Below are 55,435 nucleotides of genomic sequence, written 5' to 3'. Positions count from 1 at the left end.
TGTCGTTGCTACGACGAGAGATGGACAGAAATCGTCGGACTTTCTATATTCAAAAGTCCATAATATTTCAGCAAGAGTCCGAAATATGGCTGTTTTGACAAGCGATCCCCTTGCCAGCGTTGTGGCGCTGCTCAAACCGGAGCCCTCGATCGCGAAGCTGGTCAGTGGCGGCGGCCGCTGGCGCGTCGAGCGCACGAAGATGGCCAACCCGTTCTATTGCGCCATGTCGATGGGCACATGCCTGCTGACCATTCGGGACCGTGCGCCGCTTGTCCTTGAACCGGGGGATTTCGTGCTGGTGCCGGAAGTTTTCGATTTCACGATGTCGAGCATCACTCCGCCACCAAGCGGCGCCTCGCATTTGCCGCTGGAGATCGGCCCAGGCATGTTCCGCCTGGGCGAACAGGGCGCACCGACCGATGTGCAGTGCCTGGTGGGCCACTGCAGCTTTGCCTCGCCTGACCGGGAACTGCTCGTTTCGCTCCTGCCGGCGGTCATCCATGCGCGCGGGCAGGGACGCTTGATCGCGCTCGTTCAGATGATCCAGGAAGAGACGCAAAGTGATCGAGCGGCGCGCGACATGGTCCTCGGGCGGCTTTTGGAACTGTTGCTGGTCGAGGCTTTGCGCTCCGCCGAAAGCACGACGGTGGAACCCGGTTTGCTCCGAGGCCTTGCCGATCCGCAACTTGCCTTGGCGTTGCGGCAGATCCATGCAGACCCCGGTGCAAGCCTGTCTGTTCAAGGCCTGGCCTCTGCGGCGGGCATGTCGCGCTCCACCTTCTTCGACCGCTTTCGCCGCGAGGTCGGATCAGCGCCCATGGAATATGTCGCGGCTTGGCGGATGGCAGTGGCCAAGGACATGCTGGTGAGGGGCAATATCGCGATCGCCGAACTCGCGCGGCGTGTCGGCTACGGTTCGGTCAGTTCTTTCAGTATGGCCTTTTCGCGGCATGTCGGAACATCGCCCGGCGCTTTCGCTGCGAGACTGCGGGCCGCATAAGGCGCAATCGCGCGGTTCTCGGCGCCGCCTGATGGCGAGACGGTGATCGGCGGCAATATCGCGTTGTAGAGGGAAATGGCGTTGTGTGGCGGGGCCTTGCGAGCTTATGCGAGGTCCCGACTGGAGCGAAGCCCGAAGGGCGGCAGCGCGAAGTCAGAAAGTGGCGGAGAGTTCGGTAAGACGTTTCGAGCTCGGAGCCAGGAGCGCAAGCGCGCGACCGCCCGTAAGGGCGCCCCCGCGGAGGCGTGGAGCGCAGCGAAACTGCCGTGAGCGAAAGGATGGCGGAGAGGAAGGGATTCGAACCCTCGATACCGTCTCCGGTATACTCCCTTAGCAGGGGAGCGCCTTCGACCACTCGGCCACCTCTCCGTGGCGACCTTTTCAAGGATTTGCGAGCGTTTGGCAATAGGCCGATCTGCAGTTTCCAGCAGCAATTTGCACAACGCGCGGGAACCGGCGGGATTCGCGGGCTGATAGGCTCTTTTTTTTGCGCACCCCTTTTCCGGGCCCTTGGCGGGACCGCAGGAGCCAACGGGCGGCCGAAGTCCCGATCAATCCGCCGCACCGCCAGGCGGGCTCATGGCCTCGCGCTGGGCGGCCCATGTCAGCAGCGCATCGAGCGCCGGGCACAGGGCCTGGCCCCATTCGGTCAGGCAATATTCCACCTTCGGCGGCACCTGATGGTGGACGATGCGGCGGACGATGCCGTCGCCTTCCATCTGCCGGAGCTGCTGGATCAGCATCTTCTGCGAGACGGCCGGGATCGCGCGCTCCAGATCGGAAAAGCGCATGATGTTGCCGCCGAACAGGTGGAACAGGATGATCAGCTTCCACCGGCCCTCCAGCAGCTTCAGCGCGGTTTCGACGCCTTCGGCCGCAGTTTCCCTCGTGTATTCCATGGGCTTACTTTCAGGTAAGTATCTTACTTTTTCGTCGGTTCTTGTCATTTGGTCAGGCTAGGGCAACCTGTGTCTCCAGACAACGCAAATCGGAGACCCGTCATGTCCCTGTCCCTTTCCCTGCCGGCCCCCGTCGCCGCCTATTTCGCCGCCGACCAGGGAGACGGCGATGCCGTCGCCCGCTGCTTTGCCGAGGACGCGGTCGTCACCGACGAGCGCCGGACCCATACGGGCCGGGAGGCCATCCGCCGATGGAAGACGGAGGCCTCCAGCAAGTTCAGTTACACGACCGAGCCTTTCGCGGTGGACGAGAAGGCAGGCAGCATCGTGGTCCGCGCCCATGTTGCGGGAAACTTCCCCGGCAGCCCGGTCGATCTGCGCTACGCCTTCGTGCTGAAGGGCGAGAAGATCGCGCAGCTGGAGATCACCGCATGAGCTTCGATCTCGGCCTCGAGGGCAAGCGCGTGCTCGTGACGGGCGGCACCAAGGGCATCGGCGCGGCCGTGGTCGCACGGCTGCGCGATGCCGGCGCGCGCGTGGTGACGACGGCCCGCAGCCTCCCCGCCGATCCCGCGGAGGGCGTCCATTTCGTCGCCGCTGACCTGACCACGGCGGAAGGCTGCGCCGCTGCCGTCGCCGGCGTCCTCGATCGCCTCGGCGGCGTCGACATCGTCGTGCACGTGGTCGGCGGATCGTCGGCGCCGGGCGGCGGGTTCGCCGCGCTGGACGATGCGCAATGGTGCCGGGAGCTCGACTGGAACCTGATGCCGGCCGTGCGGCTCGACCGCGCGCTCGTGCCCGGCATGATCGCGCAGGGCTCCGGCGCGGTCGTGCACATCACCTCGATCCAGAACCGCCTGCCGCTTCCGGAGTCCACCACCGCCTATGCCGCCGCCAAGGCGGCTCTCTCCACCTACAGCAAGAGCCTGTCGAAGGAGGTGGCGCGCCACGGGGTGCGGGTGGTGCGGGTGTCGCCGGGCTGGGTGGAGACGGAGGCGGCGGCCGCGTTGGCCGAGCGCTTGGCCGAGCAGGCCGGCACCGACTACGAGGGCGGCAAGCAGATCGTCATGGATGCGCTCGGCGGCATCCCGCTCGGCCGTCCGGCACGGCCGGCGGAGGTGGCCGATCTCGTGGCCTTCGTCGCGTCCCCGCGCGCAGGCGCGGTGACGGGCACGGAGTTCGTCATCGACGGCGGCACGGTGCCCACGGTCTAGCGGGGGACGCGCTTTCGGCAAGCCTGGTTCAGCCGCGCCTGTGCAGAAAATCCTGCAAGGCGCGGTGCGGCTCCGATGTCTCGCGGGTCTCGTGAACCTTGTGGACGGTGGCGAAGACGACTTCGACCGCCATGTCGTTGAATGAGATGGTCCAGAGCCGCAAGGGCAGCGGCTTCCAGCGCTCGGTCGCCTCGCTCTCCGTCACTTCCGTGAAGTGCCATGGGCGGAGCGGGTAGGTAGACGCGTCCGGCTTACCTTCGGCTTTGCGCGCTCTCTGCTGCGCTGCGACTTATGCAAAAAATAACAGCGTGAAATAGCCCATCCAAACAAGCATGCCTGCTGTTTTGAGCATGAACAACGGAGTTGGATCTTCGGTTTCTGTTTCAGAGCGACCATAGCGAAAGTGATACTGGAAAAACGTCCGCTTTCCGTATTTTGCTTTAAACTTTCTGAAGTCGACAAATATTACTACGATTTCAGCAAGGAAAATTATAAAAATCTTTAATAAAAACACAAAAATATCAATGTATATCATTAAATATATCTCGATGAGTCTGGGTTAAATTTGTCATGGATGCGGCATAATTGATCGTTTTCTAGCTCGGAAACTTCCTCTCCAGCTTTGCATGAGCTTCGCTGCGCGCCAGTTTAGCCCAGAAAGTACATTGAAAAAACAAGAAACCAAACGGCAACAAGAGTTGTTTTGGCCGCATGTTGAAGAGGAGGGTCTTCAGCTTCCATTTCAGCACGAGCCAGGCGAAGGCTGTACTGAAAGAATGTTCTTTTTCCATATCTCTCTTTATATCTCCTGAAATCGAGAAATATCATCAGTATAGCACCGAAGAGAGTGATGATCATTTTGAGAAAGAAAGAGGCGAAATCAAATAATATCATTGAAAATTCGCTCATGACGCCTGCTTTTGTTTTGGCCTCGGCGCGGCGCGCGAAACAAGGCGCAAGACTACCATATCCGGTTTGCAAGGTCCCCCGCCGCCGTTTGCGGCAGCGGGGGTTGTCGTCATGTCAGGCCGGGCGGTGGATGGCGCAGAGCTTGTTGCCGTCCGGGTCGCGCACATAGCCGAGATGGAACGTGCCCGTGGGGCCGGTGCGCGGGCCCGGCGCGCCTTCGATCGAGGTGCCGCCATGGGCCACGGCGACGTCGTGGAACTCCTGCACCTGTTCCGGCGAGTTGCACTTGAAGCCGATGGTGCCGCCATTGGCGGGCACCGCCTGCTCGCCGTCGATCGGCTCGGTGACGGCGAAGGTGCTGCCGTCGTGGCGGTAGAACAGGCGGGTCTGGCCCGAGGCGTTCTGGTTGCGCACCGGCTCGCCGGCGCCCAGGAGCCCCAGCACCGCGTCGTAGAAGCGCTTGGCGCGCTCGATGTCGTTGGTTCCCACCATCACATGGCTGAGCATGTCTTCCTCCCTCTAAGGTTCGACAATCTGGGAACCGGCCGGGCCCGTCGTCGGTCCGGCCGGCATGCGGCGGGCGGGCCGTCCCTACAGGACGATCAGCAGCGCCCCGATGATAACGCCGGTGATGACCAGGTGGATCAGGCAGAAGCCCATGATGTCCTTGGCCTTCAGCCCGGCGATGCCGAGCATGGGCAGGGCCCAGAACGGCTGCAGCAGGTTGGTCCAGGCATCGCCCCAGGCGACAGCCATGGCCACGCGGGCGATATCGGCGCCGAGCGCCTCGGCCGCCGGCAGCATCACCGGCGCCTGCACCGCCCACTGGCCGCCGCCCGAGGGCACGAACAGGTTGACGATGCCGGCGCTGATGAAGGTCCAGAACGGCAGGGTGCCGGCGGAGGAGATCGAGACGAACCACTCCGACATGCTCTGCGCCAGGCCCGACTGGGTCATGATCGCCATGATGCCCGCATAGAACGGGAACTGGATGACGATGCCGGCGCCGCCCTTCACCGCTTCCTGCAGCGCGTCCAGCAGGTTGCGGGCGGTGCCGTGCAGCACGATGCCCAGCATCAGGAACAGGAAGTTGACGATGTTGAGGTTCAGCCCGGCGCCGCGCACGAAGAAGTAGTGCGCGAGGAAGACGAGGCCGGCAAGGCCGACCACCCACATCAGCAACCGGCTGTTTTCCAGGTGCTCGGCCGGACGGGTCGGCACGAACGTCTCGCGCTCCTCGTCGCCCAGCTGTTCGCGCGTGACATAGACGCTCTCGTCCTCGCGCGGCACCATCAGCCAGTTCACCAGCGGAATGACCACGAAGAGAATGGCGACGATGATCAGGTTGAAGCCGGCGAAGATCGTCTCACTGGTGCCGACGACGCCGATCTGCGCCTCGGTGAAGTGGCCGGGCGTGGCGATGGTCAGCGGGATCGAGCCGGCGAGGCCGCCGTGCCAGATCACGAAGCCGGAATAGGCGGCGGCGATCAGCAGGCGGTAGTCGACGCGGATCTGGCGGGCGAGCTCGCGGGCGAACAGCGCGCCGACGACGAGGCCGAAGCCCCAGTTGACCCAGGACGCGAACAGCGAGACCACCGAGACCAGCACGATGGCGGAGCCCGGCGACTTCGCAAGGCCGGCCAGCAGCGCCAGGAACGTCTTCACCGGCGGCGAGGAGGCGAGGATGAAGCCGGTCACCAGGATCAGCAGCATCTGCATGGAGAAGGAGAGCAGGCCCCAGAACCCGTCGCCCCACATCTCGACGACGGCGATCGGGCCGGCGCCCTCGAACAGCATGGCCGCAGCGGCGGCGATGATCGTCAGCAGCAGCACGAAGATGAAAGGATCGGGCAGATAGCGATCCATCAGAACGACGGCAGGACGTGAAAGCGCACGCAACATGACAGCCTCCCATTTTTTCTTCCGGCTCTCGCAGGGCCGATTCCCGGCCTGCAACCGTAAGGCGATGGGGCGCGAGAACTCTGGGGGTGTCAAGTCTCGGGAAGGCCGATTGCAGGTTGTCGTAGCGTCAGGTTTTGCCTGTGCNGTCTCGGGAAGGCCGATTGCAGGTTGTCGTAGCGTCAGGTTTTGCCTGTGCGAACAAGGCGGCCGGCGGGAGCGCGCGCCCCGCCGGCCGGATGCCGTCCTCCGGTCTGGCACGATCAGGGCAGGCGCTGGTCGTAGTCCTGCTTGAGCGCGGCGCAGGTGTCCCAGAAGGGAGCAGCGGGCTTGCGGTTCTCGATGAGCGCCACCAGCACGCCGAGATGGGCATGCCAGCCGGCTATATCGGTCAAACGGACCGTCAGAGTCTCCGTCAGGCTGGATAGAACTTGGGGGCAACGTCAGTGCGGCGGTGAGAGCCCATTCGTGCCAGCCGACCAGCCTTGCCCAGGGGATCACATTCTCGTCAATGTTCTGAAAGAGGTTTTGCCTGTCGCGCCGAGCGGCAACTCGAGAGAACCGAACGTGACCGGAATCGGCGGTGCGTTCTCAAAGAGCCGAAGGAAATCACATGAAAACCCGTATGATTCTGGCCCTGGCGGCAGCTGTCACCTTGTCGCCTTCCCTTGCAGCGACAAGCGTGTCGGCACAGCAGACCGATGCGACTTCCCAAGCTGCGCCCGCACAGAACGTCGATTTCAGCGAAGACAAGCTTGATACCTTCGTTGTCGCCTATGTCGAGGTAACCAGCATCGGCGAAGAATTCCGGTCGCGGGCCGAGCAGACTTCGGACAACCAGGAACGCTTGAAGCTGCAGCAGCAGGCGCAGGTGGCCATGGCCAAGTATGTGGATGGCCTCGAAGGGATCACTATCGACGAGTACAACGCTATTTTCAACCGCGCAGCGACCGACCAGGCTTTCGCCGAAGACCTGCAGCGCCGCGTCAACGCGACCGACTAATGGACCCTGCTCCGATCAGCAAGTACTGAAAGGAGCGCGATATGAGACATTGCTTGATTGCTGGCGCATTGGTCGTGCCGATCTGCGCCGATGCAATGACCTCCTCCTCTCTGAGGGAGCCTGCGTGGCTCCCCTTTTTTTACCTGCGCGGGCCGCTTGAGGCTTTTTGTGATGGAATACGGGGGTTGCTGAGTTCTGCGCGCACGAGCTGCATCCTCCGGGAACAAGCTTGCTGGTAACTTCTCCACACTCGTCCGGAACTTCACCAAGAATACCCTCAAGCAGACTTGAAGCTGAGTTGCTCTCCTTTCTCTTGGCCTGTTTCCGGAGTTGATCTGCGTCAGGGAATGGGGGTGGTGGCACTGTAGCCGACGGAACCATTCGTCCCGTGGGGTTCCCGCGGCGACACGCGGCAAGCACAAGAAAATCCTTAGATGAGCGGGGTCAATCGGTTGCCGAGCTAAAGCTGTAGCGAACCCTCGGATGCCTCGCAGACCGATAACAAGTCGGAGTCAATTTCCAGCATGGTGGAGCGGGGCAGAAAGCCGATTGTTATCAAGGAAGACCAACCGCGAGAGGCAAGCCAGCGCCATCCATCGGTGATGGCATGGAGCAAGGACGTCACCTCGTGCGTCGGCTCGCCCGCCGACGGTCAATGCGGCATCGGCCGATCTGGAGTAGATGGGCATCGTCGACGAGGTCCCAGGGCGCAAGCGGGGCGGTTGTTCAGCTACCAGCGCCATTTTACGGTCCTAAGCGAGGAACCGATCCTTTGCCTGCCGCGACCCAGAATTTTCCGTCGAACACCCCAACGCCCATTGGGTTCGTTCCTACGCTGCTGTGCGAAATAATTCTCCAAGGAGCGCTGTGTCCGTCTGGAGCAGCATGAGATGAAGAGGAGAGGGCGGTCGCAAGTCATGATGATTGCGGCCCTCTGCAACCGTAAGGCGATGGGGCGCGAGAACTCTGGGGGTGTCAAGCCTCGGAACGGCCGATTGCAGGTTGTCGCAAGGTCAAGATCTGCGCGTATGAACAAGGCGGCCGGCGGGAGCGCGCGCCCCGCCGGCCGGATGTTCTCGTCAGCCATGCACGATCAGGGCAGACGCTGGTCGTAGTCCTGCTTGAGGCGCGCGCAGGTGTCCCAGAAGGGAGCGGGCTTGCGGTTCTCGATGAGCGCCACCAGCACGCCGAGATGGGCATGCCAGCCGGCGCTGACGCTGAGCAGCGAGGCCCGGTCGGGCAGGCGGGCATGGACGATGGTCAGCAGCGTGCCCTCGCCGCGCGGGGCCAGGGTGAAGGTCACGTTGCTGGCCGTGCCCCAGGTGATGGAGAAGCTGCGCGGCGGATCGGCGGCGATCACCCGGGAGGTCATGCGGTGTTCCTCGTCGGCGCCCTCGGGCCGTTTGCCGGGCGGGTCGGTCAGCTCGTCGTTGCGCCAGACGAACTCGAACTCGGCGCCGGGCACCAGGGTCATCTCGCCGGCGGCCAGCCACTTCCTGCGCAGCTCGCTGTCGGTGAGCCAGGCCCAGACCTGCTCGGGCGCGGCGGGCAGCACGCGGCGGATCTCCAGCGTGTCGGGGGCGGTCAGCGTGCCGTGGGCATCGGGTGTTTCCATCACGGTCATGTCTTGTCTCCTTCCTTGGGGGCATTGTTCCTGTTGGCGTTTTCCTCGCGCAGCAGGGCGTCGAGCACATCGAGACGGTCGGTCCAGAAGCGTTCGTAGAAGCCGAGCCAGTCGTGGGCGCTGGCCAGCGGCCCCGGTTCCAGCCGGCAGGTATGGGTGCGCCAGCGCACCTCGCGGCGGATCAGGCCGGCCCTTTCCAGCACCTTGACGTGCTTGGAGGCCGCCGCCAGCGACATGTCGAAGGGCTCGGCGAGCTGGCTGACGCTGCGTTCGCCCTCGGAGAGGGCCAGGAGCATCCGCCGGCGGGTGGCATCGCCGAGGGCGTGGAAGATGGCGTCGAGCCGGTGTGTTTCTTGTTCAACCATGAGGTTGAATAAATACCTCGCGGCGGCATAAGTCAACCGAAAAGTTGAATGACGAGGCGAGGGAGCCACTGCCGGCTGCGGCGCCGGTGCGCTTGCCTTGGCCGGCCAAGGTCTGCGATACCTGTCGCTTGCAAGGGGATCCGCCGCCATCGCGGATCGACAGCCTGCGGACGTTGAGCGGTATCTGCGATGAAACTGGCCTACACGACTTCCCCCGGACGCGGCGACATGGACCTCGTGCTCGCCCGCGTCGCCGAGCGGCTCGAGGGACGGGGCCTGCGGGTGCTCGGCGTCGTGCAGATCAATTCCGCCTGCGAGGGCGACCGGCCCTGCGACATGGACGTCAAGGTGCTGCCGCACGGCCCCTTGATCCGCATCTCGCAGTCGCTGGGGCCGCAGTCGCGCGGCTGCCGCCTCGACCCGCAGGGGCTGGAGCAGGCGGTCGGCGAGACCGCCGCCCGGCTCGCCGGCGGAGGCGACGTGCTGATGGTCAACAAGTTCGGCAAGCAGGAGGCCGAGGGCAGGGGCTTTCGCGACCTGATCGCCGAGGCCCTGGCCGCCGACATGACGGTCGTCGTCGGCGTCAACGGGCTCAACCTGCCGGCTTTCCTGGAGTTCTGCGGCGACATGGCGACGCGGCTTCCCGCCGAAGTCGAGGCGATCGCCGGCTGGGCCGAGGCCGCGCTCGCCGCCGTTCCCGAGAACGCGTAAGGCTCATCCGGTCAGCGGGACGCTCTCCAGCACCGTGGCCGGGTGAAACCGCACCACATCCAGCGACGACAGGCGAAGGCGCACCGGCCATTCGGTCCCGGAAAGCGCGTCGAAGGCCGCGCCGATATCCTCGACAGCCTCGCACAGCGTCACATGCGGCACGAAGGCCTCGGCCCGCGTATGCGGGTTCTGTAGCGCGCCCAGGCCCTCGGCCTCGGCCCGCTCGCACAGGGCGGCCTGCAGGTCGAGCAGCGCCCGCGTCGGCTTCGGCGCAGCGAAGAGCACGGCCGGCTGCCCGGGAAACACCGCAAGGCTCGCCAGCGTCAGGCGCAGCGCCGCGGTGCGTGCGCCGATTTGCCGGGCCGCCTCACGGGCGAAATCCTCGACGCGGCCGCCCGCCTCGTCCTCGTTCAGCACGGCCAGCGTCACATGCGGGCGATAGGCGAAGTTGCGGGCGGTGCTCTCCAGCCCGGCCTCGGCGAGCCGCGTCCACATTTCGCGGACCGCGCCCGCACCGTCCTCGTCGACGGTCAGCGTGATGGCGATGGGCATTGTCTCACGCCTCCGCGTCCAGATGCAGCGCCGCCTCGCCGACGCAGATCATCGTCCCGGCGCCGTTGGCGACGGTCAGCCGCAGCAGAAGTTCGCTGCCGCCGTCCTCCTGCGGCCGGAGCCGGACGATGCGCCCGCCGATGACGATGCCGTCGCCCACCGCCAGCGGCTTGACGAAGCGGGTGGAAAGGCGCGCGAGGCGGGCCTGCGGCAGCCAGCTGCGGATCGCGCCTTCCAGCCGGCCCATGATCAGCATGCCGTGGACGATGGTGCCGGGCAGGCCGGCCGCCCGGGCGGCCTGCTCGTCCAGGTGGATCGGGTTGTGGTCGCCGGAGGCCTCGGCATAGGCGGCAACGTCGTCCGGCCCGAGGATCGCGAGCGGCGTGTCGGCGAAGCGGTGGCCGGCGGCGAGCGCGGTCATGGCGCGCTCTCGCGGTTCTCGAACAGCACGATCTCGGCGCGGAACTCCTGCAGGGGCGTGCCGCCCGCCGTGCCTTGCAGGTCCTGCACCCGTCCGCGCAGGGTCAGCCGGTCGGCGCGCTCCTCATGGCTCTTCCAGTCGACGAGGACGGTGTAGTGCCGGTCCGCCTCCAACTCGCCGCTATAGACGAAGTCCTGCGCCTGGTGGACCAGCACGGCGGAGCGCTCGCCGGCAAGCCGAGCCAGCGTTTCCATGACGCTCGGGTGGGAGAAGACGGTGAAGGCGAAGGTCGCCGGCACCGGCTCTTCAGGGGCGCCGAGCGCCGCGGCGAAGGCCCTGACCTGCGCGCGCGCCGTCGACAGGTCGAGGGCGGCGATCTCGGTCCATTGCGCCTCGCTCACCGTCTTAGACCTTCCGGATCGCGACGGTCGCGTTGATGCCGCCGAAGGCGAAGGAATTGCTGAGCGCCGCATCGATCTGCCGCGCCTGCGCGGTGTTCGGCACCGGATCGGCAAGGCATTTCGGGTCGGGTCCCAGCCAGTTGATGGTCGGCGGGGCGATGTTCTCGCGCAGCGCTTCGACGGTGATCACCAGCTCGATGGCGCCGGCCGCTCCCAGCGCATGGCCGTGGATCGGCTTGGTCGAGGAGACCGCGAGCCCCTCCACATGCGCGCCGAAGATCTGACGCAGCGCCTCGCTTTCGGCGATGTCGTTCAGCACCGTCCCGGTGCCGTGAGCGTTCACATAGCCGATCTCGTGCGGTGCAAGGCCGGCATCGGCCAGCGCGCCGGCCATGGCCGCGGCCGGACCCTCGACGGTCGGGCGCAGCAGGTCCGCCGCATCGCTGGTGGTGCCGTAGCCGGCGAGTTCGGCAAGCGGTGTCGCCCCGCGCCTCAAGGCGTGGTCCAGCTCCTCGATCACCAGCACCGCGGCGCCTTCGCCGAGCACCATGCCGTTGCGCTTGTCGGAGAACGGACGGCAGGCCTCCGGCGCCATCACCCGCATGGCCTCCCAGGCGCGGAAGCTCGCCGGCGTCAGCAGCGCCTCGCTGCCGCCGACCAGCATCGTGTCGGCGAGCCCGGCGCGGATCATCTGCAGGCCGTAGCCGACCGACTGGGTGCCGGAGGCGCAGGCGCTGGAAATGGCGAGCGAAGGGCCGCGCGCGCCGTAGCGGATGCTGATCTGCGAGGCGGCGGCGTTCGGCATCACCTTGGCGATGGCCAGAAGGTCGGGCCGGGCGTCGTGGACGTAGAAATTGTAGTGGCCGTCGTCGGAGGTCCAGGCGCCGCCGATGCCCGATCCGATGATCGTCCCGCAGCGCGCGCCCAGCGGGCCTCGCGTATCGATGCCGGCCTGCCGCAGCGCTTCTTCGGCGGCCACCAGCGCCAGCTGGGCGAATCGGTCGGTGGTCTTGAGCTCCTGCTCGCTGAGATGCGCCGAGGGCTCGAAGCCGGTGATATGGGCGGAGCGGGAGACGCGCTGGCGCGGATAGCGCGCAAAGCGCAGTTCGTCGACGCCGCTGCGCCCGTCGCGCGCAGCCTTCCACAGAGCCTGCACGCCAAGGCCGGCCGCCGTGATTGCTCCCATTCCAGTGATGACGACGCGCCGGTTTGCGCTGGTCACTCGGCGCCTTCTTTCATTCGTGCTGCGAGCACTTGCAGGAAATCGCCCAGCGTTCGGGCCTCGGCCAGATCGCCGTCGACGGGAATGTAGACGCCGAATTCTTCCTCGACCGCCATCAGGATGACCACCATGTCGGCCGACTGGATGCCGAGATCCTCGAATGTGGCATCGGCGGACAGCTTCTCGCGCTCGACCATGCCCTCCTTGGCGACGAGATCGAGCAGCCGCTCGATCGTTGCGGCATCCATCCCCTCTGCCGTCAGTCCCATGTCAGCCCCGTACCTGCAGTTTTCAGCGTTTTATGAATGTCATAAGGGTTAAGCCGGTTCTGTTCCAGCATCAAGTCGCTCCGGAATCGGAACTAATACTGAGGCTGTTCCGGCGTTTCCACGTCTTGTGCGGCTTGCGGACGGGCAAGGGCTCCACTATTCACGTCCTGCCCTCGGGTCGCGGCGGCCGCTGCGACGCAAGGGGAGGCAACAGGGCAAGACGGCAGGCGCGCATGAGACAGTCTTCGCACACGGCCACGGACGGCGGCACGCCGGCCCGCGACAGGGCGCCGTTCCTTGCCCGCCTCGTGGGTCTTGCCGCCAGCCTGCCGGTGGTCCTGGTGCCCGCTTCCGCCATCTACATGATGGTCTGGGCCCGCTGGACCTTCTACGAGCGCCATCCCGACTACATCCAGCACAGCGCGCCGACGGTCAGCCGGGCGATCACCGATCCCTATATCGGCGATCCCTTCGCGGCGGCGATCCTCGGCGTTGCCGTCGTCATCGCGCTGGCGATCCTGCCGATCTCCTACGCCTTCTACGGGGCGATCTCGGCGCGCGCCGGCCACCTGCCGAAGGTCGCGGCCGGCCTGCGGCGGATGATGGCGGTGTTCCTGGTGATGCAGGTTCTGGGCACCTCGGGCATGGTCATCTGCACCCAGGTCACCTTCCGCCACGACCACGACCTGCACATGCTCGGCAGCTACCTGTTCTTCGTGTTCCAGGCGCTGTCGATCCTGATGAGCGGGATCATCACCACGCGGCTGCTGCGCCTGCCGGACACGGGTCGGCCGAGCTATCTTCGTCTCGGCTCGCGCTACACGCGCCTGCGCCGCACCCTTGCCTTCGCCACCGCAGGCCTTGCCGGGATCTACGTGGTGCTGTTCCTGGTCAAGGGGCTGGACCTGCCGGTCACCGAATACACGATCTACTACATCTACACGGTGCAGGAGATCGTCACGATCTCGGCCTATATCGTCCAGGTGATGCTCTACGCACCGGAGGTCTATCGCATCGCGCGCAATCTTGCCGCCTCGGGCACCTGGCGCCTGGAGGGCGCTGCCGCAGCCGCCTGATATCCGGTCGTTAGCCGGCCGGCCGGTCCGCCTCGACGATCAGCGCCTCGGTGCGCTCTTCCACCTGCTGTTCCAGCCGCTCCATGAACGGGCCGGACGCCAGCCCGGCCGGGATCGCCGGCAGGAACTCGATGATGATGCGGCCGGGAAACTTCCACGCGCTGTTGCGCGGCCAGAACACGCCGGAATTCAGCGCCACCGGCACGCACGGCACCTGCAGCGCCCGGTAGAGCGCAGCAACGCCGGGACGATAGGTCGGGGCGGACAGCGGCGTGCTGCGCGTTCCTTCGGGAAAGATCACCACCTGCCGGTCGTCCGCGACCCGCTGCTTCGCCTGGCGGATCAGGCTCATCAGGGCGCTGGCGCCCGCGTTCCGGTCGATGGCGATATGGCCGAGCCGCCACATGCCCCATCCGGCGACCGGGATCAGCGTCAGTTCGCGCTTCAGCACGAAGGCGGGATCCTTCAGGATCACCTGCAGCGCCAGCGTCTCGAACGCCGACTGGTGCTTGGCGGCGATCAGGCACGGCCCGTCCGGCAGGTGCTCGCGCCCGCGCACCTCGTAAGCAAGCCCGACGGTCAGCCGCAGCAGGGCGAGCCAGAAACGAACCACGATCCGTGCCGCCGTCCGCGTCACCGCCCGTGGAAGCACCATCAGCACGACGGCCGGCAGCAGCAGCACAAGGGATGCGATCACCAGCCCCTGGAAGACCAGCGAGCGCAGCACCACGAGCGCGCTCGCGCGCGGTGGCCTCCAGTCGGCCCCGGCGGGCATCGGTGCGCCGTCTGCGGCCATGGATCAGCCCCGGTCCTGCGGCGCGCCGATGGTCAGGCGAAGCTGCGCCACGCCCTCGATCTCGCCCTCCAGCCGGTCGCCCGGCTTCAGCGCGGCAACGCCGGCCGGCGTTCCGGTGAAGATCAGGTCGCCCGGCCTCAGCTCCACCGAGGCGCTGCAGATCGCGACGATGTCGGCGACCGGCCAGATCTGGTCGGCAAGGTCGCCCTGCTGGCGGATCTCGCCGTTCACCGACAGCGAGATGCGCCCGCTCTTCGGGTGGCCGATGCGGCTGGCCGGCACCAGCGGCGAACAGGGGGCGGACCGGTCGAAGGCCTTGCCCCAGTCCCAGGGGCGGCCGAGGTCCTTGGCCTGCTGCTGCAGGTCGCGGCGCGTCAGGTCGATGCCGATGCCGTAGCCCCAGATGTGGCTTTCCGCGTTCTCCGGCGCGATGTCGCGCCCGCCGCGGCCGATGGCGACCACCAGCTCCACCTCGTGATGCAGGTCCTGCGTCAGCGGCGGATAGGGGATGGTGCCGCCCGCATCGCACACCGCGTCCGCCGGCTTGGTGAAGAAGAAGGGCGGCTCCCGGTCCGGGTCCTTGCCCATCTCGCGGGCATGGGCGGCATAGTTGCGCCCGACGCAGAAGACCCGGCGGATGGGGAAGCGCGCATCCGTTCCCTCGACGGCGACATCGGCCGCGGCAGGAGGCGCAATCACATAGTCGGTCACGGAAAATCTCCTGCGGATGGAACGGTTCGGGACGGCCGGCGGGCCCTTTGTTTACGCCCTCGGCCTTGCCCGGTCCAGAGGGGCGGGAGAGGGGGCGGCGCTTGCGCATGCCTCGCCCGGCGGCTGCCATGATGGCGATTGTCTTTGATTTTTTGCAATGCAACAATAGCGGGAACGGAACCTACGGGAGCAGTCGATGACAGGGCGTATCATTTCGGTCGCGCAGCAAAAGGGCGGCTCGGGCAAGACGACGCTGGCGGCGCATCTGGCGGTGGCGCTGGCCGCGCGCGGCGCCTTTCCGGTCGCCGTGGTCGACATCGACCCGCAAGGTTCGCTCGGCACCTGGTACGAGACCCGCGAGGAGGCGCTCGGCGACGGGGCGACCGGGCTGACCTTCCGCACCTCCAGCGGCTGGGGCGCCCGGCGCGAGGCCCGCTCGCTCGCCCGCGACCACGGCCTCGTCATCCTCGACACGCCGCCCAAGACCGATTCCGACGTGCGCCCGGCCATCGAGGCCGCCGACCTCGTCCTGGTGCCGATGCAGCCGACCCAGGTCGACCTGTGGGCCACCGGCCAGACGGTCGACATCGCTCGGCGCGAGGGCACCGGCACGCTCGTCGTGCTGAACCGCGTTCCGCCGCGCGCCGCGCTGACCTCCGAAGTGATGGGCCTGATCGGCGAGAACGGCTTCACCGTCGCCTCCGCCCGGCTCGGCAACCGCACGGCCTTTGCCGCCTCGATGGGCGAGGGGCTGACGATCCTGGAGACGGAGGCGCGCGGCAAGGGTGCGGACGAGACGCGCCTGCTGGCCGAGGAGGTCGCGCGGCTGCTCGGCCTGGAGTTTTAGGGGTCTCAGTCCCCGCCGGAGCTGTCCTGCGCGCCGTCGATCACGGCCAGCGCCTCAGCGCCCGTGACGCGGTCGGACAGGGTCAGAAAGTCGCCATAGTGGTTGAGCGCGGCGCTCAGCTGCCTGTCGTAGATCGCCTTCGGCACTTCTTCCGCGCCGAACTGGGCCAGGTGCTCGGTGACGAACTGCGCGTCGAGCAGGTGGTAGCCGCCGGCGATCAGCCGCGCCACCAGATGGCTCAGCGCCACCTTGGAGGCATCGCGCTCGCGGGCGAACATGCTCTCGCCGAAGAAGGCACCGCCCAGCGACACGCCGTAGAGCCCGCCGACCAGCTCGCCGCCGCGCCAGGCTTCCACCGTGTGGCAGTAGCCCATGTCGTAGAGCGCGCCGTAGAGGCGGCGGATCTCGCGGTTGATCCAGGTCTTGCGGCGGCCGTCCGCCGGGGCGGCGCAGCCGTCGATCACGCCCTGGAAGTCGTGGTCGACGCGGATCTCGAACACGTCCTGGCGGATGGTGCGGCGCAGGCGGCGGGGGATGTGGAAGCCCTCGAGCGGCAGGACGCCGCGATGCTCCGGTTCGATCCAGAAGAGGTTCGGGTCCTCGGCCGACTCGGCCATGGGAAAGATGCCGCAGGCATAGGCCTTGAGCAGCACCTGCGGCGTGATGACCAGCGGATCGTGGGTGTTCCCGGCCATGGCTGCCTTTCCTGGGATGCCCGAGGCGGGCGCCCGCATACGTTGGGGGGGCGGCGCCGGCTGGCGGCGCCGTCCGTCCCGTCAGTCGTCCGACTTGGCGGCGAGATACTTCTCGAGCCAGTGGATGTCGTACATGCCGTTGGCGATGTCCTGGTTGTCCACCAGGTCGCGGAACAGCGGGATCGTCGACTGGATGCCGTCGACGACGAACTCGTCGAGGCAGCGCCGCAGCCGCATCATGCATTCCACCCGGTTGCGGCCGTGCACGATCAGCTTGCCGATCAGGCTGTCGTAATGCGGAGGGATCCGGTAGCCCTGATAGACGCCGGAATCGACGCGCACGCCCAGCCCCCCCGGCGGGTGGTAGTAGCTGATCTGGCCGGGCGAGGGCGCGAAGGTGCGCGGGTTCTCGGCGTTGATGCGGCATTCGATGGCGTGGCCCTCGAACAGCACGTCCTCCTGGCGCAGCGTCAGCTCGGCGCCCGAGGCGATGCGGATCTGCTCGTTGACCAGGTCGATGCCGGTGATCATCTCCGTCACCGGATGCTCCACCTGCAGGCGGGTGTTCATCTCGATGAAGTAGAACTTGCCCTCTTCGTAGAGGAACTCGATCGTGCCGACGCCGCGGTATTTCAGCTTGCGCATGGCATTGGCGACGATCTCGCCGATCTCCTTGCGCTGCGCCGCGTTCAGCGCCGGGGAGGGAGCCTCCTCCCAGACCTTCTGGTGGCGGCGCTGCAGCGAGCAGTCGCGCTCGCCCAGATGGATGGCGTTGCCGCGGCCGTCGCCCAGTACCTGGATCTCGATGTGGCGCGGCTTGCCGAGATACTTCTCCATGTAGAGCGCATCGTCGCCGAAGGCGGCCTTGGCTTCCGAGCGGGCCGTCGACAGCGCGGTGTCGAGGTCCTTTTCGCTCAAGGCCACCTTCATGCCGCGTCCGCCGCCGCCGGCAGCGGCCTTGACCAGCACCGGATAGCCAATCTCTCGGGCGATCGCATGGGCATCGTCGCTCGGCGTCACCGCGCCGTCGGAGCCGGGAACCACCGGGATGCCGAGGTCGCGCGCCGTCTGCTTGGCGGCGATCTTGTCGCCCATGATGCGGATGTGCTCGGCCGTCGGGCCGATGAAGGCGATGTCGTGCGCCTCCAGGATCTCGGCGAAGCGGGCGTTTTCCGACAGGAAACCGTAGCCCGGATGCACCGCATCGGCGCCGGTGATCTCGCAGGCGGCCAGCAGCTGCGGGATGTTGAGGTAGCTGTCGCGCGCGGCCGGCGGGCCGATGCAGACGCTCTCGTCGGCAAGGCGCACATGCATGGCATCGGCATCGGCGGTCGAGTGCACGGCCACCGTCTGGATGCCAAGCTCCTTGCACGCGCGCAACACGCGCAGCGCGATCTCGCCCCGGTTGGCGATCAGGATCTTGGAGAACATGGGCTCGGTCCCCGTCACTCGACGACGACGAGGGGCTCGCCGTACTCCACGGGCTGGCCGTCTTCGACGAAGATCGCCGTCACCCGTCCGGCGCGCGGCGCCGCGATCTGGTTCATGGTCTTCATGGCTTCGACGATCAGCAGCGTATCGCCGGCGGCAACCGTGTCGCCGATCTCGACGAAGGTGCGCGCGCCCGGCTCCGGCGAGCGGTAGGCGGTGCCGACCATCGGCGAGGTCACGGCGCCCGGATGGTTGGCGGCCTCGGCGGGGGCGACCGGCGCGGGCGCAGCGGCGGCGACGGGAGCGGCGGCGCGGCCGATGGAGACCGGCGCCTCGACGGTGACCTGACGGGCGACGCGGACGCGGAAATCGTCCCGCTCGAGCTCGATCTCGGTCAGGTTGGTCTCGTCGAGCAGTGCCGCGAGCTGGCGAATCAGGTCCTGGTCGAGCTGGTTTTTCTTTTCCGACATGGGCTTGTCTTGATCTTTTCGTGGTTGTTAAGGCGCGCCTATGCGCCCGCAGGTCATGGCCTGATGACGGTCGACAGCGCTTCCAGCGCCAGCCGGTAGCCCGTCGGGCCGAAACCGCAGATCACGCCGAGCGCGACCGGCGAAACGTAGGAGCGGTGGCGGAATGCCTCGCGGGCATGGACGTTCGACAGATGGACCTCCACGGTCGGGATCTGCGCCGCCCGGATCGCGTCGTGAAGCGCCACCGAGGTGTGGGTATAGGCCGCCGGATTGATCACCAGGCCCTGGGCGACGTCGCCCGCTTCCTGGATCCAGTCGACCAGCACGCCCTCGTGGTTGGACTGGCGGAACTCGATGTCGAGATCGAGATCCTCGCCGACATCGCGGCACAGCCGCTCGATATCGGCCAGCGTCGCCGTTCCGTAGGTGGAAGGCTCCCGGGTCCCGAGCCGGTTGAGGTTCGGTCCGTTGAGGACGTAGATCGAGGCGGACATGCAATCCTCTTCAAGGGTCCCGGCGGCGAACCTGCTGGTGTCGAAAGTCCGGTCCAGAAGCCCGACAAGGGGCAACGCGGCGCACCCTCGCGCCGCGTCACGACATCCCGCCTCTTATAGGCACTCGCGCGGATGAGGAAAAGACCTCATCTTCCCGCTTTGCTCGCCCCGCGGGCCCGTCGCCGGCGGCCTCAGCAGGTCGCCTGGCCGCAATTGCGCATGGCCGAGATCTTGCCCTTGAGCTGGTCGTAGCCGACCGCGCCCATCACCACCTCGTCGCCGATCACATAGGACGGGGTGCCGGTCAGGCCGAGCCGGTTGGCGAGCATGTAGACCTCCTCGATGGTGGTGTTCACCTCGCTCTTGCCCAGCGTCTCCTCGACCTTGGCCGTGTCGATGCCCGCGGTCTCGGCCGCGGCCAGCGCCGCCGCCTTGTTGGCCTGGCCGCGCAGGCCCATCAGCTCGCGGTGGAAGTCGTGATACTTTTCCGGCGCGATCATGTTGACCGCAACGGCGACCTGCGCCGCCTCGACCGAGCCCTGGCCCAGCACCGGGAATTCCTTCAAGACGATGCGCAGCTTGTCGTCCTCTTCCAGCAGTCGCTCCATGTCGGCCATGGCCCGCTTGCAGTAGCCGCAATTGTAGTCGAAGAACTCGACCAGCGTGACGTCGCCCTCGCGGTTGCCGAGCTCCACCTGGCGGGTGGAATCGAACATGATGTCGGCGACGCTCGACAGCGCGTCGGAGCGGGCCTTGCTGGCGGCAGCGACCTCGCGGCGCTCCAGTTCCTCCAGCGCCTCGCGGATCACTTCCGGGTTCTGGACCAGGTACTCGCGCACGATGGTCTCGACGTCGCCGCGCTGCAGCGGCGCGTCCTGGGCGAGCGCCATCGGCGACAGGAGAAGCGTCAGCATCGCGGCGGCGGCCAGTACGAGTTTCTTCATTCGGATCTCCAACGGCCGGGCCCTGCCGGCGTGAGTGCCTTGCATCCTTGCGGCGCGGTCACGACCGTCCGGGGAGCTTCGGGGGTTTATAGGACACGATATCATCGGCTTGCAGCCATGCGGGCGTGCCCCGCTTCAAATTTTTTTGTGCGCGGGCGGCGTAGCGCTTTGCGGCCTCGAAATCCCCGCGCGCCATCAGGCCCCTTGCAGTCGCCACATCCGCCTCCGCCGTCTTGCCCTGGCGGCCGAGCGCGATGGCCAGTTGCGAATGGCCGATGGGCGAGTTCTCGTCCACCTGCAGGCCGGCCTTGAGGATCCTCTCCGCCTCCGGCAGCAGCGATGTGTCGTTGGCCGCCACCAGCGCGAAGCCGAGCCAGATCTGGAACTGGGCCTCGCGCGGGCGCAGGCTCAAGGCCTGGCGGAACGGGGCGATGGCCGCTTTCGGGTTGCCCGATTCCAGCAGCGCCTGGCCCTTCAGCTCATGGAAATAGGGGTTGTCCGGCTGCCGGCGGATCAGCTTGTCGATGGCCTCGACCGCTTCCTTGCGGCTGCGGGTGCGCATGGTCACCACCGCGCGCGCATATTCGGCCGGCAGCGAGCTGTCCGAGCGCGGGTAATCGCGCGCCACCGTATTCGGATGGGCGGTGAACGCGATCAGCTTGGCGCGCACCATGTCGTGGCGGGCCTGCAGCCGCGGATCTTCCGGCGCGTCCCAATAGGGGCTCTGGCGCGCCACCGTCTCCAGCTGGGTCAGCCGCTCGCGCGGCATCGGGTGGCTCTGCGCGTAAGGGTCGGTGTACTGCGCCGAAAACAGCGTCTGGTCGGCAAAGCGCGCGAAGGTCTTCAGCTTGCCGCGCGCCGACTGGCGGGTCTTCTGCAGGAAGGTGAGGGCGGCCCGGTCGGCGATCGATTCCTCGCCGCGCCGATAGGCGAGCAGCGAGCGTTGGGCAAGGCCTGCGCCTGCGGTCAGCGCGCCGGCGCCGCCCTGCGAGATGCCGCTGGAGCCGGAGCTCGAGCCGGCGGCCATGGCGCCCGCGCCCAGCACCGCGCCGATCACGGCGATGATCTGCGCATTGGCCAGCGCCTGGCGCAGCCGCACCAGGTGATTGCCGGTGATGTGTCCGGTCTCGTGCGCCAGCACGCCGATCACCTCGCCGGGCGTCTCCGCATCGGTGATCACGCCGACATTGATGAAGATGCGCCGGGCGTCGGCGACGAAGGCGTTGAAATCGTTGCGGTTGACCAGCACGATATCGACCTGCTGGCGGGCGATGCCGGCCGCATCGAAGATCGGCCCGGCATAGTCGCGCATCAACGCTTCCGTCTCCGCATCGCGCACCAGCGGGATGCCGCCTTGAGCCTGCGCCGCCGTGCCCATCGGCGTCAGCGCCAGCACGCCGGCCATGGCCAGCGCCGCGCTCCGGCGCAGCAGCGTGCGGGCCGGGAGCGATCCCGGACGGTTGCGGTCGAGCGAGCGGAAGGACCCCATCTTCTGCCTCTTGCCTGTTCTGCTGGCCTGTTCTGCCTTTTGCCTGCCGCGCGGGCCGGGCCTTGCGGGCAAAATCCCGCTTGCGGTCCATCCCGAGCCTCGACAGCGACGCGCGCGAAGGGTAGGGAGCCGGTGAAGGGCGGTCAACCGCTCAGCCCAAGCCTCCTGCCTTTCGTCTAGACGCGGCAAATGCGGCGCGAGATGGGCAGGCGGGGCCGCGTGCCGCAGATTGCCGCCCAGACCGAACACAGGACGTTATTCATGTCGCATCCTTCCCGCCGGTCCGAAGTCGAGCCGTTCCTCGCCATGGACGTGCTGTCGCGCGCCAACACGCTGGAGGCGGAGGGTCGGCACATCCTGCATATGGAGGTCGGCCAGCCCGGCGCGGCGGCGCCAGCCGCCGTGCTCGCGGCGGCCCGTGCGGCGCTGGAGGGCGGGCGCATCGGCTATACCGAGGCGCGCGGCATCGCCGGCCTGCGGCAGGCGATCGCCGGCTACTATCGCGACACCCACGGGCTCGACGTGCCCCTGTCGCGGATCGTCGCCACCACCGGCTCGTCGGCGGGCTTCAATCTCGCCTTCCTCGCCGCCTTCGATGTCGGCGACCGGGTGGCGATCACCGCGCCGGGCTATCCGGCCTATCGCAACATTCTCAAGGCGCTGGGTCTCGTCCCGGTCGAGATCGAGGTCGGCGCCGACACCCGCTGGGCCCTGACGCCGGAGCTGCTGGAGGCGGCCCACCGCGAGGCGCCGCTCAAGGGCGTGCTGGTCGCCTCTCCGGCCAATCCCACCGGCACGATGATGACGCCGCAGGCGCTGAAGGCCTTGAGCGATGCCTGCGAGGCGCTGGACATCCGCTTCATCTCCGACGAGATCTATCACGGCCTCGTCTTCGACGGCGAGCAGGAGACGGCGCTCTCCTTCACCGACAAGGCCATCGTCATCAACAGTTTCTCGAAATACTACTGCATGACCGGTTGGCGCATCGGCTGGATGGTGCTGCCGGAGGACCTGGTGCGCCCGGTCGAGCGCATCGCCCAGAGCCTCTACATCTCGCCGCCGGAACTGTCGCAGCGGGCGGCCGCCGCCGCCTTCGATGCGCGCGACGAACTGGAGGCGGTGAAAGCCGGCTACGCCCGCAACCGCGCGCTGCTGCTGGAGCGCATGCCGCAGCTCGGCTTTACCGAGCTGCTCCCCGTCGACGGCGCCTTCTACCTCTATGCCGGCATCCGTCCCTTCGCCAATGACAGCCTGGCCTTCGCCTCGCGCCTTTTGGAGGAAGCCGGCATCGCGGCGACGCCCGGGCCGGACTTCGATCCGGTCAACGGGCGGTCCTACATGCGCTTTTCCTTCGCCGGCGATCACGCCGTCATCGCCGAGGCGGTCGAGCGGCTCGCCGACTGGCTGCCAAAGGCGGGGTGAGGGGCGGGCGCAGTTCGCTCCGCCCTCGCGTTTCGTCCTTCCGGATCGTCGGTCTCGTCCGGGAAGACACGGGGAGGGGCATGTGCGTCAGGAACGGCGGCGACGACACGCCGCTGCGACCCCCACCCTCTGCCTGTCGTCCCGGTTCCGGCGCAGCCGGAGACCGGGATCCAGTAACCACAGGTCGCGCGGCTCGAGCCGTGACGGTGCCACAAGGCCGCCGGCGGCCGTCGAACGGCCGCAGGCTGCTGCCGTGGCGTCACCATCCACCCTGGCGGATACTGGATACCTGCCTTCGCAGGTATGACAGTCGGGGAGGTGGCGATGCTCTCCCGTCTCGCACCCGCTGAGGGCACCTCTGGTTCCCGGCTCTCCGACTTCGCCTGCGGCCGGGGTTGATGACGGCCTGAGTGAGAGGGGCCGCCTCGCGCTCCTCCGCTGCTCCGCGCGGGCGCTTGGGATGGGTACGGGCTTTCCTCCCCCTCGGTCGTCACACCGGGCAAGCGTTAGCGCGACCCGGTGCCCATTGGCTGCCAGAGCGGCGGCGAAGACACACTGTGGATTTGCTTCGCCCACACGGCCCTCTCGCCCACCCGCCAAAACTGTCCGGATCTGTCGCGGCGCCCGGCCTTGCGACAGACCGTTACAGCTTGCCCGTTGCCGGTGTCCCGCGCCTCTGGCACGCCTTGGCGCAGAGGAGGCAGACCAGTTCGGAGAGCATCATGCTTCGCGTCCTGAAAACCCACGGAACCACTTTCACCATCATCCTTTTCGCCGTCTCCGCCGTGTCCGGCGTCGCCCTGTTCTTCCACTGGGGCTCCGCCGCCTTCCACGGCATGCACGAATGGCTGTCGATGCTGCTGCTCGCGCCCGTCGCCGTGCATCTTTGGCGCAACTGGCCCGGCTTTTCCGGCTACCTGAAGCGCCGCCAGCTTTTCGTTCCCGCCGTCCTCGGTCTTGCCGCCGCATTGGCCTTCGCCGTCCCGGCGTTGACCGCCACCAGCGGCGGCAACCCGATGCGTGCCGCCCTGTCGGCAATCGAGAACGGCACCGTCGCCGAGGTCGCCCCGCTCTTCGAGCTGACGCCGCAGGCATTGGCGCAGCGTCTTGCGGCCAAGGGCTACCAGGTGGCGCCGGACGGCGACCTGGCTTCCGCCTCGCTCGCCGAGATCGCCAGCACCTCCGGCAAGCCCGCCGGTCCGGGCCTCGTCGCCGATGTGGCCTTTGCGGAAGATGCTAAGCCCTGACAGGGGGCGCGGGGACAAGTTTTGCAAAGCCCGGGGATAGCTCGCCGAGGCGAGGGGCTGGCGGAGGTAGATATCCTCGCCGGGGAGCGGTTCGGTCCGCTCGGCCGATTTTGCGGGCGAGTCTCGATTTTCGCCGATTTCGAGACGGGATTTTGCAAAATCCGTCTCGAAATTTCGCAAGATTCCGCAAAAACGAAAACGGCGCCCGGATATCCCCGGGCGCCGTCGTCATCTCATGGACGGTAGATCAGAAGAAGCTGCGGCGCTGCCACCAGCCGGACCGCTTCGGGCCGTCCGGATCGGTCTCTTCGGTGCTGCCGTCCTTGGAGACGGTCTCGCGCACCACGACGGGCTCGCTCGGAGCTGCCGGCTTGGCCGGGGCCTCGGGCGCGCTCATCGCCTCAGCGACAGCCTCCGCCGGCTCGTCCTCTGGCGCGGTTTCGCTCGTCTCTTCAGCAGGTTCGGCAACGGCCGCGACCGGCTCGGTCGGCTCTTGCGCCGGCGCTTCGGCCTCAGCAGCCGGCACCTCGGGGGCCGCGCCCGCCGCGTCGTCGGCCTGTGCCTCGGCAACCGGCTCCGCAGGCGCTTCGGCAGGCGTCTCGATGGCGGCTTCGGGCGAGGTGTCCTCCGCGCTCGTCGCCTCGTCGGCGGACGCTGCCGTCGCCGGTTCGCTCACGCTGTCCCCGGTCTCGGCCTCGCCGGCACCGTCGTTGTCGTCGGAGCCCTGCACAACCGCGTCGCCATTCTCGTTCTCGCCGTTCTCGCCCTCGCCCTCGCGGCGGCTGCGGCGACCGCCCCGGCGGCCGCGGCGGCGCTTGCGGCGCGAGCGCTCGTCGTCGTCGCCTTCTTCCTGGCGGCCGGCGGCACTGGCTTCGCCCTCGCTGTCGCCGTCGTCGTCGCCGTCATCGGCGTCTGCATCGGCCTGGCGGGTCTGCTGCTGGTCGTCGTCGGAGCCCGGACGCCGCCGGCGGCGGCGGCGGCGGCGCTTGCGCCCGCCATTCTCGTCGTCGCCCTCGTCGCGGTCGCGGGCGGAGGAGCCGCGCGGGGTCTCCTCCTCGTCCTCTTCGACCTCGATCTCGGCTTCGTCGATTTCTTCGGCCTCTTCCACCGACATTGGCATCACGGTGGAGGGCTGGATCATGCGCGGGGCCGCGTCCGGCCGCGCCTCGATCGGCTCGCCGCGCTCCAGCACATAGTGCTGGCCGCTGTCCATGTGGCCGGCCTGCACCGTCACCTCGAGGCCGAAGCGGGCCTCAAGGTCGGCCAGGTGGCCGCGCTTCTGGTTCAGGATGTAGAGCGCCGCCTCGGTCGTCGTGCGGACGATCAGATTGTGGGTCGCGCCCTTCAGCAGGTGGTCCTCAAGCGAGCGCAGCACATGCAGCGCCACCGATTCCACCGAACGGATCATGCCCGTGCCGTGGCAATGCGGGCAGGGGGTCATGGAGCTTTCCAGGACGCCGGTGCGAATGCGCTGGCGCGACATCTCCAGAAGGCCGAAATGCGAGATGCGGCCGACCTGGATGCGGGCCCGGTCGTTCTTCAGGCAGTCCTTCAGCTTGCGCTCGACGGCCCGATTGTTCTTGTTCTCCTCCATGTCGATGAAGTCGATCACGATCAGGCCGGCCAGGTCGCGCAGCCTCAGCTGGCGTGCCACTTCCTCCGCCGCCTCCAGGTTGGTCTGGACGGCGGTGTCCTCGATATTGTGTTCGCGCGTCGACTTGCCGGAGTTGACGTCGATGGCGACCAGCGCCTCGGTCTGGTTGATGACGATGTAGCCGCCCGACTTCAGCGTCACCTGCGGCGAGAACATGGCATCGAGCTGGCTCTCGACCATGAAGCGCGAGAAGACCGGCGTCGCGTCCTTGTAGGGCTGGACGTTCTTGGCATGGCTCGGCATGAGCATGCGCATGAAGTCCTTGGCTTCGCGGTAACCTTCGTCGCCGGCCACCAGGACCTGGTCGATGTCCTTGTTGTAGAGGTCGCGGATCGAGCGCTTGATCAGCGAGCCCTCCTCGTAGACGAGGTAGGGCGCCGACGACTGCAGCGTCAGGTCGCGCACATTCTCCCAAAGCCGCATCAGGTATTCGAAATCGCGCTTGATCTCGGCCTTGGTACGGCTGGCGCCGGCGGTGCGCAGGATCACGCCCATGCCCTGCGGCACTTCCAGCTCGGAGGCGATCTTCTTCAGGCGCTTGCGGTCGGTCGGGGTGGTGATCTTGCGCGAGATGCCGCCGCCGCGGGCGGTGTTCGGCATCAAGACCGAATAGCGGCCGGCCAGCGACAGGTAGGTGGTCAGCGCAGCGCCCTTGTTGCCGCGCTCTTCCTTGACGACCTGCACCAGCAGCACCTGCCGGCGCTTGATCACTTCCTGGATCTTGTACTGCTTGCGGTGCTTGCGGGCGCGCTGGGGGAGCTCCTCCAGCGCGTCTTCCGCGCCGACCGACTCGACGTCGTCTTCGCCGTTCTCGCCTTCCTCGGAAGCGACGGCGTCGCCGTTCTCCTGCTCGGCGGGCTTGGCGGCCTTGCTCTTGCGGCGCGAGGGGCGCTCGTCTTCGTCGGCGCGGGCGGCCTCCGCCTCCTCTTCCTCGATGAGCGCCTGACGGTCGGCCATCGGAATCTGGTAGTAGTCGGGATGGATCTCGCCGAAGGCCAGGAAGCCGTGACGGTTTCCGCCATAGTCGACGAAGGCGGCCTGCAGCGACGGCTCGACGCGCGTCACCTTGGCCAGGTAGATGTTGCCGCGAAGCTGCTTGCGGTTCGCGGCCTCGAAATCAAATTCCTCGACCCTGTTTCCGCGCACCACGACGACCCGGGTCTCCTCCGGGTGCGCGGCATCGATAAGCATCTTGTTTGCCATTGATGGGTGTCTCCACGACCGTCGCGCCCGGGCGGCTTGTCACGCTCGTCCGGATCCGCGCGAGGGCGGTCGTTCTGTTCTGCGGTGTGATGAAAGACGAAGGGGTGCTGCACCGCGCGGCGATCCGTCCGGACCCGGCGACGCCGGTGACGGCGGCCTCGTGTCCGTTGTGGATCGTCTTCGCGCATTGGTTCATTGCAGCGCCCAGTAAGCCATGTTGCGGCGGCCACTGCCTTGCGGCGGGCCGGATGTGTCAGTCCTGCCGACTTGCGTTCCGGGCGCTGAGGCGGCCTCGGTGGCAAATCGGGACGGGGCTCCGGCCAGCCTTGCCGCCATCGTACGCCGGATGCGCTGAGCGCAGCCGGACGCTTCATGCGCCTCGATCCGCGGCGAGCTTCCCGCGGCGCCGAAGGGGCGGCCGGGGGGCGCTACGGAGCGCCGGTCGGGACGCACGCGTCCGGGGTGCGGGGCGTCGTCGATGCGCGGCGTGCCATTGCAGGCTCGAGGCATCGATGACGTGCGGCACCATCGACCGGGTCCCGGTGTTCGGCTTTTGCCACGCAGACCGGGAACGCACGAATTCGATGGCCACCCTGCCGGGCGCCGCTGCCAAGTGATGTTCGCTGTCTACGAAAGCACAGTTGGCTTGACCGGACGCCGCCAGATGGCACCAGAGAGACCCAGGCTGAATCAGATTCAAATCCCGGACCCGTCGCATTTCTTTTACGGTCGCGAAAGGCATATGGCAAGTACGCTTGCAGGCAGGTGTCGACCTTTGCGTGCATCTGCGCAGCTGCGCCTCGCATTTGCGGGTGACGCGTCGTATCGTCAATGAAAGGTTAACTTGCGACGCGCTACATCTTGCTGCAGTAACCGGCGGGGCGGGCAGGGACCGGCGAGAGGCATATAGAGTGACGATCTTCGCACGCAAGACATGGCTGCTGGCGCTTGCTGCCGGCCTGGCGCTGCCGGCGGGGCCTGTCGCGGCCGAGACGGCCACCTTGCAGGCTGCAGCCACGCAATCCGTCGTCACGCCGAACGCCGGTGCGCCGGCCGTGGCGCGCGAAGCGCGTGTTGCCGGCGACGAAAAGCGCACCCGCTTCATCATGGACCTGTCGGCGCCGGTCGAATTCGCCGTATCGACCCTGTCCGATCCCTATCGCGTCGTCATCGATCTGCCGCAGGTGAGCTTCGACCTGCCGTCGACGGCAGGGCAGGACGGGCGCGGGCTGATCACCGCCTGGCGCTTCGGCATGTTCGCGGCCGGCAAGTCCCGCATCGTGCTCGACGCTTCCGGTCCGGTCGCGGTCGACAAGTCCTTCGTGCTGCCGCCGGTCTCCGACCAGCCGGCGCGGCTGGTGCTGGACCTTGTCGGCACCAGCCGCGAAACTTTCCTCGAGACCGCACAGGCGCCGGCGCCGCTGGTCGCGCGCAAGGGCGACAAGCTCACGGCCGTGCGCCGCCGCGACAAGCCGCTGATCGTGCTCGACCCCGGTCACGGCGGCATCGACACGGGAGCCCGCGGCACGTCCGGCACGCTGGAAAAGGCGGTGGTGCTCGATTTCACCCGGATGCTGCGCGACAAGCTGGTGGCGAGCGGGCGCTACGAAGTGCACATGACGCGCGACGACGACGTCTTCATCCCGCTGCGCGAGCGGGTGCACATCGCCCGCGAGATGGAGGCCGACCTGCTGCTGTCGGTCCATGCCGACTCGGTGCGAATCGGCCGCGACCAGGTACGCGGCGCCGGCGTCTACACCTTGTCGGAGACGGCCAGCGACGAAATTGCCGCGGCTCTTGCCGAACGCGAGAACCGCTCGGACGTGATCGCCGGCATCGACCTTGCCAACGAGCCCGACGACGTCACCGACATCCTGATCGATCTGGCGCGGCAGGAGACCAAGAAATTCTCCTTTCTGTTCGCCCGCACGCTGGTGAACGAGCTGCGCGGAACGGCGCAGCTGGTCAAAAATCCGCAGAGATCCGCCGGTTTCCGCGTGTTGACGGCGCATGACGTTCCGTCCGCCCTGGTCGAGCTCGGCTATCTGTCGAACCGTCTCGACGAGAAGCTGATGACCACCGACGAATGGCGCGGGCGCATGTCGCAGGCTCTCGTTTCCGCTATCGACGGCTATTTCGGCCGGCGCTTCGGCGACGGCGCGATGCAGATGTCGCGCACCACGGCGGGCCACGCAGCGGCCGAGCCGGAGGAACAGGTCGAGTAGACAAGCGGTCCCGCCTCAGCATCGCCATATTGGTCGAGGATGGAGGGGGTGTTGCGGGGCGTGATCCCGGGCGGTTCGCCGCAATGCGGAACGAGGGGACGTCAAGGCCCGAATCCGCTATTGCGAGGGGACGCAAACAGGGGCATGACGGCGGGGCAGCCTCCCGCACCAGGCATGTTGCCGGACCGGACGGCAAACTGCTCGGGACGCGCGTCGAAGCGATGCGTGCCGGCCTGACCTGCGACGCAAGATCGAGATTACCGGGATAGACGAGCCGGATATATGAAGTTCCTGATCAAACTCTTCGGCTACCTGTTCGGCATCGGCGCCGTGCTGGGGCTGCTCGTGGCCGCGGGCGTCTGGCTGTTCCTCCAGGACATGTCCGAGGACCTGCCGGACTACACCGCGCTGAAGAACTACGAGCCGCCGGTGATGACCCGCGTGCACGCGGCCGATGGCCAGCTGATGGCGGAGTACGCCAAGGAGCGGCGGCTGTTCCTGCCGATCCAGGCGGTCCCGGACCTGCTGAAGCAGGCCTATATCTCTGCCGAGGACAAGAACTTCTACTCGCATCTGGGCATCGATCCGGAGGGCATCGCCCGTGCCGCGGTCGCCTATGTGCGCAATTACGGGTCCGGCCGCCGTCCGCAAGGCGCGTCGACGATCACCCAGCAGGTGGCGAAGAACTTCCTACTGACCAACGAGGTGTCGATGGAGCGCAAGGTCAAGGAGGCGATCCTGGCCCTGCGCATCGAGCAGGCCTACACCAAGGACGAGATCCTCGAGCTGTATCTCAACGAGATCTATCTCGGTGTCGGCGCCTATGGCGTCGCCGCGGCCTCGCTGCTGTATTTCGACAAGTCGGTGCACGAACTGACCCTGGAAGAGGTGGCCTATCTCGCCGCGCTGCCCAAGGGGCCGAACAACTACCATCCGTTCCGCGAGCGCGAGGCGGCCATCGAGCGCCGCAACTGGGTGATCGATCGCATGATCGAGAACGGCTATGTCGATAGCCTGGCGGGCGAGGAAGCCAAGGCCAAGCCGCTGTCGGTCAAGCTGCGCTCGCGCGGCACGCACCTGTTCGCTTCCGAATATTTCTCCGAGGAAGTGCGGCGCGAGATCGCGTCCATGTATGGCGAGGCGCGCCTCTACGAAGGCGGCCTGTCGGTGCGCTCGACCCTCGATCCCAAGCTGCAGGCAATGGCGCGCAAGGCGCTGATGGACGGGCTGGTCGCCTTCGACCAGCGCCGCGGCGGCTGGCGCGGTCCGGTGCAGAAGATCGAGCCGGGTGCGGCCGACTGGGGCGTCGAGCTCGCCAAGATCGAAGGCATGCCGGATGTGCCGGAATGGCGTCTGGCCGTGGTGCTCTCGGTCTCGGCGGACGGTGCCGAAGTCGGCCTGCAGCCGACGCGCGAGAGCAACGGACAGCTGTCGACAGAGCGTGAGCGCGTGACCCTGCCGCTGGCCGGCATGAAGTGGGCCCGCGTCAGCGGCCGCTCGCCGACCGATGCCGGCGACGTGCTGTCGCCGGGCGACGTCGTCTATGTCGAGAAGGGCGAGGGCGATACGGCCTACGAGTTGCGCCAGTTCCCGAGCGTCTCCGGCGCGTTGGTGGCGATGGACCCCTATACGGGCCGCGTGCTGGCGATGGTCGGCGGCTTCTCCTTCTCCCAGAGCGAGTTCAACCGCGCGACGCAGGCCTATCGCCAGCCGGGCTCGGCCTTCAAGCCGTTTCTCTATGCTGCCGCGCTCGACAACGGCTACACGCCGTCGAGCGTGATCATGGACGCGCCGTTCGAGATCGCCCAGGGACCGGGCCTGCCGATGTGGCGGCCGCAGAACTATGGCGGCAAGTATTACGGTCCCTCGACCCTGCGCGTCGGCATCGAGCTGTCGCGTAACGTGATGACCGTGCGCCTTGCCCAGGACATGGGCATGCCGCTGGTCGCCGAATATGCCAAGCGCTTCGGCATCTACGATGCGATGACGCCGGTCCTGTCCATGTCGCTGGGCGCGGGCGAGACCACGGTCATGCGCATGGTCACCGCCTATGCGATGATCGCCAATGGCGGGCGCCAGGTGCACCCGACGCTGATCGACCGCATCCAGGACCGCTACGGCAAGACCGTCTACCGGCACGAGGAGCGGATCTGCGAGACCTGCGCCACCGATCACTGGGCCGATCAGAGCGAGCCCGAGCTCGTCGACAATCGCGAGCAGGTTCTCGACCCGATGACCGCCTACCAGATCACCTCGATGATGGAAGGCGTGGTCCAGCGCGGCACCGCCACCAGCGTCAAGGTTCTCGGCCGTCCGGTCGCCGGCAAGACCGGCACGACCAACGAAGAGAAGGACGCCTGGTTCGTCGGCTTCACGCCGGACCTGACGGTGGGCGTGTTCGTCGGCTACGACACGCCGAAGCCGATGGGCCGCGGTGCGACGGGCGGCCAGGTGGCGGCGCCGATCTTCATCGACTTCATGCAGGCCGCGCTGAAGGATGCGCCGCCGGTGGAGTTCCGCGTGCCCAAGGGGCTGCAGCTGATCCCGATCAACCGGCAGACGGGCCTGCGCGCGGGCGCCGGTACGCCGGGCACGATCCTGGAGGGCTTCAAGCCGGGCACTGCGCCGCCGGACGAGTATTCGATCATCGGGTTCCAGGACGAAATCGGCATTCCGCGCACGGTCTCGCCGGAGGCGGGTCAGGCCGTGATGAGCGGCACCGGCGGCCTGTACTGATCTGACAGCGCGCGCTTCGGCACTGCCGGATGTGCGGGCCCGAAAACTTCGGCGCCGCGGCAGGGGAGACCCGGCTGCGGCGTTTGCGATTGGCGGGCCGATCAACTATGGTCCGCGACCGAAACGGACATGCCGCCGAGCCTTCGGCCTTCGCGGCGTCCATCTTTTCGCACTGCAACCCCCAACTGGCGAGAAAGGACAGCGATGCGCGCTGAAACCGAGGCCGTGGTCGACGAAATCAAGCAGGCCATAAGCCTGCTGAGGAGGCATCTTTGACTGGGACAACGCGATTGTCCGTCTGGATGAACTGAATGCCGCTTCCGAGGATCCGACCCTTTGGGACGATCCCGCGAAGGCGCAGAAACTGATGCGCGAACGCCAGCAGCTCGACGACGGGCTGACGGGCGTGCGCAAGCTGGAAGCCGACCTTGCCGACAATCTCGAGTTGATCGAGCTCGGCGAGATGGAAGGCGACAAGGACGTGGTCGCCGAGGCGGAGGCGGCGCTGAAGGCGCTGCGCACCGAGGTCAACAAGCGCCAGATCGCCTCGCTCCTGTCGGGCGAGGCCGACGGCAACGACTGCTATGTCGAGATCAATTCCGGCGCCGGCGGCACCGAGAGCCAGGACTGGGCGAGCATGCTGCTGCGTATGTACACCCGCTGGGCGGAGCAGCACGGCAACAAGGTCGAGATACTCGAGATCCATGATGGCGAGGAGGCCGGCATCAAGTCGGTGACCCTCAAGATCAAGGGCGAGAACGCCTATGGCTGGCTGAAGACGGAATCGGGCGTGCACCGGCTGGTGCGCATCTCGCCCTATGACAGCCAGGCACGCCGGCACACCAGCTTCGCCTCCGTGTGGGTCTATCCGGTCATCGACGACTCGATCGAGATCGAGGTGAACGAGAGCGACTGCCGCATCGACACCTATCGCGCCTCGGGCGCGGGCGGACAGCACGTCAACACGACCGACTCGGCGGTGCGCATCACCCACCAGCCGACCGGCATCGTGGTGCAGTGCCAGTCCGAGCGCTCGCAGCACAAGAACCGGGCGACCGCTTGGGCGATGCTGAAAGCGCGGCTCTACGAACTGGAGCTGCAGAAGCGCGAGGAGAAGGCGAATGCCGAGGCCGCATCGAAGACCTCGATCGGCTGGGGCCACCAGATCCGCTCCTACGTGCTGCAGCCCTACCAGCTGGTGAAAGACCTGCGCACGGGCGTCGAGAGCACCAACCCGACCGGTGTGCTGGGCGGCGATCTCGACGAGTTCATGGAAGCCACGCTGGCGCAGCGCGCCTTCGGCGGCGCCCCGGACGCCGTCGAGGACGTCGACTGACGTCTTCGTCCATCCCCGCATACAAAAACGAAAACGGCGCCCCTCGGGGCGCCGTTTGTCGTTTGCGATGAAGCCGATCTGTTCAATCGTCCAGCAGCGTTGCGATCTTCTCGCCGGCGCGCAGGAAGCGGGCCGGGTTGAGCGGCCGGTCGTCCATGCGGACCTCGTAGTGCAGGTGCGGGCCGGTGGAACGGCCGGTGGAGCCGACGGCGCCGAGAGGATCGCCGGCGGCGACCTCGTCGCCTTCGCTCACCGAGACGCGGCTCATATGGGCAAAGCGCGTGACGACGCCGCTGGGATGCAGGATCTCGACCGACCTGCCGTAGCCGCCGTTGCGCCCCGAGAAGATCACCTTGCCGGGAGCCGGTGCGCGGATGGTGACGCCGGCGGTGGCGCGGAAGTCGAGGCCCGTATGCATGGCCATGCGCCCGAGGAACGGGTCGACGCGCGGGCCGAAGGAGGAAGACAGCTCTGCGCCGGGAACCGGCGAGGCGAGCGGGATGCCGCGGGCGGCGTCCTTGAGCTGGGAGAGGGCGAGCAGGGCCTTCTCGGCGCGCTCGATGCGGGTGTCGAAGTCGGACCCGGCGAGCGGGACGAACGGGCCGCCCTGGCCGGAGGAGAGGTCCATCTTGATGCCGGCGAGCTGCAGGCCGAGTTCGTCCGCCGTGTCGGCGATGGCGGCAGCATCGCGCTCGGCGGTGACGGCGATCACGTCGAGCGCGGCATGGGCTTCGCTGTCCATGCGGGCGAGCGCGGCGTTGACGTTCTCGATCAGCTCGACGCGTTGGTCGGGGGCAGCGCCGGTGACCGGACCGTCCGCTGCAGGAGCCGCCGCCGCCGGTGCGTCCGGCGCAAGGTCGCGCAGCGGCTTGCCGGGAGCGGCGGCCCCCTGGCGGGCGGCGGCTTCGGCAGCGGCGTTGTAGTCGGCCTTGGTGCCGCGCAGGCTGAGGACGGGCGAGATATCGATCGGTTCGGGCGTGCCGCCGATGCCGGTCGGGGCATCGAGCGAGCCGAGCGCGACGACCGGTGAGGCCGGTTTGGCCGCCGGCACGGGGCCGCCGACCGCGACGCGGATGCCGTTCTCGGCCGCCTTGGCCAACAGGCCGGAGACCCGCGCCTGGCGGGTGTCGAGGTCGCGCTGGCGCTCGACGACGTCGGCGAGTTGCTCCTCGATGCTGCGACGCTCGAGCACGCGGCGGCTGGTCAGTTGGTCGATGCGCGAGCGCAGCGAGGCGATGCGGTCTTCGTAGGACAGCTGCATCTGCGCCTGGCGTTCGGCGGAAGACTGGATGATGTCGTCGCGCAGGACGAGATAGGCGGTCGCACCGATGTAGCCGACCGCGAGCATGATGCCGACCGCAGTCGCCATGCCGGCCATGAGCGGGGAGATGGTGAAGCTGCGGACATTGTCGCCGCGGGCGATGATCACCCGGTGCGGTTCCTTCCGCTTGCCGAAATCCCTGCGGCCGTTTCCTGCGTGTCCTGTCATTCGTCTGTGGACCCGTTCCCGGCGGTGCCGGACACATACGCGGCACCTTCTTTGGATCCGATCATGCTGCGTTAAGGTTAACAAAAGCTAAGGAACTGTCTGAATTCGAGAATCCGATCAGCCGATCAGGCGGGCGAGAGGCCGGTAAAAACCCGGAGTGAGTCCCGCCTCGGAGCGCGCCCTGTCGTTGAACGGCGGTTTCAGTCCGCCCTTGAAATGACGCCGCACGAGATCCTGGAACCGGCGTTCGGGATCGCAGCGCTCCTTGTCGCACAGATAGCGGAACCACTTGGCGCCGAAGGCGACGTGGCGCTTCTCGTCGCGATAGATGATCTCCAGGATCGCCGCGGTCTCCGGATCGCCGCGCTGGCGTGCCTTCTCGATCATCGGCGGGGTGATGTCGAGGCCGCGCGCCTCCAGCACCAGGGGGATGACGGCGAGGCGGCCTGCGAGGTCGTCGCCCGTGCTTTCGGCCGCCTCCCACAGCCCGTGATGGGCGGGCAGGGCGCCGTAATGCGAATCGAGCTCTTCCAGCCGCCGGCGCAGCAGCGAGAAATGCTTGGCCTCCTCCAGCCCGACGCGCACCCAGTCGTCGAAGAAGGAGCGGGGCAACGGGCGGTCGGCGAAGCGCCCGACCATGTCCCAAGTCAGGTCGACGGCGTTCAGCTCGATATGGGCGATGGAATGCAGCAGGGCGATGCGGCCCGACGTGCCGCCGACGGCGCGCTTGGGCATGTCGCGCGGCGGCAGCAGGACGGGAGCGTCCGGCCGGCCGGGCTGGTCCGGCATGCGCTCGCTGCCCGTGCGCCGGCGCAGCGACAGCGTGCGGCCGAACCAGGCGCGGGCGGTGGCGTGGGCCACGTTGGTCTTTTCGTCGAGCGAACGGGAGGCGACGACGCGCCGGGCGCCGCAGGCGAGCGAGGCAGGGGCGTACTCGGCCGTCTCGGCCTTGCTCGGTGAGACGCGGGGCAGGGAACCATGAGGCCGAACCGTGCCGTCTGGTGAGCCACTGTGTTGGGAAACGTTGTCTTGGGAAACGTTGTTTGGGGGAACTTGCATGCGATCTCCGCTGGCACCGGGAGAGGCGCCGGAGCGATCCGGCGCCTGCGGCGCTTGCCCGGCTTAGCCGCCGGCGGCGCGGACGGACTCCAGCACGGCTTCCGCGTGGCCAGGCACCTTGACCTTGTGCCACGTCTCGACGATCTTGCCGGCCTCGTCAATGAGGAAGGTCGAGCGCTCCACCCCCATGTATTTTTTGCCATACATGGACTTCTCGACCCACACGCCCCAGGCGGTCGCGACCGCCGAATCCGGGTCGGCGGCAAGGATCACCGAAAGATCGTGCTTGGCCTTGAACTTGTCGTGCTTGGCTGCCGTATCCGGCGAGATGCCGACGATAACGGCGCCCGCCGCCTCGAACTCCGAGGCGAGCGCGGTGAAGGCGATCGCCTCCTTGGTGCAGCCCGGCGTGTCGTCCTTGGGATAGAAGTAGAGCACCACCTTGCGCCCCCGCAGATCGGACAGGCGCAGCGTGTCGCCGCCGTCCCGCTCGAGCTCGAAATCGGGGGCGGTGCTTCCGGCTGAGATTTCCGACATTCTGCCTTCCTTTGGTCATTTGGAGAGTAAAAGGTGCGGTCTTCCGCGACTGTAACCGATACGCATCGCATGCAGGCGCGGATCCCCCTTGCGCCATACTATGATCGTCGCGAATCGCAAATGATCACACTGCCATGCCCAGAGGATCGGGACACTGCTGAAACGCCTCATACATCGTGACACGCCGTTGCGAGACGTGCTGCATCGCAAGCCCCGGCGGCGGCTGCGCACCTATGTGTTGGCGGTTCTCGGCGTCCTGTTGCTGGCGGTGGTCGGCAGCCTGATCGTTACCTTCGGCAGCGGCCCGGTTTCCCTGCCCTATCTGGCGCGGATGATCGCCGAGCGCGCCTCGATCCCCGGAACGAAGCTGCAAGTCGGGGCGGTGACGGTGGACCTGTCCGAAGGCCTGCCGCCCAAGGTGGAGCTGCACGACCTTACGATCGAGGTGGATGCGGACAGCGATCTGTCGCTGCATGTGCCTCGCGTTTCCGCGCCACTCGATGCGGGTGCGCTGGTGACCGGGGACCTGCATCCGGGCGAGATCCGCCTGGAACACGCCAGGCTCAAGATCGCACGTGTCGCGCGGTCGGCATCGTCCAGCGAGATCCCCGACATGGCCGTGGTCGCCGAGGCAGCCGACCGCACCGCCCGGCTCGCCGTGGCGCAACTGGCGCGGCGCGGCATCGCCCGCATCGAGCTGGTTTCGGCGGAGATCGTGCTGGAAGGCGAAAAGACCTACCGCATGCGCGGCATCGATGCGGAGCTGACGAGGGCGGCCGACGGAACGCTGCAGGTCGACGCGGAGATTGCCGGCCGGCTCGGCCAGTGGAAGGCCAAGGCGAGCCGGTCCACCGACGCGGAGACCAGCGAAAGCCTGATACGCGTCGATGTCTATGACGTCTCCCTGGGCGAGTTCGTGCCCATCGACGCCTCCGTGGGCGCGGGCAAGGGGCTCGGCATTCCGGTGCGCGGGCGCCTCGACGTGACGGTGGATGCGGAGGGTAATTTCGGCACCACGCGGGCCGGTGTCATCGTCTCGCCGGGCTGGATCAAGAGCGGCCGCACCGTGATCGGCTTCGACACGATCGACGTCCAGCTCTACTGGGAGGCGGGAACACCGGGCTTCCGCATCGTTCCGTCCAAATACGAGAGGGGCAATACTTTCCTTCCCTTCGAAGGCATCGTCGAGCCGCCGCGCGAATGGCAGGAGGCGTGGTCGTTCCGTGTCCTGTCGCGCGATGCCCGTATCAGTCCCTCCGACGTTCCGGGGCCGCCGTTCGCCATGGAGACGTTCCTGGCGGAGGGGCGTGCCAACCTGGACACCCGGGAGATCCATTTCGACAAGCTGGTACTGCGTTCCGGTACGGCGGACATGGATGGGGCCGGCTCGCTGCGCATCGGCGAGGACGGCCCCTACATGGCGCTGGCGGTCGAGAGCGGCGCGATGTCGGTCGCCACGCTGAAGCGGCTTTGGCCTATCACGATGATCCCGCCGGCCCGCGCCTGGGTGATCGAGCATGTCGTGGACGGGAGGATCGAAGGGGGGCGAGCAACCGTGTCGCTGCGCCCGCCCGCCTTCGACATAGAGGACGAGGCGCCGGGTTGGTCCGGCGACGACGTGCAGGTCGACATCGCCTTCTCCAACCTCAGCCTCAGCACGGTCGGCACCGTGCCGGTGGCGCAGGGTCTGTCCGGCCGCATTCAGGTCGCCGACGAGGTGCTGACGATCACCTCGCCGTCCGGCGTCATGGTGGCGCGGCCGGGCGAGCAGATCGCCATCAGCGACACCGTGTTCCAGGTGCCGGACATCCGCGAGAGCGGAGACAAGACCGGCGTCCTGAAACTGACCGCAAAAGGCCCCGCCAAGTCGCTGGCGACGCTTCTGGATGCCGAGCCCTTCACGGTGCTGACGCGCAACGACCTTGCGCCCGACGATGTGGCGGGCTCCGGCGAGATGACGCTCAACGCCACCTTCGCGCTGGTGAAGGACGTGCGGGTCGACGATGTCGACTGGGATCTCGCCGGATCGCTCAAGGGCTTTTCCAATGCCCGTCCGATCCGCGGCCACAAGCTGAGCAATACCGACCTCACCTTCGCGGTGGACGAGGGAAGCCTGTCGCTGAAGGGGCGTGGCCGGCTCGACGGATTGCCGGCCAATCTCGATCTGGTCGTGCCGTTCGACAATGCCAATGGCGAGGCCGTCGTCGCCCGGCAGGGTGTGGTGATCGAGGTCACGGCGGAGCAACTCGCCGAACGCGGCATCGACATTCGCGGCTTCGTAAACGGCCCCCTGAAGCTGTCGACCGAGGAGACGGATGCCGGCCAGTCCTACGAAGTGGACCTGACGCGGGCCTCCATCGAACTGGCCGAAGTGGGATGGAGCAAGAGCCCCGGTGTTGCCGCGCGCGCCGTCTTCCGCATGAATGAGGCAGACGGCCGCCGCGAGATCCGCGGCTTCCGCCTCACCTCCGAAGGAGTGGAAATCGAGGGCGGCATCACCCTGACCTCGTCCGGCGATCTGGAGCGGGCGGAGTTTTCGCGGTTTGCCTTGCGCACGAGCGACGACGCCAGCCTGCGCCTGTCCAAGCGTGGCCGGCAGATCACCGTCGACCTGCAGGCGACGCGGCTCGACGCGCGCGGTCTGATCGCCAGCATGAGCGCGACCAGCAAGGGCGGAGCGACAGACAAGACCGCGCTCAAGATCACTGCCGAGGTCGGCCAGCTGATCGGCTTCAACGGTGTGACCTTGTCCGGCGTGTCGCTTGCCATGTCGAAGGACGGCGGCGAGTTGCGCGCCCTCGATCTGTCCGGCTCTTCGGGCGGCAAGTCGATCTTCCAGGCGAAACTGACCGGGGAGGGGGCCGGGCGCGAACTGGCCGGTACGTTCCAGGACACCGGTGCGATCCTGCGCTTTGCGAATCTCTACGACCGCATGCGCGGCGGTGTCGGTCTGCTGTCTATCACCATGCCGACGGCAACCGAGTGGACAGGCCGCTTCAAGATCAAGCGGCTGGCGATCACCGAGGACCCGGCGATCCGCGAGCTCGCGCGCAGCCCCGGCGTGCTGGAAGCGCGCGATCCGCGCCGGCAGCAGCTGATGGCAGCGGCCGAACGGGGCGGCGAAGCGACGTTCAGCGCGCTGGACCTGGAGTTCCGTCGCAATGGCGACCTGCTGACGATCACCGACGGCACGCTGGCCGGGCCGACCATCGGCGGTACGGTGTCGGGCAATGTCAATCTGGCGGCGCGGTCTCTCGACATGACCGGCACGTTCGTGCCGGTCTTCGCGCTCAACAACCTGTTCGCCAAGATCCCGATCCTGGGCTTTGCGCTCGGCGGCGGCTCGGACGAGGGTCTGATCGGCGTCACGTACCGGCTGACCGGCTCGCTGGCCGAGCCGGTGCTGACGGTCAATCCGGCCTCGGCCATGGCGCCGGGCATTTTCCGCAAGATCTTCGAATACCGCTGAGGGGCGCTCCGAAGAAAGATAAAACTCCGGGCGCGAGCGTCCGGGGTTTTGCAGTCGTCCGGAAAGATGGCCCGAGGCTCAGATGGCTCTCAGCAGCACGTGCTTCTTCTTGCCGAGCGAAAGCTTGATGACGCCCTCGTCCACGAGATCGGACGTGCCGAGCACGCGCTTCTCGTCCTGTGCCACCACGTCGTTGACGCGAAGGCCGCCGCCCTTGACCTGGCGCCGCGCCTCGCCGTTGGAGGCGCACAGGCCGGCAGTGACGAAGGCTGCCAGCAGGCCGAGGCCGGCGTGGAGTTCGCCGCGGGCGATCTCCACCGTCGGCAGGCCCTCGGCCAGCGCACCTTCCTCGAAGGCACGGCGTGCGGTCTCGGCCGCTTCCTCGGCAGCCTTGCGGCCGTGAAGGATCGCCGTGACCTCGGTGGCGAGCACCTTCTTCGCCTCGTTGATCTCCGAACCGCCGAGCGCGGCAAGGCGGGCGATCTCGTCCATCGGCAGCACCGTGAACAGCTTCAGGAAGCGCTCGACGTCGGCATCCTCGGTGTTGCGCCAGTACTGCCAGAAGTCATAGACCGACAGCAGGTCCGCATCGAGCCAGACCGCGCCCGAGGCCGTCTTGCCCATCTTCGCGCCCGACGAGGTGGTCAGCAGCGGCGAGGTCAGCGCATAGAGTTGCTGGGTGCCCATGCGATGGCCGAGATCGATGCCGTTGACGATGTTGCCCCACTGGTCGGAACCGCCCATCTGCAGCCGGCAGTCGTAGCGCCGGGCCAGTTCGACGAAGTCGTAGGCCTGCAGGATCATGTAGTTGAATTCGAGGAAGGACAGCGACTGCTCGCGGTCGAGACGGGTTTTCACGCTGTCGAAGGACAGCATCCGGTTGACCGAGAAGTGGCGGCCGACGTCGCGCAGGAACTCCAGGTAGTTGAGCGGGCGCAGCCAGTCCGCGTTGTTGATCATCAGGCCGCCGCCGAGCGGGCCCTTGTCGTAGTCGATGTAATTGGAGAAGGCGCGCTTGATCGAGGCGATATTGTCCTCGATCATTTCCACGGTCATCAGCTTGCGGGCCTCCTCCTTGAAGGAGGGGTCGCCGACCATGCCGGTGCCGCCGCCCATCAGCGAGATCGGCCGGTGGCCGGTCGCCTGAAACCAGTGCAGCATCATGATCTGCATCAGATGGCCGACATGCAGGCTGGATGCGGTCGGATCGTAGCCGATATAGGCGGTGACCGTCTGAGTCCGCAGGAGATCGTCGAGCCCGCTTTCATCCGACATCTGGTGGATGAAGCCACGCTCGCTAAGGGTCCTCAGGAAATCCGACTTGAATCCGGTCATCTTGCCAATCTGCATCTTGTGGTGACGTGAAATGCGCCCCGAAAGGGCCCGCATTTCTTAGCCGAACTCGTTGCCGAGATCACGGAGAAATCAGGTTGCCGGCAGCTGCCATGCAAAAAGCGCAAGCGCGCCGGACCGCACAACTGCGGACAAAAAAACGGCCGGACAAGCCGGCCGCTGTGAAGTTTTGCGGGTCGAGGCCGGGCGAGGGTTGGGTCGCGCCGACATCGAGACCTCGATAGCAGGTGCGGGTGACGCGGCAGTGACAGGGAGGCGAGCCTTCCAAAACAAAAAAGCCCCGCGGAGGCGGGGCTTTTTCAATTCAGAACTCGTGGAAAGCGGCTCAGAGAGCCTCTTCCTCGCCAGCCTCGGCGTCGGCCTCAGCGGCCTCCTCGCCCTCGGCATCCTCGTCCTCGTCCTCTTCGAACTCGAACGTGTCCTGCTCGCGGGCGGTGAGGTCTTCGCCGCGCGCCTGACGCTCGGCCTCATCGGCGGAGCGGGCGACGTTGAGCGTCACCGACACCTCGACCTCAGGATGGAGGACGATCGCGACTTCGTGCAGGCCGATGGTCTTGATCGGACGGTCGAGGCGAACCTGCGAGCGGGCCGAGGAGAAGCCACCTTCGGTCATCACGTCGGCGATGTCGCGGGTCGACACGGAACCGTAGAGCTGGCCGGTCTCGCCAGCCTGGCGGATGACCGTGAAGGTCTGGCCGTCGAGCGTCTTGGCGACCGACTCGGCCTCAGACTTGCGCTCCAGGTTGCGAGCCTCAAGCTGCGCGCGCTCGCTTTCGAAGCGCTGCAGGTTGGACTTGGTGGCGCGCAGCGCCTTGCCCTGCGGCAGCAGGTAGTTGCGCGCGAAGCCGTCGCGCACGCGCACCACTTCGCCCATCTGGCCGAGCTTGGCGACGCGCTCGAGAAGAATGATCTGCATTGTCGTGATCCTTTTCGTCTGTCCCGCGTCTTGCGCGGTTAGGGACGGCCGGCGAGCCGGCCTGTCCCAGCCGATTGGAAAGCCGTGATCCTTACTTGATCACGAAGGGCAGCAGGCCGAGGAAACGGGCGCGCTTGATGGCGCGCGCGAGCTCGCGCTGCTTCTTGGCGGACACCGCGGTAATGCGGCTCGGCACGATCTTGCCGCGCTCGGAGATGTAGCGCTGCAGGAGGCGGATGTCCTTGTAGTCGATCTTCGGCGCATTGGCACCGGAGAACGGGCAGGTCTTGCGACGGCGGAAGAAGGGGCGGCGCGTCGGCAGCTGTGCGATATCGACCATTGCGTTAGCTCCTTATTCTTCGTCGAAGCGGCGTCCGCCGCGGTCGCCACGATCACCGCGATCGCCACGGTCACGGCCGCCGCGATCACCACGGTCGCCGCGGTCACCGCGATCGCCACGTCCACCGCGACGGTCGTCGCGGTCGCGCTTCTGCATCATCGCGGACTGCTCTTCCTCGTGCTCCTCGACGCGCAGCGTCATGAAGCGGAGGATGTCCTCGTTGATGCGCATCTGGCGCTCCATCTCGGCCACGGCGGCCGGGGAGGCGTCCAGGTTCATCAGCGTGTAATGAGCCTTGCGGTTCTTGTTGATGCGGTAGGCCAGCGTGCGCAGACCCCAGCTCTCGACCTTGCCGACGTTGCCGCCGTTGGTGGAGATCAGGGCCTTGTACTGCTCGACCATCTGCTCGACCTGCTGGGCCGAGACGTCCTGGCGAGCCAGGAACACATGCTCGTAAAGCGGCATGAGGGTGCCTTTCTTTCCGTTTCGGTTCCCGGAACCCGGCGCTAAGCCTCTTCGAGCCTTCAAGAAAGGCGGATCGAAGCAACTTCGAAGGCGGAGACACGGGAAGACGGACGACACTTTGCCGACCTGCCCGCCTGTCGCCTGCCTCTCTTCATTCAAAGAGAAGCCGGCATGCAGCAGGCCTTCCGTTCAGCCCCCGGCCAGAGTTCCGAACGAAGCGTGGCTTATACACCAGTTGCGCGGCTTCGCAAGGCGGAGCGGAGGGATTGCGCGTGTTTTTTCCATGCTCCACCTTGACAGTATGTGCCTAGGACGTCTCTTTGCGGCACATTTCGAGACAAGACGGACGGGCAGACGCGAATCCGGCCGCGCAAGGGATGTTGGAGCCAGCGCCAATGAGTATCGCATTCACGTTTCCGGGACAGGGCAGCCAGGCTGTCGGCATGGGCAAGGACCTGGCCGACGCTTTCGCCGAGGCTCGGGCGGTGTTCGATGAGGTGGACGAGGCGCTGGGGCAGAAGCTCAGCGACATCATGTGGGCGGGCACGCCCGAGGAGCTGACGCTGACGGCCAATGCCCAGCCGGCGCTGATGGCGGTGAGCCTGGCGGCCATGCGCGCGGCCGAAGCGCGGGGCCTCGACCTTGCCTCCGGCGTTGCATATGTGGCCGGCCATTCGCTGGGCGAGTATTCGGCGCTGGCCGCCGCCGGCACGCTGTCGATCGGCGACGCGGCGCGGCTGCTGCGGATTCGCGGCACGGCGATGCAGCAGGCGGTGCCGGTGGGCGAGGGGGCGATGGCCGCTCTTCTCGGCCTCGACTATGCCGAGGCTGCCGCGGTCGCCGAGGAGGCCGCCCAGGGCGAGGTCTGCCAGGCCGCCAACGACAATGCGCCGGGCCAGGTGGTGGTCTCCGGCCACAAGGGAGCCGTCGAGCGGGCCATCGAGATCGCCAAGGGCCGGGGCGCCCGCCGCGCGGTGCTGCTGCCGGTGAGCGCGCCGTTCCACTGTGCGCTAATGCAGCCTGCCGCCGAGGCGATGGCCGCCGCCTTCGAGACGGTGACATTCAATGCGCCGGCCGTGCCGCTGGTCGCCAACGTGCTCGCCGGCCCGACCAGCGATCCGGACGAGATTCGCCGCCGGCTGGTGGAGCAGGTGACCGGGACCGTGCGCTGGCGCGAATCCATCGAGTGGATGGCCTCGGCCGGTGTCGACACCGCCTACGAGATAGGCACCGGCAAGGTGCTGACCGGCATGGTCAAACGCATCGCCAAGGACATGACCGGCGTCGCGGTCAATTCGCCCGACGACATCGCGGCCCTGCTGGAGCGGCTGGCCTGAACGCAAGGCGCGCATCGCAAGACGAGGATCAAAGACCCATGTTCGACCTGACTTCCAAGACCGCGCTCGTGACGGGCGCAACCGGCGGCATCGGCGAGGCGATCGCCCGGACCCTGCACGCCCGCGGCGCCGCCGTCGCGCTGTCCGGCACCCGCGCCGAGAAGCTGGAGGCGCTGGCCGCCGATCTCGGCGAGCGCGTGCATGTGCTGCCGGCCAACCTGTCCGATCGGACGGCGGTCGATGCCCTCGTGCCGGCCGCCGAAGCGGCGATGGGCCAGCTCGACATCCTGGTCAACAATGCCGGCATCACCCGCGACAACCTCTTCATGCGCATGAAAGACGAAGAGTGGGACGACGTCATCGAGGTCAACCTGACGGCCGGCTTCCGCCTGTGCCGCGCTGCCGTGAAGGGCATGATGCGCCGCCGCTACGGCCGCATCATCAACATCGCCTCGGTGGTCGGCGTGACCGGAAATCCGGGCCAGGGCAACTACGCTGCGGCCAAGGCCGGCCTCATCGGCATGGCCAAGTCGCTTGCGCGCGAGGTCGCCTCGCGCAACATTACGGTGAACACGATCGCGCCCGGCTTCATCGAGACCCCGATGACCGACGCGCTCAACGACAAGCAGAAGGAATCGATCCTCACCACCGTGCCGGCTGGCCGCCTCGGAAAGGCGGACGAGATCGCTGCGGCGGCGCTCTACCTCGCCAGCGAGGAAGCCGCCTACGTGACCGGCGAGACGCTGCATGTCAATGGCGGTATGGCCATGATTTGACTTGGCAAACCCGACCGCTTCCGGCCCTGCGGAACAGGCGTTCCGCGGGGCCGTGCGGCGGCTGGTCAAGCCCTATAAAGTGTGTTAGGAACCCGCCGGCCAGCGAACCCGTTCACGAATGATCGGCGCTCGGGCGCGGCCAGTCCGGCCGGCCGTGGTCGCCGGATCGGACATGGTGCGGGCTGGATCCCATTCGCCTCGTTCCGGTGCCGAGCTCCGGAGATCGGGTACGAGGTGCGGCGCTGAGCGCTGAACTAGCGAAAACCGTTGGAAGCAACTGAGGAATTCTGAAATGAGCGACATCGCGGATCGGGTAAAGAAGATCGTTATCGAGCACCTCGGCGTCGATGCCGACAAGGTTACCATGGAGGCGAGCTTCATCGACGATCTGGGCGCCGACAGCCTCGACACCGTTGAGCTGGTCATGGCTTTCGAGGAAGAGTTCGGCGTGGAAATCCCGGACGATGCCGCCGAGACGATCCTGACCGTCGGCGACGCCGTGAAGTTCCTGGAAAAGAACGCCGGCTGATTCAGTTTTCCGCATCGGGCGGGCTTCGTGTCCGCCCGACGCGCCAGATACAGGTTCATGATGAGGCGAGTAGTCGTTACCGGCCTTGGCATGGTCACGCCCCTGGCGTGCGGTGTCGAGGAGAGCTGGTCCAGAATTCTCGAGGGCAGGAGCGGAGCCTCCCGCATCAGCCATTTTGAGGTCGACGATCTCGCCTGTCAGATCGCTTGCCAGATTCCCCGCGGAGACGGGTCGAACGGAACCTTCAATCCGGACGACTGGATGGATCCGAAGGAGCAGCGCAAGGTCGACGAATTCATCATCTTCGGCATGGCTGCCGCCGAACAGGCGATCCGTGACAGCGGCTGGTCCGCGAAGTCGGCGGAAGACCAGAATCGCGCAGGCGTCCTGATCGGCTCCGGTATCGGTGGTCTGCAGGGAATAGAGGCCACGGCCCATGTGATGCGCGACAAGGGTCCCCGGCGCATCTCTCCCTTCTTCATTCCCGGCCGGCTGATCAATCTGGCCAGCGGTTACGTGTCGATCCGCCACGGTCTCAAGGGACCGAACCATGCGGTCGTCACGGCGTGCTCGACCGGCGCCCATGCCATCGGCGACGCAGCGCGGCTGATCGCGCTCGACGACGCCGACATGATGGTGGCGGGCGGTGCCGAATCGCCGGTCTGTCGACTGTCGCTGGCCGGCTTTGCCGCCGCACGCGCCCTGTCGACCGGCTTCAACGACCGCGCCGAGGCGGCTTCGCGTCCCTACGACAAGGACCGCGACGGCTTCGTCATGGGCGAGGGCGCGGGGGTCGTCGTGCTCGAGGAGTACGAGCGCGCCAAGGCTCGCGGCGCGAAGATCTACGGCGAAGTGGTCGGCTACGGCCTCTCGGGCGATGCCTATCATATCACCGCTCCGGCCTCGGACGGCGATGGCGCCTATCGCTGCATGCAGGCAGCGCTCAAGCGTGCCGGCCTTGCCCCGGCCGACATCGACTATATCAACGCGCATGGCACCTCGACGCCGCTCGGCGACGAGATCGAACTCGGCGCGATCCAGCGTCTCGCCGGCGACAGCGCCGCGCGGCTGACCATGTCGTCGACCAAGTCGTCGACCGGTCACCTGCTCGGAGCCGCCGGTGCCATCGAGGCGATCTTCTCGCTGCTGGCGATCCGCGACAGCATGGTTCCGCCGACGATCAACCTCGACAACCCGTCCGTCGAGACCGAGATCGATCTGGTTCCGAAGACGGCAAAGCGCATGAACGTGGATACGGCGCTGTCGAACTCCTTCGGTTTCGGCGGCACCAATGCCTCGCTCGTTTTCCGCAAGGTCGCGGCCTGACAGGACTTCCTGCGCCGGTGGCGAGCGGGTTTTCCTCTCGCGACCGGCGAAGCCGATCCCAAGTTGCGCCGGGCGGAGCGATCCTTCCCGGTTTGGCCATAATTTCGGGCCAAGTGGCATGTCCATTGCCTCGATCAAAAGGACCGGACAGGACAGATGACCGAGACGCCAGGCCGAGAGACCGACAACGTTTCCTCCGAGAGTTCTCCCAAGGACGAGGGCGCTCCGTTTCGCCCCCATCCCAAGAGCCCGCGCGAAGCGATTCAGCCGGAGCAGGCCCCACCGCCGCCGCTGCGTTCGCGCCATGTCCGCAATCCTCTCGTCATCGTCGTCAATGCGCTGCTGTCGCTGGCCGTGCTGGTGGTGATCGGTACCGGCGCGATTCTCTACTGGGGCAAGGCCGAGTTCGACGCGCCAGGCCCGCTCACGGCGGAAAAGACGGTGGTCATTCCCTCGGGCTCCGGACTGCGGATGATTGCCGACACGCTCGAGAACCAGGGCGTCATCGAGGATTCCAACGTGTTCTGGGCCGGCGTGCAGGCCTACAAGAATGCCGCCCGGCTGAAGGCGGGCGAATATGCGTTCGCTCCCGGCGTCTCGATGCGCCAGGTGATGGACGACCTCGTCGGCGGCAAGGCTGTCTATCATACGGTGACCGTGCCGGAGGGCTGGACGAGCGCGCAGATCGTCGCCCGGGTGCGCGAGCATCCGGTGTTGACCGGCGAGTTGGACGAAATTCCGCCGGAAGGGGCGCTGCTGCCCGAGACCTATACATTCACGCGCGGCACCACCCGGGCGCAGATCATCCAGCAGATGAAGGACGCGCAGACCAAGGCACTGGCCGACATCTGGAACCGACGTACGGAAGGCCTGCCGGTGGAAACGCCGGAGGAACTGGTGGTGCTTGCTTCCATCGTCGAGAAGGAGACGGCGCGGGCCGACGAGCGGCCGCGCGTGGCCGGCGTCTTCGTCAACCGCCTGCGCCAGGGCATGCGCCTGCAGTCGGATCCGACCATTCTTTACGGCCTTTACGGCGGCGAGGCCTGGCTGCAGGACCGTTCGGCGATCACCCGCTCGGAGCTCGACGCCCGCAATCCCTACAATACCTACCAGATCGACCGGCTGCCACCGGGCCCGATCGGAAATCCGGGGCGCGCGGCCATGGAGTCGGTCGCCAATCCCTCGCGCACGAAGGACCTCTATTTCGTGGCTGACGGTACCGGCGGTCATGTCTTTGCGGAGACCTACGAACAGCATCAGCGCAATGTCGCGCGCTGGCGTCAGGTGGAGCGCGAGCGTCGCGAGCGCGAGGAACAGGGTGCGCAGGGCGGAGCCGCCAACGGAGGCAGCGGCGGCTAAGCCGGACGCCCTGATTGTTGCGTGATTCCAGACCTGTGGGGGCAGTTTCGCAGATGACACTTTCGCTTTGCAGCATGACCGGCTTCGGCCGTGCCGACGGTGCCTTCGGGGCTGCGCGGTGGACGTGGGAGCTGCGCTCGGTCAACGGCAAGGGGCTGGACCTGCGCATGCGCCTGCCCGGCGGGCTGGAAGCGTTGGAAGGCTTCTGCCGCGAAGCGGCGGGGCGTCGTCTCACCCGCGGTAACGTCACCATAGGGCTCAGCTATCAGCGCAGTCAGGGCGAGGCGGTGCCGCAGATCAACGAGGCGGCGCTGGATGCGTTGCTATCGGCGCTCGACACCGTGCGCCAGCGTCTGCCCGATGCGGCGCCCGTTGCCCTCGATGGTATCCTATCGCAGCGCGGCGTCATCGAATGGAAGGAGCCGGAGGAAGATCCGGCGGAGCGCGAAGCGCTGATCGAGGCGCTGAAGGCGTCGCTGGAAAGCGCGCTGGAGGAGCTTGCCCGCATGCGCCGCAACGAAGGCGCGGCCATTGCCACGGTCTTGCGCGGCCAACTGGCGACGATCGCCGAGCTGACGGGCCAGGCGGAAGCTGCGCCCTGCCGGGCACCGGAGGCGATCCGGGCACGGCTCGCAGCGCAGGTCGAGGCGCTCATGGGCAGCAGTACGGCGCTCGATCCGGCGCGGCTGCACCAGGAGGCAGCGTTGCTCGCCACCAAGGCGGACATTCGCGAGGAGCTGGACCGGCTGGTAGCCCATGTGCAGGCGGCGCGCGAATTGCTGGATGCAGGCGGCCCGGTCGGCCGGCGGCTCGATTTTCTCGCGCAGGAGTTCAACCGCGAGGCCAACACGCTCTGTTCCAAGTCGAACGGCACGGAGCTGACGGCCATCGGGCTGGAGCTCAAGACGGTCATCGACCAGATGCGCGAGCAGATTCAAAACCTTGAATAACAGAACCAACGGGGCAGGGGCATGACGACAGCGGCCGACGGAACGGTTGTGACATCGAGCGAGGCGGCAGCGCGTCGGCGCGGACTGATGCTGGTGCTGTCCTCGCCGTCGGGCGCGGGCAAGTCGACAATCGCGCGGCAGCTTCTCGACCGGGAAAAGCACAGCCTGGAGCTTTCCGTATCCGTCACCACGCGGCCGCGCCGGTCGAGCGAGATCGACGGGGTGCACTACCACTTCATCTCGCGCGAGCGCTTCGAGCAGATGCGCGACCGCGGCGAACTGCTGGAGTGGGCCGAGGTGCACGGCAATTATTACGGCACGCCGCGCGATCCGGTGGAGCAGGCGCTGGCCGGCGGTCGCGACGTCCTGTTCGACATCGATATCCAGGGCACGTTCCAACTTTACGAGAAGATGCGCGGCGACGTGGTGTCGGTGTTCATCCTGCCGCCGTCCATCGCTGAGATGAAGTCGCGCCTGCACCGCCGGGCAGAGGATGAGGAGGACGTCATCCAGCGCCGCCTGAAGACGGCGGTCGGCGAGATGAAGCACTGGCAGGACTATGACTATGTGATCGTCAACGACGACCTGCAGACCGCATTCGGCGGCGCGCTGTCGATCCTGCGCGCCGAGCGGTTGCGCCGCGAGCGCAGCCCGGCCATCGGCCCGTTCATCGAGGGCATGGTCGAGGACCTGAGGCGCGAGACCGGCGAGGCCTGAGGGCTGGCGCGCCGAACACGAACCGCATGGAGGAAAGGCGCCCTTTGGGGCGCCTTTTTCATATCGGCAGCCCTTATAGGAGAGAGCGTCAGCCGGTAGCGAAGGCGTTGGCCAGCTTGACGAAGTCGGCGATGTCGAGCTGCTCGGCACGCATGGTCGGCTCGATTCCGGTGGCAGCGATACGTGCCTCCGCGTCGGCGGCAAGCGGCTTGAGGCTGGCGCGCAGCATCTTGCGGCGCTGGCCGAAGGCTGCGGCGGTGAGGCGCTCCAGCGCCTTCAGGTCGCAGTCGAGCGGCGTCTTGCGCGGAGTCAGGTGGACGATGGCCGAGGTGACTTTCGGTGGCGGTGTAAAGGCCTTCGGCCCGACCTCGAAGGCGAGCGTTGCGTGACAGCGCCAGCCGGCCAGCACGCCGAGGCGGCCATAGGCCTTGCTGCCGGGCTCGGCGACGATGCGCTCGGCCACTTCCTTTTGAAACATCAGCGTCAGCGACTGCCAGAGCGGTGGCCAGCTTGCACTGGTGATCCAGTCGACCAGCAGCTGGGTTCCGACATTATAGGGCAGGTTGGCGACGATCTTCAGCGGGCTGCCATCGGCGATGCGCTCCAGATCGATGGTCAGTGCGTCTGCCTCCAGCACCTCCAGTCGTCCGGGATAGCGGGCGGAGATCTCGGCGAGCGCCGGCAGGCACCGGGCATCTTTCTCGACAGCCACCACGCGCCTTGCGCCCGCAACCAGCAGAGCGCGGGTGAGGCCGCCGGGACCCGGCCCGACCTCGAGCACCGTGCATTCGCTCAGGTCTCCGGCGGTGCGGGCGACTTTGAGCGTCAGGTTCAGGTCGAGCAGGAAGTTCTGCCCCAGCGATTTGCGGGCCAGCAGCTCATGGGTGCGGATGATGTCGCGCAGCGGCGGCAGGTCGTCGATCTGGCTCATTCGATGAGGCCCGGATCCGCCAGTACGGCGGCGAGCCTGACGGCAGCGGCGAAGCTGTCCGGGCGGGCGCTGCCGGTGCCGGCGATGCCGAGGGCCGTGCCGTGGTCCGGCGAGGTGCGTACGAAGGGCAGGCCGAGCGTCGCATTGACCGCATCGTGGAAGGCCAGCGTCTTGGCCGGGATCAGCGCCTGGTCGTGATACATGGCCAGGGCACAATCATAGCCGGCACGGGCTTCGGCATGGAACATCGTGTCGGCGGGCAAGGGGCCCTGGACGTCGATGCCCATGGAGCGCAGCTCCGCCACGGCGGGGGCGATGATCTCGTCGTCTTCGTAACCGAGCGCCCCGCCTTCGCCCGCATGCGGGTTGAGGCCGGCGACGGCGATGCGCGGGACCTTGATGCGGAACCGGCGCACCAGCTCCTGATGCACGATCCGCCCGACATCGACGATCAGGCCGGTGGTCAGCATCTTCGGCACATTGTGCAGCGGGATGTGGACCGTGACCGGCACGACCAGCAGATCGGGGCCAGCCAGCAGCATCACCGGGGTCGCGTCCTGCGCACCCGAGCGCCGCGCCAGCTCGCCGAGATATTCGGTGTGACCGGGATGGGTGAAGCCGGCGTCGTAGAGCGCCTTCTTCTGGATGGGGTTGGTGACGAGGCCGGCGGCGAGACCTGCCTGCGTGTCGGCAACGGCTCGGTCGATCGAGGCGATGACGGCTGCTGCCGTCGCCGGGTCGGCAATGCCCGGACGATCGGGCACGCTCATGCCGAGCGGCACGACGGGCAGGTGCTCGTTCCAAGCCTCCAGCGCTTCGCCCGGGGCAATCTCGGCAATCGCCACGTCGAGCCCGAGCAGGGTCGCGCGGGAGGCGAGAAAGGCCGGATCGGCCAGCAGGTAGAACGGCGGCAGCTCGCGCTTGATCCGTTCTTTCCACGCAAGGAGGGCGACATCGGGACCGATGCCGCCGGGATCACCCATGGTGACGGCGAGAGGCTTGAAACTGGCGCGCATGCGGACCGATCGGCTCAGCGGTAGTCGATGATGGCGCGGCTGCGCAGCTCGCGCATGTAGCGGCGGCTCATCTGCTCGCCTTCCTTGTTGCGCAGCTCGTCCTCGACCTCCATCCGCGCGGCGGCGTTGCTGGCGATCTCGCGCTTGTCGCAGACCGCGTAGACTTCCAGGCCCTTGGAACTGTCCTGGGCGGTGGTCACTTTGCCGACGGCCGTCTTGTCCAGCGCTTCCTTGAGCGGGGCGGGAACCTCGGTCTCCAGGCGGGTGACCATCGGCATCACCACCACTTCGCGGAACTCGCTGGCGAGCGTCTGGGCCTCATTGCAGGACGAGAAGCGCGAGCGGAAGTTGTCGACATCGCGGCGGCGCTGGTTCTTGCCGCTGGCAGCGGTCTTTGCCGGCACGACGAAGATGATCGGCTGGATCCGATATTCCATGCTGGTGTCGCTGCTCTTGTCCTCCTGCTTGCGCAGGGCGGCGATCACGTCGGATTCGGAAATGCGCACCTCGGATTGGAAGCGCGCGCGCAGCAGCTGACCCCAGGCGATCTCGGCCTGGATGCGCTGGCGCATGGTATCGGCCTTCACGCCCGACTGGTTGAGCGCCTGGGTGAGGCGCGCCGGCGTGAGCTTCACGCGGCTGGCGAGCGTCGCGTAGGCTTCGTCGACATCCGCCTTGGTGATGCGTATGCCGGCTCGTTCGGCTTCCTGCATTTTCAGGACTTCTTCGATCAGCTCTTCCGTCGCCTGTTTGGCGCCGCCACGGCTGCCAGTCAGGCGCAGGAGGCGGGTTCTCTGATTGATGTCATAGGTGGTGATCGGCTTGTTGTTCACGATCACCTTGATGGCGGTCTGCGCGGCGAGCGGTCCGCCGGAAACGGTGGCGGCGATCAGAATCGCCAGGCCCGCGAGCATCCAGCGCTTTGCAGTCATTCATTCCCCCTGTCGTCGCGTCCATTTTCGTCGCGTCCAGTGTCGCCGCTATCCGTTTTGCCGGTTCCGGGCGGCCAAGGCCCGGTCGGCAGCTCCGGTCGCAGAACGGTCTTCTCTGAAGGCGCGTGCACCTGCCTTCAGCCAATTTGCCTGGCGATGCTATCCTGCGAACTGCTGTGACACCAGAAAACGGCCAAAATCCGTCGGAAGCAGCTGTCTCGACCAGGGTCTTGCGAGATCGCAAGGGAAACGGGCCTGTCATCGCGTGCGGTCCGCTCCGTGCGGCATGCTCGTCGCGGACTTCCGGGCCTAGTTGTTTCCGGTGGTCGAGAACTGCGTGTCGCCGAGCGTGCGCAGGCCGAACCGGAAGAAGAACAGCCGGTCTGTCGTCTGGCCATTGTTACGGCTGCGATCTTCGGAATAGGCGAAGGAGACCGAGAAGCCCTCATCGTCATAGCCGACACCGAAGCTGTCGCGAACCATGTTGCGGCGCTCGAGGTCGAAGCGTACGGAGCCGAACAGCCGCCAGTTCTCCTCCAGTCGCAGACTGGCCGAGCCGATGAGCTCCTCGCGCGGCGTGGCGATGCCGAGATTGGGCTGCGGCGACAGATAGGCATAGGCAAGGTTGCCGGTGACGGGACCGTAGATGCCTGTCGCCTCGACCTGTGCGCGGCGGACGGAGAAGTTCTTGTGATCGAAGCGGGCCTGCGCGCCCATCCGGAAGCCTTGCCGGCTGTCGAAATAGAGGCTGCCGACATAATCGCTGTAATTGGTGGCGAGACCCGAACTGGTGGTGGCGCCGAGGATGTCGGCCTGCTTGAACGAGTTGGTGCCGCCGAGATGGAACGAGCGACCGAACAGGGCACTGACATGGTAGCCCTGGTCGAAGTTCAGGCTGTATTTCAGGCCGACATTGGTTCGGGTGCCACCCTCGCTGCGGTCGAATCCGGAGAACTTGTCGTATTCGAACAGCGTTGTGGAATCGAAGACGATGCTCTGCGCGTCCTCGTTCGGCAGCTCGCCGATGCGCGTCTCGTTCGGACGGACGATGACCTGGGCCACCGGCTCGATGATCTGGTGGCCGCCCTGGAACGTGCCGATGAACGGGAAGCGATAGTCGAGGCCGACGGCCGGCATGATGCGGCCGACGAAGCTCTCGTCGGTCATCGAGGCGACGTTCTTGTCCTGCGAGGCGAGGAAGTACAGATCGCCTTTAACATAGGCGAAGGGCGTGAACACCTGGCCGAAGGAATCGATCAGCGTCGAGCGCCAATCGGCCTCCAGGCTGGCGCGGGTGAACGTACCTTCGACGCCGCGGAAGCGGGTGAGGCCGCCGATCTGGATCGCGTCGGTCTGGTCGCGGGTCAGGCTGGTGAGATTGCCCGTCAAGGCCAGTTCGCCGCCGGCAATCGGGTTCTCGAAAATGTAGTTCCAGTCGAGCACCGGATGGACGAAGGGCTGCTTGTCCTGCAGGCGGCTGCCGACGGGAATGAAGCCGGGAGCATCGAGCGTGGCCAGAGCCTTATAGTCTTCCTGCGAGATGCGGAAGGCATAGGCGCGCAGGTCGAACCTGTTCCGCTCGCTCTGCCCCGTCAGGTAGATCTTCGATACGTCGCTGGCATTGCCGAGCGGGGCGAACCTGTAGTCGCGCAGGAACGAGCGGTCGGTGCGCCAGGACAGATCCCAGCCCCACTTCCAGCGCTGATTGATGTCGAACTCGCCCTCCGACGCGATCACGCCGCGGAAGTCGCGGTTGCCGCTCGATGTGGTGTACTCGCCCGGACGCGCCTGGAAGATGCCGGCAGCGTGGATCGAATAGGCACCGTCCATCAGCCGCTGGCGCCAGTCGAACTGGCCGAGCACGCCCTGCTTGCTCAGCGGCGTTGCGGAAATCAGCAGGTCGCGCGACGGGTCGATGGCGAAATAGTAGGGGATGCGCATGCCAGCACCCACCCGGTCGCCATAGACGAAATTGGGGATCAGCAGGCCCGACTTCCGCTTGACGCTCGGGTCCGGCATCGACAGATACGGCAGGTAGACGAGCGAGCGGCCGAAGAACTCGAAGGAGGCCTTCTCGAACTCGATCGTCTTTTCCTGCTGATTGTGGACGATGGTCTGCGCGCGGATGCGCCAGAGCGGCGGCTTGTCCGGCGGGTTCTTCGGGCTGGTATAGACCGTGTAGAGGCCGTTGTCGAAGCTCGTACGGTTGCCGTTTTCGCGTCGCGCTCCGTCGGCGATGAAGCGGGTGCGCTGCGGTGTGTCGAGCTGGAGCGCCGTGGCGAAGCCGTCGCGCAGGTCGTCCGACAGTTCCATCGAGGCAGCGCGCAGGACATTGCCGTTCGGCTCCGTCAGGCGGACATTGCCGTCGGCGCGCAGACGGTTGTTGCGACGGTCGAAATCGACGCGGTCCGCTTCCACCGTGTTGCCGCCATAATAGATCTGCACATTTCCGATGGCCGAGATGATGTCCCGGTCGAAATCGTAGCGCAGTTCCGTCGCCTCGAGCAGCAGCGGCTCGGTCGGGTCGACTTGCGATCCCAGCGAATCGAGGGCGTTGTCCTGGGCGAGGGCGGTCTGGGGAGCGAGCGTTACGCCGCTCAGCAGCGCGAGCGCGGCACCGGACAGCAGCGTGCCGGCGAGCAAGGACGCGCGAATCGCACGCGCACGCG

Annotated in this window: 53 protein-coding genes and 1 tRNA gene (1 of these 54 only partly in view); 20 read left to right on the top strand and 34 right to left on the bottom strand. The window is 66.9% G+C overall.

What is annotated here, in order from left to right; all coding sequences use genetic code 11:
- The first annotated feature begins 85 nt into the window (after positions 1 to 85).
- Positions 86 to 1,000 carry a helix-turn-helix domain-containing protein gene (locus tag MNI96_RS03395; RefSeq protein WP_249690353.1) on the top strand — a complete coding sequence of 305 codons (915 nt, stop codon included), beginning with the start codon at positions 86 to 88 and terminating at the stop codon, positions 998 to 1,000.
- A gap of 279 nt (positions 1,001 to 1,279) precedes the next feature.
- Here MNI96_RS03395 and MNI96_RS03390 read toward each other — a convergent pair.
- Together MNI96_RS03390 and MNI96_RS03385 are read right to left on the bottom strand one after the other, a co-directional pair.
- Positions 1,280 to 1,369: transfer RNA gene (locus MNI96_RS03390), tRNA-Ser, on the bottom strand.
- Positions 1,370 to 1,551: 182 nt separating this feature from the next.
- Positions 1,552 to 1,947 (bottom strand): winged helix-turn-helix transcriptional regulator, encoded by a 396-nt coding sequence (locus tag MNI96_RS03385; protein ID WP_502960292.1) that lies wholly within the window; start codon positions 1,945 to 1,947, stop codon positions 1,552 to 1,554.
- 54 nt (positions 1,948 to 2,001) lie between these two features.
- On the opposite strand from MNI96_RS03385, the gene MNI96_RS03380 reads away from it, so the two are divergent.
- Positions 2,002 to 2,334, top strand: coding sequence for a nuclear transport factor 2 family protein (locus MNI96_RS03380; protein WP_349629117.1), 333 nt, complete (start codon positions 2,002 to 2,004; stop codon positions 2,332 to 2,334).
- Positions 2,331 to 3,113, top strand: coding sequence for an SDR family oxidoreductase (locus tag MNI96_RS03375; protein ID WP_249690351.1), 783 nt, complete (start codon positions 2,331 to 2,333; stop codon positions 3,111 to 3,113). Before MNI96_RS03380 ends, MNI96_RS03375 begins: the two co-directional genes overlap by 4 nt.
- Before the next feature lie 28 nt (positions 3,114 to 3,141).
- Here the strand turns inward: MNI96_RS03375 and MNI96_RS03370 are convergent, their stop codons facing one another.
- From MNI96_RS03370 to MNI96_RS21815, 5 genes are all read right to left on the bottom strand, one after another.
- Positions 3,142 to 3,318 carry a hypothetical protein gene (locus MNI96_RS03370; protein ID WP_249690350.1) on the bottom strand — a complete coding sequence of 59 codons (177 nt, stop codon included), beginning with the start codon at positions 3,316 to 3,318 and terminating at the stop codon, positions 3,142 to 3,144.
- A gap of 443 nt (positions 3,319 to 3,761) precedes the next feature.
- Positions 3,762 to 4,094 (bottom strand): hypothetical protein, encoded by a 333-nt coding sequence (locus MNI96_RS03365; protein WP_249690348.1) that lies wholly within the window; start codon positions 4,092 to 4,094, stop codon positions 3,762 to 3,764.
- Between the two features lie 42 nt (positions 4,095 to 4,136).
- Positions 4,137 to 4,529, bottom strand: coding sequence for a VOC family protein (locus MNI96_RS03360; protein WP_249690346.1), 393 nt, complete (start codon positions 4,527 to 4,529; stop codon positions 4,137 to 4,139).
- A gap of 84 nt (positions 4,530 to 4,613) precedes the next feature.
- A complete protein-coding gene (locus MNI96_RS03355; protein WP_249690344.1) occupies positions 4,614 to 5,924 on the bottom strand; it encodes a short-chain fatty acid transporter in 1,311 nt (436 codons plus the stop codon).
- Between the two features lie 260 nt (positions 5,925 to 6,184).
- Positions 6,185 to 6,316: an SRPBCC family protein gene (locus tag MNI96_RS21815; RefSeq protein ID WP_283776290.1), complete on the bottom strand. Its 132-nt coding sequence runs from the start codon at positions 6,314 to 6,316 to the stop codon at positions 6,185 to 6,187.
- A gap of 218 nt (positions 6,317 to 6,534) precedes the next feature.
- Between MNI96_RS21815 and MNI96_RS03350 the strand changes: the two genes are divergently transcribed.
- A complete protein-coding gene (locus MNI96_RS03350) occupies positions 6,535 to 6,924 on the top strand; it encodes a DUF4168 domain-containing protein (protein WP_249690343.1) in 390 nt (129 codons plus the stop codon).
- Positions 6,925 to 8,017: 1,093 nt separating this feature from the next.
- Here the strand turns inward: MNI96_RS03350 and MNI96_RS03345 are convergent.
- The gene (locus MNI96_RS03345; RefSeq protein ID WP_249690341.1) at positions 8,018 to 8,548 is read right to left on the bottom strand and encodes an SRPBCC family protein; all 531 of its coding nucleotides are present in this window, start codon (positions 8,546 to 8,548) and stop codon (positions 8,018 to 8,020) included.
- Entirely contained in the window at positions 8,545 to 8,913 is a 369-nt protein-coding gene (locus MNI96_RS03340; protein ID WP_249690339.1) for an ArsR/SmtB family transcription factor, read from the bottom strand. Before MNI96_RS03340 ends, MNI96_RS03345 begins: the two co-directional genes overlap by 4 nt.
- Positions 8,914 to 9,102: 189 nt before the next feature.
- Between MNI96_RS03340 and MNI96_RS03335 the strand changes: the two genes are divergently transcribed.
- Positions 9,103 to 9,624 (top strand): DUF2478 domain-containing protein, encoded by a 522-nt coding sequence (locus MNI96_RS03335; RefSeq protein WP_249690337.1) that lies wholly within the window; start codon positions 9,103 to 9,105, stop codon positions 9,622 to 9,624.
- A gap of 3 nt (positions 9,625 to 9,627) precedes the next feature.
- On the opposite strand, the gene MNI96_RS03330 is transcribed toward MNI96_RS03335, so the two are convergent.
- The 5 genes from MNI96_RS03330 to MNI96_RS03310 are packed head-to-tail and all read right to left on the bottom strand — an operon-like array spanning position 9,628 to position 12,489.
- Entirely contained in the window at positions 9,628 to 10,176 is a 549-nt protein-coding gene (locus MNI96_RS03330; RefSeq protein WP_249690335.1) for a 2'-5' RNA ligase family protein, read from the bottom strand.
- A gap of 4 nt (positions 10,177 to 10,180) precedes the next feature.
- Positions 10,181 to 10,597, bottom strand: coding sequence for a MaoC family dehydratase (locus MNI96_RS03325; RefSeq protein ID WP_249690333.1), 417 nt, complete (start codon positions 10,595 to 10,597; stop codon positions 10,181 to 10,183).
- Positions 10,594 to 10,998, bottom strand: coding sequence for a hypothetical protein (locus MNI96_RS03320; RefSeq protein ID WP_249690331.1), 405 nt, complete (start codon positions 10,996 to 10,998; stop codon positions 10,594 to 10,596). Before MNI96_RS03320 ends, MNI96_RS03325 begins: the two co-directional genes overlap by 4 nt.
- A 4-nt stretch (positions 10,999 to 11,002) precedes the next feature.
- Entirely contained in the window at positions 11,003 to 12,220 is a 1,218-nt protein-coding gene (locus tag MNI96_RS03315; RefSeq protein ID WP_349629116.1) for a beta-ketoacyl-[acyl-carrier-protein] synthase family protein, read from the bottom strand.
- Positions 12,217 to 12,489: an acyl carrier protein gene (locus tag MNI96_RS03310; protein ID WP_249690329.1), complete on the bottom strand. Its 273-nt coding sequence runs from the start codon at positions 12,487 to 12,489 to the stop codon at positions 12,217 to 12,219. The genes MNI96_RS03315 and MNI96_RS03310 overlap by 4 nt, the downstream gene beginning before the upstream one ends.
- A 233-nt stretch (positions 12,490 to 12,722) precedes the next feature.
- Here MNI96_RS03310 and MNI96_RS03305 point away from each other — a divergent pair, with 233 nt between their 5' ends.
- Positions 12,723 to 13,565 carry a Frag1/DRAM/Sfk1 family protein gene (locus MNI96_RS03305; protein WP_249690328.1) on the top strand — a complete coding sequence of 281 codons (843 nt, stop codon included), beginning with the start codon at positions 12,723 to 12,725 and terminating at the stop codon, positions 13,563 to 13,565.
- Positions 13,566 to 13,575: 10 nt separating this feature from the next.
- On the opposite strand, the gene MNI96_RS03300 is transcribed toward MNI96_RS03305, so the two are convergent.
- Together MNI96_RS03300 and MNI96_RS03295 are read right to left on the bottom strand one after the other, a co-directional pair.
- Positions 13,576 to 14,361, bottom strand: coding sequence for a lysophospholipid acyltransferase family protein (locus MNI96_RS03300; RefSeq protein ID WP_249690327.1), 786 nt, complete (start codon positions 14,359 to 14,361; stop codon positions 13,576 to 13,578).
- A 3-nt stretch (positions 14,362 to 14,364) separates the two neighbouring features.
- Complete coding sequence (locus tag MNI96_RS03295; RefSeq protein WP_249690326.1) at positions 14,365 to 15,072, bottom strand: fumarylacetoacetate hydrolase family protein; 708 nt, start codon at positions 15,070 to 15,072, stop codon at positions 14,365 to 14,367.
- Between the two features lie 196 nt (positions 15,073 to 15,268).
- Here MNI96_RS03295 and parA point away from each other — a divergent pair, with 196 nt between their 5' ends.
- Positions 15,269 to 15,919: a ParA family partition ATPase gene (parA, locus tag MNI96_RS03290; RefSeq protein WP_249690325.1), complete on the top strand. Its 651-nt coding sequence runs from the start codon at positions 15,269 to 15,271 to the stop codon at positions 15,917 to 15,919.
- A gap of 5 nt (positions 15,920 to 15,924) precedes the next feature.
- Here parA and aat read toward each other — a convergent pair whose 3' ends face one another.
- From aat to MNI96_RS03260, 6 genes are all read right to left on the bottom strand, one after another.
- Complete coding sequence (gene aat, locus MNI96_RS03285) at positions 15,925 to 16,614, bottom strand: leucyl/phenylalanyl-tRNA--protein transferase (RefSeq protein WP_249690324.1); 690 nt, start codon at positions 16,612 to 16,614, stop codon at positions 15,925 to 15,927.
- A gap of 81 nt (positions 16,615 to 16,695) precedes the next feature.
- On the bottom strand, positions 16,696 to 18,045 hold the full coding sequence (gene accC, locus MNI96_RS03280; RefSeq protein WP_249690322.1) for an acetyl-CoA carboxylase biotin carboxylase subunit: 1,350 nt from the start codon (positions 18,043 to 18,045) through the stop codon (positions 16,696 to 16,698).
- Between the two features lie 14 nt (positions 18,046 to 18,059).
- Positions 18,060 to 18,515 (bottom strand): acetyl-CoA carboxylase biotin carboxyl carrier protein, encoded by a 456-nt coding sequence (gene accB, locus MNI96_RS03275; RefSeq protein ID WP_249690320.1) that lies wholly within the window; start codon positions 18,513 to 18,515, stop codon positions 18,060 to 18,062.
- A 53-nt stretch (positions 18,516 to 18,568) separates the two neighbouring features.
- A complete protein-coding gene (aroQ, locus tag MNI96_RS03270; RefSeq protein ID WP_067215835.1) occupies positions 18,569 to 19,009 on the bottom strand; it encodes a type II 3-dehydroquinate dehydratase in 441 nt (146 codons plus the stop codon).
- 191 nt (positions 19,010 to 19,200) lie between these two features.
- Positions 19,201 to 19,953 (bottom strand): DsbA family protein, encoded by a 753-nt coding sequence (locus MNI96_RS03265; RefSeq protein WP_249690317.1) that lies wholly within the window; start codon positions 19,951 to 19,953, stop codon positions 19,201 to 19,203.
- A 58-nt stretch (positions 19,954 to 20,011) separates the two neighbouring features.
- Entirely contained in the window at positions 20,012 to 21,442 is a 1,431-nt protein-coding gene (locus MNI96_RS03260; RefSeq protein WP_249690315.1) for a M48 family metalloprotease, read from the bottom strand.
- Between the two features lie 261 nt (positions 21,443 to 21,703).
- On the opposite strand from MNI96_RS03260, the gene MNI96_RS03255 reads away from it, so the two are divergent.
- Positions 21,704 to 22,864 carry a pyridoxal phosphate-dependent aminotransferase gene (locus MNI96_RS03255; RefSeq protein ID WP_249690313.1) on the top strand — a complete coding sequence of 387 codons (1,161 nt, stop codon included), beginning with the start codon at positions 21,704 to 21,706 and terminating at the stop codon, positions 22,862 to 22,864.
- 722 nt (positions 22,865 to 23,586) lie between these two features.
- Positions 23,587 to 24,111 (top strand): DUF4405 domain-containing protein, encoded by a 525-nt coding sequence (locus tag MNI96_RS03250; RefSeq protein WP_249690312.1) that lies wholly within the window; start codon positions 23,587 to 23,589, stop codon positions 24,109 to 24,111.
- Positions 24,112 to 24,358: 247 nt separating this feature from the next.
- Here MNI96_RS03250 and MNI96_RS03245 read toward each other — a convergent pair whose 3' ends face one another.
- The gene (locus MNI96_RS03245) at positions 24,359 to 26,968 is read right to left on the bottom strand and encodes an Rne/Rng family ribonuclease (protein ID WP_249690311.1); all 2,610 of its coding nucleotides are present in this window, start codon (positions 26,966 to 26,968) and stop codon (positions 24,359 to 24,361) included.
- Between the two features lie 911 nt (positions 26,969 to 27,879).
- Between MNI96_RS03245 and MNI96_RS03240 the strand changes: the two genes are divergently transcribed.
- The 3 genes from MNI96_RS03240 (at position 27,880) to prfB (ending at position 33,265) form a co-directional block, all read left to right on the top strand.
- Positions 27,880 to 29,193, top strand: coding sequence for an N-acetylmuramoyl-L-alanine amidase (locus MNI96_RS03240; protein ID WP_249690310.1), 1,314 nt, complete (start codon positions 27,880 to 27,882; stop codon positions 29,191 to 29,193).
- 282 nt (positions 29,194 to 29,475) lie between these two features.
- On the top strand, positions 29,476 to 31,929 hold the full coding sequence (locus tag MNI96_RS03235; RefSeq protein ID WP_249690309.1) for a penicillin-binding protein 1A: 2,454 nt from the start codon (positions 29,476 to 29,478) through the stop codon (positions 31,927 to 31,929).
- A 204-nt stretch (positions 31,930 to 32,133) separates the two neighbouring features.
- Positions 32,134 to 33,265, top strand: a protein-coding gene (prfB, locus tag MNI96_RS03230; RefSeq protein WP_249690308.1) for a peptide chain release factor 2 whose coding sequence is annotated in 2 segments (ribosomal slippage) — positions 32,134 to 32,202 and positions 32,204 to 33,265 — 1,131 coding nt in all. Because the reading frame shifts where the segments join, the coding sequence is not laid out codon by codon here.
- An 82-nt stretch (positions 33,266 to 33,347) separates the two neighbouring features.
- Here the strand turns inward: prfB and MNI96_RS03225 are convergent.
- The 3 genes from MNI96_RS03225 to MNI96_RS03215 form a co-directional block, all read right to left on the bottom strand.
- On the bottom strand, positions 33,348 to 34,754 hold the full coding sequence (locus MNI96_RS03225) for a peptidoglycan DD-metalloendopeptidase family protein (RefSeq protein WP_249690307.1): 1,407 nt from the start codon (positions 34,752 to 34,754) through the stop codon (positions 33,348 to 33,350).
- A gap of 117 nt (positions 34,755 to 34,871) precedes the next feature.
- Complete coding sequence (locus MNI96_RS03220) at positions 34,872 to 35,726, bottom strand: ferritin-like domain-containing protein (RefSeq protein WP_249690413.1); 855 nt, start codon at positions 35,724 to 35,726, stop codon at positions 34,872 to 34,874.
- A 150-nt stretch (positions 35,727 to 35,876) separates the two neighbouring features.
- Positions 35,877 to 36,350, bottom strand: a complete 474-nt coding sequence (locus tag MNI96_RS03215; protein ID WP_249690306.1) for a peroxiredoxin — start codon at positions 36,348 to 36,350, stop codon at positions 35,877 to 35,879.
- 196 nt (positions 36,351 to 36,546) lie between these two features.
- Here MNI96_RS03215 and MNI96_RS03210 point away from each other — a divergent pair, with 196 nt between their 5' ends.
- Positions 36,547 to 39,819 carry an AsmA-like C-terminal domain-containing protein gene (locus tag MNI96_RS03210; protein WP_249690305.1) on the top strand — a complete coding sequence of 1,091 codons (3,273 nt, stop codon included), beginning with the start codon at positions 36,547 to 36,549 and terminating at the stop codon, positions 39,817 to 39,819.
- Positions 39,820 to 39,897: 78 nt separating this feature from the next.
- Here the strand turns inward: MNI96_RS03210 and tyrS are convergent, their stop codons facing one another.
- The 4 genes from tyrS to rpsF form a co-directional block, all read right to left on the bottom strand.
- Positions 39,898 to 41,154, bottom strand: coding sequence for a tyrosine--tRNA ligase (gene tyrS, locus MNI96_RS03205; RefSeq protein WP_249690304.1), 1,257 nt, complete (start codon positions 41,152 to 41,154; stop codon positions 39,898 to 39,900).
- Between the two features lie 343 nt (positions 41,155 to 41,497).
- Positions 41,498 to 42,088: a 50S ribosomal protein L9 gene (rplI, locus tag MNI96_RS03200; RefSeq protein WP_249690303.1), complete on the bottom strand. Its 591-nt coding sequence runs from the start codon at positions 42,086 to 42,088 to the stop codon at positions 41,498 to 41,500.
- A 91-nt stretch (positions 42,089 to 42,179) separates the two neighbouring features.
- On the bottom strand, positions 42,180 to 42,428 hold the full coding sequence (gene rpsR, locus MNI96_RS03195) for a 30S ribosomal protein S18 (protein WP_029057383.1): 249 nt from the start codon (positions 42,426 to 42,428) through the stop codon (positions 42,180 to 42,182).
- A 12-nt stretch (positions 42,429 to 42,440) separates the two neighbouring features.
- Complete coding sequence (rpsF, locus tag MNI96_RS03190) at positions 42,441 to 42,893, bottom strand: 30S ribosomal protein S6 (RefSeq protein WP_249690302.1); 453 nt, start codon at positions 42,891 to 42,893, stop codon at positions 42,441 to 42,443.
- Positions 42,894 to 43,288: 395 nt separating this feature from the next.
- On the opposite strand from rpsF, the gene fabD reads away from it, so the two are divergent.
- From fabD to gmk, 7 genes are all read left to right on the top strand, one after another.
- Positions 43,289 to 44,230, top strand: a complete 942-nt coding sequence (gene fabD / locus MNI96_RS03185) for an ACP S-malonyltransferase (RefSeq protein WP_249690301.1) — start codon at positions 43,289 to 43,291, stop codon at positions 44,228 to 44,230.
- A 38-nt stretch (positions 44,231 to 44,268) separates the two neighbouring features.
- Positions 44,269 to 45,006, top strand: coding sequence for a 3-oxoacyl-[acyl-carrier-protein] reductase (gene fabG, locus MNI96_RS03180; RefSeq protein WP_249690300.1), 738 nt, complete (start codon positions 44,269 to 44,271; stop codon positions 45,004 to 45,006).
- A 292-nt stretch (positions 45,007 to 45,298) separates the two neighbouring features.
- Positions 45,299 to 45,535 carry an acyl carrier protein gene (locus tag MNI96_RS03175; protein ID WP_067215792.1) on the top strand — a complete coding sequence of 79 codons (237 nt, stop codon included), beginning with the start codon at positions 45,299 to 45,301 and terminating at the stop codon, positions 45,533 to 45,535.
- A 60-nt stretch (positions 45,536 to 45,595) separates the two neighbouring features.
- Positions 45,596 to 46,861: a beta-ketoacyl-ACP synthase II gene (fabF, locus tag MNI96_RS03170; protein WP_249690412.1), complete on the top strand. Its 1,266-nt coding sequence runs from the start codon at positions 45,596 to 45,598 to the stop codon at positions 46,859 to 46,861.
- A 156-nt stretch (positions 46,862 to 47,017) separates the two neighbouring features.
- A complete protein-coding gene (gene mltG / locus MNI96_RS03165; protein ID WP_249690299.1) occupies positions 47,018 to 48,220 on the top strand; it encodes an endolytic transglycosylase MltG in 1,203 nt (400 codons plus the stop codon).
- A gap of 53 nt (positions 48,221 to 48,273) precedes the next feature.
- Positions 48,274 to 49,170, top strand: a complete 897-nt coding sequence (locus MNI96_RS03160; protein ID WP_249690298.1) for a YicC/YloC family endoribonuclease — start codon at positions 48,274 to 48,276, stop codon at positions 49,168 to 49,170.
- 21 nt (positions 49,171 to 49,191) lie between these two features.
- The gene (gmk, locus tag MNI96_RS03155; protein WP_249690297.1) at positions 49,192 to 49,887 is read left to right on the top strand and encodes a guanylate kinase; all 696 of its coding nucleotides are present in this window, start codon (positions 49,192 to 49,194) and stop codon (positions 49,885 to 49,887) included.
- 88 nt (positions 49,888 to 49,975) lie between these two features.
- Here the strand turns inward: gmk and rsmA are convergent, their stop codons facing one another.
- The 4 genes from rsmA to MNI96_RS03135 all read right to left on the bottom strand — a co-directional run.
- Entirely contained in the window at positions 49,976 to 50,818 is an 843-nt protein-coding gene (rsmA, locus tag MNI96_RS03150) for a 16S rRNA (adenine(1518)-N(6)/adenine(1519)-N(6))-dimethyltransferase RsmA (RefSeq protein WP_249690296.1), read from the bottom strand.
- Complete coding sequence (gene pdxA / locus MNI96_RS03145) at positions 50,815 to 51,834, bottom strand: 4-hydroxythreonine-4-phosphate dehydrogenase PdxA (protein WP_249690294.1); 1,020 nt, start codon at positions 51,832 to 51,834, stop codon at positions 50,815 to 50,817. Before pdxA ends, rsmA begins: the two co-directional genes overlap by 4 nt.
- Before the next feature lie 14 nt (positions 51,835 to 51,848).
- Positions 51,849 to 52,766 (bottom strand): SurA N-terminal domain-containing protein, encoded by a 918-nt coding sequence (locus MNI96_RS03140; protein ID WP_249690292.1) that lies wholly within the window; start codon positions 52,764 to 52,766, stop codon positions 51,849 to 51,851.
- Between the two features lie 309 nt (positions 52,767 to 53,075).
- Positions 53,076 to 55,435 carry the 3' portion of an LPS-assembly protein LptD gene (locus MNI96_RS03135; protein ID WP_249690290.1) on the bottom strand. The gene runs 76 nt beyond the window's last position, so 2,360 of the gene's 2,436 nt are visible here — the last part of the coding sequence; its start codon lies beyond the right edge, outside the window; the stop codon is at positions 53,076 to 53,078.

The organism is Stappia sp. WLB 29 (genome assembly GCF_023507705.1).
Lineage (GTDB): Bacteria > Pseudomonadota > Alphaproteobacteria > Rhizobiales > Stappiaceae > Stappia.
This window is presented reverse-complemented; position numbering and strand designations above follow the sequence as displayed.

Coding starts and splice junctions, on each gene's coding strand:
- MNI96_RS03235 (WP_249690309.1), top strand. CDS start 29,476: ATGAAGTTCCTGATCAAACTCTTCGGCTACCTGTTCGGCATCGGCGCC.
- fabF (WP_249690412.1), top strand. CDS start 45,596: ATGAGGCGAGTAGTCGTTACCGGCCTTGGCATGGTCACGCCCCTGGCG.
- MNI96_RS03375 (WP_249690351.1), top strand. CDS start 2,331: ATGAGCTTCGATCTCGGCCTCGAGGGCAAGCGCGTGCTCGTGACGGGC.
- fabG (WP_249690300.1), top strand. CDS start 44,269: ATGTTCGACCTGACTTCCAAGACCGCGCTCGTGACGGGCGCAACCGGC.
- MNI96_RS03325 (WP_249690333.1), bottom strand. CDS start 10,597: ATGACCGCGCTCGCCGCCGGCCACCGCTTCGCCGACACGCCGCTCGCG.
- rpsR (WP_029057383.1), bottom strand. CDS start 42,428: ATGGTCGATATCGCACAGCTGCCGACGCGCCGCCCCTTCTTCCGCCGT.
- MNI96_RS03385 (WP_502960292.1), bottom strand. CDS start 1,947: ATGACAAGAACCGACGAAAAAGTAAGATACTTACCTGAAAGTAAGCCC.
- MNI96_RS03330 (WP_249690335.1), bottom strand. CDS start 10,176: ATGCCCATCGCCATCACGCTGACCGTCGACGAGGACGGTGCGGGCGCG.
- MNI96_RS03310 (WP_249690329.1), bottom strand. CDS start 12,489: ATGGGACTGACGGCAGAGGGGATGGATGCCGCAACGATCGAGCGGCTG.
- accB (WP_249690320.1), bottom strand. CDS start 18,515: ATGTCGGAAAAGAAAAACCAGCTCGACCAGGACCTGATTCGCCAGCTC.
- pdxA (WP_249690294.1), bottom strand. CDS start 51,834: ATGCGCGCCAGTTTCAAGCCTCTCGCCGTCACCATGGGTGATCCCGGC.
- MNI96_RS03140 (WP_249690292.1), bottom strand. CDS start 52,766: ATGACTGCAAAGCGCTGGATGCTCGCGGGCCTGGCGATTCTGATCGCC.
- gmk (WP_249690297.1), top strand. CDS start 49,192: ATGACGACAGCGGCCGACGGAACGGTTGTGACATCGAGCGAGGCGGCA.
- rpsF (WP_249690302.1), bottom strand. CDS start 42,893: ATGCCGCTTTACGAGCATGTGTTCCTGGCTCGCCAGGACGTCTCGGCC.
- mltG (WP_249690299.1), top strand. CDS start 47,018: ATGACCGAGACGCCAGGCCGAGAGACCGACAACGTTTCCTCCGAGAGT.
- MNI96_RS03345 (WP_249690341.1), bottom strand. CDS start 8,548: ATGACCGTGATGGAAACACCCGATGCCCACGGCACGCTGACCGCCCCC.
- MNI96_RS03215 (WP_249690306.1), bottom strand. CDS start 36,350: ATGTCGGAAATCTCAGCCGGAAGCACCGCCCCCGATTTCGAGCTCGAG.
- MNI96_RS03255 (WP_249690313.1), top strand. CDS start 21,704: ATGTCGCATCCTTCCCGCCGGTCCGAAGTCGAGCCGTTCCTCGCCATG.
- parA (WP_249690325.1), top strand. CDS start 15,269: ATGACAGGGCGTATCATTTCGGTCGCGCAGCAAAAGGGCGGCTCGGGC.
- MNI96_RS03395 (WP_249690353.1), top strand. CDS start 86: ATGGCTGTTTTGACAAGCGATCCCCTTGCCAGCGTTGTGGCGCTGCTC.
- MNI96_RS03245 (WP_249690311.1), bottom strand. CDS start 26,968: ATGGCAAACAAGATGCTTATCGATGCCGCGCACCCGGAGGAGACCCGG.
- MNI96_RS03225 (WP_249690307.1), bottom strand. CDS start 34,754: ATGACAGGACACGCAGGAAACGGCCGCAGGGATTTCGGCAAGCGGAAG.
- MNI96_RS03160 (WP_249690298.1), top strand. CDS start 48,274: ATGACACTTTCGCTTTGCAGCATGACCGGCTTCGGCCGTGCCGACGGT.
- MNI96_RS03260 (WP_249690315.1), bottom strand. CDS start 21,442: ATGGGGTCCTTCCGCTCGCTCGACCGCAACCGTCCGGGATCGCTCCCG.
- MNI96_RS03175 (WP_067215792.1), top strand. CDS start 45,299: ATGAGCGACATCGCGGATCGGGTAAAGAAGATCGTTATCGAGCACCTC.
- MNI96_RS03340 (WP_249690339.1), bottom strand. CDS start 8,913: ATGGTTGAACAAGAAACACACCGGCTCGACGCCATCTTCCACGCCCTC.
- MNI96_RS03265 (WP_249690317.1), bottom strand. CDS start 19,953: ATGAAGAAACTCGTACTGGCCGCCGCCGCGATGCTGACGCTTCTCCTG.
- aroQ (WP_067215835.1), bottom strand. CDS start 19,009: ATGTCCGCCTCGATCTACGTCCTCAACGGACCGAACCTCAACCGGCTC.
- aat (WP_249690324.1), bottom strand. CDS start 16,614: ATGGCCGGGAACACCCACGATCCGCTGGTCATCACGCCGCAGGTGCTG.
- tyrS (WP_249690304.1), bottom strand. CDS start 41,154: ATGACCGGATTCAAGTCGGATTTCCTGAGGACCCTTAGCGAGCGTGGC.
- MNI96_RS03380 (WP_349629117.1), top strand. CDS start 2,002: ATGTCCCTGTCCCTTTCCCTGCCGGCCCCCGTCGCCGCCTATTTCGCC.
- MNI96_RS03250 (WP_249690312.1), top strand. CDS start 23,587: ATGCTTCGCGTCCTGAAAACCCACGGAACCACTTTCACCATCATCCTT.
- rsmA (WP_249690296.1), bottom strand. CDS start 50,818: ATGAGCCAGATCGACGACCTGCCGCCGCTGCGCGACATCATCCGCACC.
- MNI96_RS03350 (WP_249690343.1), top strand. CDS start 6,535: ATGAAAACCCGTATGATTCTGGCCCTGGCGGCAGCTGTCACCTTGTCG.
- MNI96_RS03300 (WP_249690327.1), bottom strand. CDS start 14,361: ATGGCCGCAGACGGCGCACCGATGCCCGCCGGGGCCGACTGGAGGCCA.
- rplI (WP_249690303.1), bottom strand. CDS start 42,088: ATGCAGATCATTCTTCTCGAGCGCGTCGCCAAGCTCGGCCAGATGGGC.
- MNI96_RS03335 (WP_249690337.1), top strand. CDS start 9,103: ATGAAACTGGCCTACACGACTTCCCCCGGACGCGGCGACATGGACCTC.
- MNI96_RS03360 (WP_249690346.1), bottom strand. CDS start 4,529: ATGCTCAGCCATGTGATGGTGGGAACCAACGACATCGAGCGCGCCAAG.
- accC (WP_249690322.1), bottom strand. CDS start 18,045: ATGTTCTCCAAGATCCTGATCGCCAACCGGGGCGAGATCGCGCTGCGC.
- MNI96_RS03305 (WP_249690328.1), top strand. CDS start 12,723: ATGAGACAGTCTTCGCACACGGCCACGGACGGCGGCACGCCGGCCCGC.
- MNI96_RS03355 (WP_249690344.1), bottom strand. CDS start 5,924: ATGTTGCGTGCGCTTTCACGTCCTGCCGTCGTTCTGATGGATCGCTAT.
- fabD (WP_249690301.1), top strand. CDS start 43,289: ATGAGTATCGCATTCACGTTTCCGGGACAGGGCAGCCAGGCTGTCGGC.